Source organism: Parahoeflea alexandrii, from assembly GCF_027214025.1.
In the GTDB taxonomy this organism is placed as follows: Bacteria; Pseudomonadota; Alphaproteobacteria; order Rhizobiales; family Rhizobiaceae; genus Hoeflea; species Hoeflea alexandrii_A.
Map to the genome: position 1 here is coordinate 286,502 of NZ_JAPWHB010000003.1, position 53,982 is coordinate 340,483.

At 63.2% G+C, this 53,982-nt stretch carries 61 protein-coding genes and 1 tRNA gene (2 of these 62 only partly in view); 32 read left to right on the top strand and 30 right to left on the bottom strand.

Annotated elements, in window-relative coordinates:
- On the top strand, positions 1–1,563 hold the 3' portion of the coding sequence (locus tag O4H62_RS11745) for a cation:proton antiporter (protein ID WP_269387995.1). The gene continues 309 nt to the left of window position 1, outside the view; 1,563 of the gene's 1,872 nt are visible here — the last part of the coding sequence; its start codon lies off the left edge, out of view; its stop codon occupies positions 1,561–1,563.
- Between the two features lie 41 nt (positions 1,564–1,604).
- Here the strand turns inward: O4H62_RS11745 and O4H62_RS11750 are convergent, their stop codons facing one another.
- Complete coding sequence (locus tag O4H62_RS11750) at positions 1,605–2,441, bottom strand: PhzF family phenazine biosynthesis protein (protein ID WP_269387997.1); 837 nt, start codon at positions 2,439–2,441, stop codon at positions 1,605–1,607.
- A 130-nt stretch (positions 2,442–2,571) separates the two neighbouring features.
- On the opposite strand from O4H62_RS11750, the gene O4H62_RS11755 reads away from it, so the two are divergent.
- Complete coding sequence (locus tag O4H62_RS11755; RefSeq protein WP_269387999.1) at positions 2,572–3,006, top strand: Lrp/AsnC family transcriptional regulator; 435 nt, start codon at positions 2,572–2,574, stop codon at positions 3,004–3,006.
- Between the two features lie 69 nt (positions 3,007–3,075).
- Here O4H62_RS11755 and leuB read toward each other — a convergent pair whose 3' ends face one another.
- Positions 3,076–4,179, bottom strand: coding sequence for a 3-isopropylmalate dehydrogenase (leuB, locus tag O4H62_RS11760; RefSeq protein WP_269388001.1), 1,104 nt, complete (start codon positions 4,177–4,179; stop codon positions 3,076–3,078).
- Between the two features lie 165 nt (positions 4,180–4,344).
- On the opposite strand from leuB, the gene O4H62_RS11765 reads away from it, so the two are divergent.
- Positions 4,345–5,283, top strand: coding sequence for a M23 family metallopeptidase (locus tag O4H62_RS11765; protein ID WP_269388003.1), 939 nt, complete (start codon positions 4,345–4,347; stop codon positions 5,281–5,283).
- Between the two features lie 17 nt (positions 5,284–5,300).
- Here O4H62_RS11765 and O4H62_RS11770 read toward each other — a convergent pair whose 3' ends face one another.
- The 4 genes from O4H62_RS11770 to O4H62_RS11785 form a co-directional block, all read right to left on the bottom strand.
- Entirely contained in the window at positions 5,301–6,512 is a 1,212-nt protein-coding gene (locus O4H62_RS11770; RefSeq protein WP_269388005.1) for a beta-ketoacyl-[acyl-carrier-protein] synthase family protein, read from the bottom strand.
- A 2-nt stretch (positions 6,513–6,514) separates the two neighbouring features.
- Positions 6,515–6,769 carry an acyl carrier protein gene (locus O4H62_RS11775; RefSeq protein WP_269388007.1) on the bottom strand — a complete coding sequence of 85 codons (255 nt, stop codon included), beginning with the start codon at positions 6,767–6,769 and terminating at the stop codon, positions 6,515–6,517.
- Between the two features lie 76 nt (positions 6,770–6,845).
- Complete coding sequence (gene leuD, locus O4H62_RS11780; protein ID WP_269388009.1) at positions 6,846–7,451, bottom strand: 3-isopropylmalate dehydratase small subunit; 606 nt, start codon at positions 7,449–7,451, stop codon at positions 6,846–6,848.
- A 116-nt stretch (positions 7,452–7,567) separates the two neighbouring features.
- Positions 7,568–7,801 carry a hypothetical protein gene (locus O4H62_RS11785; RefSeq protein WP_269388011.1) on the bottom strand — a complete coding sequence of 78 codons (234 nt, stop codon included), beginning with the start codon at positions 7,799–7,801 and terminating at the stop codon, positions 7,568–7,570.
- A gap of 174 nt (positions 7,802–7,975) precedes the next feature.
- Between O4H62_RS11785 and O4H62_RS11790 the strand changes: the two genes are divergently transcribed.
- The 3 genes from O4H62_RS11790 to O4H62_RS11800 are packed head-to-tail and all read left to right on the top strand — an operon-like array spanning position 7,976 to position 10,265.
- On the top strand, positions 7,976–8,905 hold the full coding sequence (locus O4H62_RS11790) for an HpcH/HpaI aldolase/citrate lyase family protein (RefSeq protein ID WP_269388013.1): 930 nt from the start codon (positions 7,976–7,978) through the stop codon (positions 8,903–8,905).
- Positions 8,902–9,108 carry a DUF1737 domain-containing protein gene (locus O4H62_RS11795; RefSeq protein ID WP_269388015.1) on the top strand — a complete coding sequence of 69 codons (207 nt, stop codon included), beginning with the start codon at positions 8,902–8,904 and terminating at the stop codon, positions 9,106–9,108. The genes O4H62_RS11790 and O4H62_RS11795 overlap by 4 nt, the downstream gene beginning before the upstream one ends.
- The gene (locus tag O4H62_RS11800; protein WP_430538423.1) at positions 9,105–10,265 is read left to right on the top strand and encodes an amidohydrolase; all 1,161 of its coding nucleotides are present in this window, start codon (positions 9,105–9,107) and stop codon (positions 10,263–10,265) included. The genes O4H62_RS11795 and O4H62_RS11800 overlap by 4 nt, the downstream gene beginning before the upstream one ends.
- A 35-nt stretch (positions 10,266–10,300) precedes the next feature.
- Here the strand turns inward: O4H62_RS11800 and O4H62_RS11805 are convergent, their stop codons facing one another.
- The 3 genes from O4H62_RS11805 to O4H62_RS11815 form a co-directional block, all read right to left on the bottom strand.
- A complete protein-coding gene (locus O4H62_RS11805; protein WP_269388019.1) occupies positions 10,301–10,723 on the bottom strand; it encodes a metallopeptidase family protein in 423 nt (140 codons plus the stop codon).
- A gap of 119 nt (positions 10,724–10,842) precedes the next feature.
- The gene (locus O4H62_RS11810; RefSeq protein WP_269388021.1) at positions 10,843–11,277 is read right to left on the bottom strand and encodes a potassium channel family protein; all 435 of its coding nucleotides are present in this window, start codon (positions 11,275–11,277) and stop codon (positions 10,843–10,845) included.
- A 336-nt stretch (positions 11,278–11,613) separates the two neighbouring features.
- Positions 11,614–11,688, bottom strand: a tRNA-Gly gene (locus tag O4H62_RS11815).
- A gap of 326 nt (positions 11,689–12,014) precedes the next feature.
- On the opposite strand from O4H62_RS11815, the gene O4H62_RS11820 reads away from it, so the two are divergent.
- The 5 genes from O4H62_RS11820 to O4H62_RS11840 all read left to right on the top strand — a co-directional run bounded on the left by O4H62_RS11820 (position 12,015) and on the right by O4H62_RS11840 (position 15,221).
- Positions 12,015–12,512, top strand: a complete 498-nt coding sequence (locus O4H62_RS11820; protein WP_269388023.1) for a prolyl-tRNA synthetase associated domain-containing protein — start codon at positions 12,015–12,017, stop codon at positions 12,510–12,512.
- Positions 12,513–12,560: 48 nt separating this feature from the next.
- Entirely contained in the window at positions 12,561–13,556 is a 996-nt protein-coding gene (gene trxA, locus O4H62_RS11825) for a thioredoxin (protein WP_269388025.1), read from the top strand.
- Between the two features lie 83 nt (positions 13,557–13,639).
- A complete protein-coding gene (locus O4H62_RS11830; protein WP_269388027.1) occupies positions 13,640–14,317 on the top strand; it encodes an LON peptidase substrate-binding domain-containing protein in 678 nt (225 codons plus the stop codon).
- 15 nt (positions 14,318–14,332) lie between these two features.
- On the top strand, positions 14,333–14,554 hold the full coding sequence (locus tag O4H62_RS11835) for a Trm112 family protein (protein WP_269388029.1): 222 nt from the start codon (positions 14,333–14,335) through the stop codon (positions 14,552–14,554).
- A gap of 94 nt (positions 14,555–14,648) precedes the next feature.
- Positions 14,649–15,221: a TetR/AcrR family transcriptional regulator gene (locus O4H62_RS11840; RefSeq protein WP_269388031.1), complete on the top strand. Its 573-nt coding sequence runs from the start codon at positions 14,649–14,651 to the stop codon at positions 15,219–15,221.
- A 35-nt stretch (positions 15,222–15,256) separates the two neighbouring features.
- Here the strand turns inward: O4H62_RS11840 and O4H62_RS11845 are convergent, their stop codons facing one another.
- A complete protein-coding gene (locus O4H62_RS11845) occupies positions 15,257–16,483 on the bottom strand; it encodes a ubiquinone biosynthesis hydroxylase (protein WP_269388032.1) in 1,227 nt (408 codons plus the stop codon).
- 155 nt (positions 16,484–16,638) lie between these two features.
- Between O4H62_RS11845 and tesB the strand changes: the two genes are divergently transcribed.
- The 8 genes from tesB (at position 16,639) to O4H62_RS11885 (ending at position 26,009) form a co-directional block, all read left to right on the top strand.
- Positions 16,639–17,517: an acyl-CoA thioesterase II gene (tesB, locus tag O4H62_RS11850; RefSeq protein WP_269388033.1), complete on the top strand. Its 879-nt coding sequence runs from the start codon at positions 16,639–16,641 to the stop codon at positions 17,515–17,517.
- 217 nt (positions 17,518–17,734) lie between these two features.
- Positions 17,735–18,085, top strand: coding sequence for a P-II family nitrogen regulator (locus tag O4H62_RS11855; protein WP_269388035.1), 351 nt, complete (start codon positions 17,735–17,737; stop codon positions 18,083–18,085).
- 31 nt (positions 18,086–18,116) lie between these two features.
- Positions 18,117–19,442, top strand: coding sequence for an ammonium transporter (locus tag O4H62_RS11860; RefSeq protein ID WP_430538432.1), 1,326 nt, complete (start codon positions 18,117–18,119; stop codon positions 19,440–19,442).
- Between the two features lie 330 nt (positions 19,443–19,772).
- Complete coding sequence (locus tag O4H62_RS11865) at positions 19,773–20,123, top strand: P-II family nitrogen regulator (protein WP_269388035.1); 351 nt, start codon at positions 19,773–19,775, stop codon at positions 20,121–20,123.
- A 19-nt stretch (positions 20,124–20,142) separates the two neighbouring features.
- The gene (locus O4H62_RS11870) at positions 20,143–21,483 is read left to right on the top strand and encodes an ammonium transporter (protein WP_269388037.1); all 1,341 of its coding nucleotides are present in this window, start codon (positions 20,143–20,145) and stop codon (positions 21,481–21,483) included.
- Positions 21,484–21,666: 183 nt separating this feature from the next.
- Positions 21,667–24,291, top strand: a complete 2,625-nt coding sequence (locus O4H62_RS11875) for a DNA translocase FtsK (RefSeq protein ID WP_269388038.1) — start codon at positions 21,667–21,669, stop codon at positions 24,289–24,291.
- An 82-nt stretch (positions 24,292–24,373) separates the two neighbouring features.
- Entirely contained in the window at positions 24,374–25,057 is a 684-nt protein-coding gene (locus O4H62_RS11880) for an outer membrane lipoprotein carrier protein LolA (protein ID WP_269388040.1), read from the top strand.
- Positions 25,058–25,196: 139 nt separating this feature from the next.
- Positions 25,197–26,009, top strand: coding sequence for an exodeoxyribonuclease III (locus O4H62_RS11885; protein WP_269388041.1), 813 nt, complete (start codon positions 25,197–25,199; stop codon positions 26,007–26,009).
- 29 nt (positions 26,010–26,038) lie between these two features.
- Here O4H62_RS11885 and O4H62_RS11890 read toward each other — a convergent pair whose 3' ends face one another.
- Together O4H62_RS11890 and O4H62_RS11895 are read right to left on the bottom strand one after the other, a co-directional pair.
- Positions 26,039–26,497 (bottom strand): cyclic nucleotide-binding domain-containing protein, encoded by a 459-nt coding sequence (locus O4H62_RS11890; protein ID WP_269388043.1) that lies wholly within the window; start codon positions 26,495–26,497, stop codon positions 26,039–26,041.
- 60 nt (positions 26,498–26,557) lie between these two features.
- On the bottom strand, positions 26,558–27,241 hold the full coding sequence (locus O4H62_RS11895) for a response regulator transcription factor (RefSeq protein WP_269388045.1): 684 nt from the start codon (positions 27,239–27,241) through the stop codon (positions 26,558–26,560).
- Between the two features lie 157 nt (positions 27,242–27,398).
- Between O4H62_RS11895 and O4H62_RS11900 the strand changes: the two genes are divergently transcribed.
- Positions 27,399–27,947, top strand: a complete 549-nt coding sequence (locus O4H62_RS11900; RefSeq protein ID WP_269388586.1) for a L,D-transpeptidase family protein — start codon at positions 27,399–27,401, stop codon at positions 27,945–27,947.
- Positions 27,948–27,963: 16 nt separating this feature from the next.
- Here the strand turns inward: O4H62_RS11900 and O4H62_RS11905 are convergent, their stop codons facing one another.
- From O4H62_RS11905 to tsaD, 7 genes are all read right to left on the bottom strand, one after another.
- On the bottom strand, positions 27,964–28,374 hold the full coding sequence (locus O4H62_RS11905) for a DUF1761 domain-containing protein (RefSeq protein ID WP_269388047.1): 411 nt from the start codon (positions 28,372–28,374) through the stop codon (positions 27,964–27,966).
- Positions 28,375–28,483: 109 nt separating this feature from the next.
- On the bottom strand, positions 28,484–28,771 hold the full coding sequence (locus O4H62_RS11910) for a BrnA antitoxin family protein (protein ID WP_269388048.1): 288 nt from the start codon (positions 28,769–28,771) through the stop codon (positions 28,484–28,486).
- The gene (locus O4H62_RS11915) at positions 28,737–29,009 is read right to left on the bottom strand and encodes a BrnT family toxin (RefSeq protein ID WP_269388049.1); all 273 of its coding nucleotides are present in this window, start codon (positions 29,007–29,009) and stop codon (positions 28,737–28,739) included. The genes O4H62_RS11910 and O4H62_RS11915 overlap by 35 nt, the downstream gene beginning before the upstream one ends.
- A gap of 129 nt (positions 29,010–29,138) precedes the next feature.
- Complete coding sequence (locus O4H62_RS11920) at positions 29,139–29,786, bottom strand: class I SAM-dependent methyltransferase (protein ID WP_269388051.1); 648 nt, start codon at positions 29,784–29,786, stop codon at positions 29,139–29,141.
- Between the two features lie 33 nt (positions 29,787–29,819).
- Entirely contained in the window at positions 29,820–30,257 is a 438-nt protein-coding gene (locus O4H62_RS11925; protein ID WP_269388052.1) for an EVE domain-containing protein, read from the bottom strand.
- 1 nt (position 30,258) lies between these two features.
- The gene (locus tag O4H62_RS11930; protein WP_269388053.1) at positions 30,259–30,552 is read right to left on the bottom strand and encodes a YciI family protein; all 294 of its coding nucleotides are present in this window, start codon (positions 30,550–30,552) and stop codon (positions 30,259–30,261) included.
- Positions 30,553–30,668: 116 nt separating this feature from the next.
- Positions 30,669–31,751 carry a tRNA (adenosine(37)-N6)-threonylcarbamoyltransferase complex transferase subunit TsaD gene (gene tsaD / locus O4H62_RS11935; protein ID WP_269388588.1) on the bottom strand — a complete coding sequence of 361 codons (1,083 nt, stop codon included), beginning with the start codon at positions 31,749–31,751 and terminating at the stop codon, positions 30,669–30,671.
- Between the two features lie 167 nt (positions 31,752–31,918).
- Here tsaD and hemC point away from each other — a divergent pair, with 167 nt between their 5' ends.
- From hemC to O4H62_RS11960, 5 genes are all read left to right on the top strand, one after another.
- Positions 31,919–32,848, top strand: a complete 930-nt coding sequence (hemC, locus tag O4H62_RS11940; RefSeq protein WP_269388055.1) for a hydroxymethylbilane synthase — start codon at positions 31,919–31,921, stop codon at positions 32,846–32,848.
- Between the two features lie 10 nt (positions 32,849–32,858).
- The gene (locus O4H62_RS11945) at positions 32,859–33,623 is read left to right on the top strand and encodes a uroporphyrinogen-III synthase (protein WP_269388056.1); all 765 of its coding nucleotides are present in this window, start codon (positions 32,859–32,861) and stop codon (positions 33,621–33,623) included.
- Between the two features lie 90 nt (positions 33,624–33,713).
- On the top strand, positions 33,714–35,204 hold the full coding sequence (locus O4H62_RS11950; RefSeq protein WP_269388058.1) for a COG4223 family protein: 1,491 nt from the start codon (positions 33,714–33,716) through the stop codon (positions 35,202–35,204).
- Between the two features lie 10 nt (positions 35,205–35,214).
- Positions 35,215–37,014, top strand: coding sequence for a heme biosynthesis protein HemY (locus O4H62_RS11955; RefSeq protein WP_269388059.1), 1,800 nt, complete (start codon positions 35,215–35,217; stop codon positions 37,012–37,014).
- A 23-nt stretch (positions 37,015–37,037) separates the two neighbouring features.
- Positions 37,038–37,523, top strand: coding sequence for a TerB family tellurite resistance protein (locus tag O4H62_RS11960; RefSeq protein WP_269388061.1), 486 nt, complete (start codon positions 37,038–37,040; stop codon positions 37,521–37,523).
- 136 nt (positions 37,524–37,659) lie between these two features.
- Here O4H62_RS11960 and O4H62_RS11965 read toward each other — a convergent pair whose 3' ends face one another.
- Positions 37,660–38,961, bottom strand: a complete 1,302-nt coding sequence (locus tag O4H62_RS11965; RefSeq protein WP_269388063.1) for an MFS transporter — start codon at positions 38,959–38,961, stop codon at positions 37,660–37,662.
- Positions 38,962–39,239: 278 nt separating this feature from the next.
- On the opposite strand from O4H62_RS11965, the gene O4H62_RS11970 reads away from it, so the two are divergent.
- Positions 39,240–39,530 (top strand): YggT family protein, encoded by a 291-nt coding sequence (locus O4H62_RS11970; RefSeq protein WP_269388065.1) that lies wholly within the window; start codon positions 39,240–39,242, stop codon positions 39,528–39,530.
- Between the two features lie 14 nt (positions 39,531–39,544).
- Complete coding sequence (locus tag O4H62_RS11975; protein WP_331284462.1) at positions 39,545–39,838, top strand: DUF167 family protein; 294 nt, start codon at positions 39,545–39,547, stop codon at positions 39,836–39,838.
- Positions 39,839–39,915: 77 nt separating this feature from the next.
- Here the strand turns inward: O4H62_RS11975 and ppa are convergent, their stop codons facing one another.
- Positions 39,916–40,449, bottom strand: coding sequence for an inorganic diphosphatase (gene ppa, locus O4H62_RS11980; RefSeq protein WP_269388067.1), 534 nt, complete (start codon positions 40,447–40,449; stop codon positions 39,916–39,918).
- A 165-nt stretch (positions 40,450–40,614) separates the two neighbouring features.
- Between ppa and O4H62_RS11985 the strand changes: the two genes are divergently transcribed.
- Positions 40,615–41,226: a hypothetical protein gene (locus O4H62_RS11985; protein ID WP_269388069.1), complete on the top strand. Its 612-nt coding sequence runs from the start codon at positions 40,615–40,617 to the stop codon at positions 41,224–41,226.
- Positions 41,227–41,253: 27 nt separating this feature from the next.
- Here the strand turns inward: O4H62_RS11985 and O4H62_RS11990 are convergent, their stop codons facing one another.
- The 3 genes from O4H62_RS11990 to typA all read right to left on the bottom strand — a co-directional run bounded on the left by O4H62_RS11990 (position 41,254) and on the right by typA (position 44,397).
- A complete protein-coding gene (locus O4H62_RS11990) occupies positions 41,254–41,760 on the bottom strand; it encodes a GNAT family N-acetyltransferase (RefSeq protein ID WP_269388071.1) in 507 nt (168 codons plus the stop codon).
- 151 nt (positions 41,761–41,911) lie between these two features.
- Positions 41,912–42,571 (bottom strand): chloramphenicol acetyltransferase, encoded by a 660-nt coding sequence (locus tag O4H62_RS11995; RefSeq protein WP_269388073.1) that lies wholly within the window; start codon positions 42,569–42,571, stop codon positions 41,912–41,914.
- Positions 42,571–44,397 (bottom strand): translational GTPase TypA, encoded by a 1,827-nt coding sequence (typA, locus tag O4H62_RS12000; RefSeq protein ID WP_269388075.1) that lies wholly within the window; start codon positions 44,395–44,397, stop codon positions 42,571–42,573. Before typA ends, O4H62_RS11995 begins: the two co-directional genes overlap by 1 nt.
- Positions 44,398–44,815: 418 nt before the next feature.
- Here typA and O4H62_RS12005 point away from each other — a divergent pair, with 418 nt between their 5' ends.
- Positions 44,816–45,397 (top strand): VOC family protein, encoded by a 582-nt coding sequence (locus tag O4H62_RS12005; protein ID WP_269388076.1) that lies wholly within the window; start codon positions 44,816–44,818, stop codon positions 45,395–45,397.
- Between the two features lie 39 nt (positions 45,398–45,436).
- Here O4H62_RS12005 and O4H62_RS12010 read toward each other — a convergent pair whose 3' ends face one another.
- Together O4H62_RS12010 and O4H62_RS12015 are read right to left on the bottom strand one after the other, a co-directional pair.
- A complete protein-coding gene (locus tag O4H62_RS12010) occupies positions 45,437–47,488 on the bottom strand; it encodes a M3 family metallopeptidase (protein ID WP_269388077.1) in 2,052 nt (683 codons plus the stop codon).
- A gap of 140 nt (positions 47,489–47,628) precedes the next feature.
- Positions 47,629–48,858, bottom strand: a complete 1,230-nt coding sequence (locus tag O4H62_RS12015) for an argininosuccinate synthase (RefSeq protein WP_269388080.1) — start codon at positions 48,856–48,858, stop codon at positions 47,629–47,631.
- Positions 48,859–49,063: 205 nt separating this feature from the next.
- Here O4H62_RS12015 and O4H62_RS12020 point away from each other — a divergent pair, with 205 nt between their 5' ends.
- Both O4H62_RS12020 and O4H62_RS12025 read left to right on the top strand, forming a co-directional pair.
- Positions 49,064–49,918 (top strand): SDR family NAD(P)-dependent oxidoreductase, encoded by an 855-nt coding sequence (locus O4H62_RS12020; RefSeq protein WP_269388081.1) that lies wholly within the window; start codon positions 49,064–49,066, stop codon positions 49,916–49,918.
- Between the two features lie 122 nt (positions 49,919–50,040).
- Positions 50,041–50,688, top strand: a complete 648-nt coding sequence (locus O4H62_RS12025; RefSeq protein WP_269388082.1) for a LysE family translocator — start codon at positions 50,041–50,043, stop codon at positions 50,686–50,688.
- Here O4H62_RS12025 and O4H62_RS12030 read toward each other — a convergent pair whose 3' ends face one another.
- The 3 genes from O4H62_RS12030 to O4H62_RS12040 all read right to left on the bottom strand — a co-directional run bounded on the left by O4H62_RS12030 (position 50,689) and on the right by O4H62_RS12040 (position 52,765).
- A complete protein-coding gene (locus O4H62_RS12030) occupies positions 50,689–51,180 on the bottom strand; it encodes a hypothetical protein (protein ID WP_269388084.1) in 492 nt (163 codons plus the stop codon).
- 10 nt (positions 51,181–51,190) lie between these two features.
- Positions 51,191–52,453 (bottom strand): 23S rRNA (adenine(2503)-C(2))-methyltransferase RlmN, encoded by a 1,263-nt coding sequence (gene rlmN, locus O4H62_RS12035; protein ID WP_269388085.1) that lies wholly within the window; start codon positions 52,451–52,453, stop codon positions 51,191–51,193.
- A 63-nt stretch (positions 52,454–52,516) separates the two neighbouring features.
- Positions 52,517–52,765, bottom strand: coding sequence for a hypothetical protein (locus O4H62_RS12040; RefSeq protein ID WP_269388086.1), 249 nt, complete (start codon positions 52,763–52,765; stop codon positions 52,517–52,519).
- Between the two features lie 118 nt (positions 52,766–52,883).
- On the opposite strand from O4H62_RS12040, the gene O4H62_RS12045 reads away from it, so the two are divergent.
- Positions 52,884–53,576, top strand: a complete 693-nt coding sequence (locus tag O4H62_RS12045) for a helix-turn-helix transcriptional regulator (protein ID WP_269388087.1) — start codon at positions 52,884–52,886, stop codon at positions 53,574–53,576.
- A 71-nt stretch (positions 53,577–53,647) separates the two neighbouring features.
- Here the strand turns inward: O4H62_RS12045 and O4H62_RS12050 are convergent, their stop codons facing one another.
- Positions 53,648–53,982, bottom strand: the 3' portion of a protein-coding gene (locus O4H62_RS12050) for a hypothetical protein (RefSeq protein ID WP_269388088.1). The gene runs 271 nt beyond the window's last position; the window shows 335 of its 606 coding nt (coding positions 272–606); its start codon lies beyond the right edge, outside the window — the gene reads right to left on this strand; its stop codon occupies positions 53,648–53,650.

Genomic DNA, 53,982 nt, shown 5'->3' on the forward strand with positions numbered 1-53,982 from the left:
GCGATGGCGCTCGGTCAGCCCTGGACGGTGAGCCTTGCGATCGGGCTGGTGCTGTCGCTGTCATCGACAGCAATCGTGCTGCAGACGCTGAACGAGAAGGGCCTGATGAAAAGCGACGGCGGCCAATCGAGTTTCTCGGTTCTGCTGTTCCAGGATATCGCCGTTATCCCGATGCTGGCGCTGATTCCGCTGCTGGCGTTGCCGGAACTTGTTGAAATCCAGCAAGCAGCGACCGCAGGTCACGGCGCCGACGATGCCGGCCACGGCATGACGATCAGCCTCGTCGCCGGGCTGAACGGCTGGCAGACGATGCTCGTCACTCTCGCGGCAGTGGCGGCGGTGATCGGCGTGGGCAGCTACCTGACGCGGCCGCTGTTCCGGTTCATAGCCGGCTCGCAGCTGCGGGAACTGTTCACCGCCACGGCGCTGCTGATGGTTGTCGGGATCGCGCTGTTGATGTCGCTGGTCGGGCTGTCTCCGGCGCTCGGAACCTTCCTGGCGGGCGTGGTTCTGGCCAACAGCGAATACCGGCACGAGCTTGAATCCGATATCGACCCGTTCAAGGGATTGCTGCTCGGGGTTTTCTTCATGAGCGTCGGGGCAGGCATCAATTTCGGGCTCCTGGCGGACAATCTCCTGCTGATCGTGGCTCTCACCCTGGGTCTGATGATCGCGAAGGCGGCCGTGCTCTATATCCTGGCAATGGTGTTCAAGCTGCGCGGGACCGACCGCTGGCTGTTTGCGCTGGGCCTGGCGCAAGCGGGCGAATTCGGCTTCGTGCTGTTGTCGTTCACGGTGGCCAATGCGGTCATTCCGGCTGCGGTCGCCGACCAATTGTTGCTGGTCGTAGCGTTGTCGATGCTGCTGACGCCGGCGCTGTTCATCCTCTACGACCGGGTGATCGCACCGAAGTATATCGAAGCGGAAGGCCGAGAGGCCGATGCGATCGATGAGGAAAATCACATCATCATCGCCGGACGTGGCCGCATCGGTGGCGTGATCGAGCGGATGCTGAGAGCCGCGGGCTACACCTCCACCGTGATCGATTACAATTCACGGCGCATTGAAATCCTTGGCCGCTTCGGCGCGAAGACCTATTATGGCGATGCGACCCGGCCCGACCTGTTGCATGCGGCCGGGGTTGCCAACGCCAAGCTGTTCGTCATTGCCATCGATGACCGGGAACAGATCACCCAACTCACCAGATACCTGATCCAGAACTATCCGAAGCTGCATGTGATGGCGCGCGCGGTCGACCGCGATCATGTTTACGACCTCTATCTGGCGGGCTGCCGGGATATCGTGCGCGAGACCTATGACAGCTCCATCCGCATGGGCCGTTCGGCCTACGAGGCGCTGGGCATCAAGAAGGAACATGCCCAGGCCATGGCCAGCGCCTATGACCGCGTCGACCGCGCAACGCTGGTCGAGGTGGCGACCGCCTATGACCCGAACATCCCGCTTGAGGAAAACCAGGCCTATATCGATAAGGTCCGTGCGGTGATGGAGCCCTGGCAAGTGGAGCTGCGCCGGGAAATGGACGAGATCCGCAGCTCCGAGTAAGAGCCGCACGGTTTCGGAAGGCCGGCAACCGGTTTGCGCGGTTACCCGATCGCCCGGGTAGCGCCGGAGACGCGGATCGAACTTCCCGGTTCATCGTCAAATTCCGCGGTTATGGATGATCGCGTGCCCATGTCCTCGCCCTGGATAATGGTGATCCGATTCCGGTGCGGCCAGTTGAGATCACGCAGATAGCCGGCAAAGGCCGCGGCTGCGGCCCCTGTCGCAGGATCCTCAAGAACGCCGCCGGAGGCAAAGGCATTGCGGACATCGAATTGCGTCTCGCTGTGGGCGTAAACCAGCATGATGGTGACAAGACCGTATTCGCGCATCAGGGCGCGGCCCATGTCAATATCGTAGGTCATCGCGGCAAGATCGCCACGATTGCTAAGCGCCAACAGCAAGTGGTCGGCACCGGCATGGATTTCGGCCGGCGGTAGCGCCGGGTCGAGTTGCCTGGCGGTATAGCCGAAGAGGGCAAGGGCCTGTTCGACGAGCTCCGCGCGGGCAGCGGCACTGCGCGTGAGCGGGGACTGGAGTGACGCCGTAAGGGTTCCGGCGGACTGGCCGGCCTCGACTGAAATCTCCGCGGCGTTGAGCCGCAATGCGAAACGGCCTTCGCCGACCTGTCCGGCAAGGGCAGCGCCCAGGGCGATGGTCGCATGACCACAGAAAGGTACTTCCGATTCCGGTGAGAAATAGCGAACCCGCCAGCGGTATGGACCTCCGTCCGGCATTGCGAAGGCGGTCTCGGAATAGCCGACCTCGGCTGCAATCCGGCGCATCTCAGCCTCGTCCGGAAACTGGTCGGTGATCACGATCCCGGCGGGATTTCCGCCTTCACCGGCATCGGAAAAGGCGGCAATGCGTTCAACTCTCATAGGGCTTCCCTCTCACTTCGAATGTGGTTTGCAGGATAGAGATTCTTGAGGATGCCGGCATCGATTTATATTAGGCTCTTGGCTGCATTTGTATCATAATCAAAGGTCTAATCCAGAAAGAGACTTAGAAATGAATATCGATGAGACAGATCGCCTGATTGTCAGGCTGTTGAGCGAAAATGCCCGCATGCCGGTGAGTGAGCTGGCCAGGAAGGTTGGCCTGTCGGGACCATCGACCAGCGAGCGGATCCGGCGGCTCGAGAACAACGGGATCATCTCCCATTTCACCGTGGAACTCGATCTTGCAGCCTTGGGCTACCCGCTGCAGGCCATTGTCCGGATCAAGCCGCGGCCGGGCAACATGCACATTGTCGAGGACATGATCCTCAATGAACCCGGGTTTCTCGATTGCGACAAGGTGACAGGCGATGACTGTTTCGTCACCCGGCTGGCGTTGCGTTCGATTTCCGATCTCGATCCGATCCTGCTGCCCTTCCATGAAAGGGCCGAAACCAACACCGCGATCATCAAGTCGTCGCCCTTCCGGGGGAGGATTCCGGTTTGACCGGTGCATGAAAAACCCGGCCCGGCGTGATGCCGGACCGGGTTCAATTTCGCAGGAATCAGTGCCGTATCAGCCGGCGTAGGCGGCCAGGATCGCGTCGCCCATTTCCACCGTCGAGACCTTCTGGCAGCCATCGGACATGATGTCGCCGGTGCGCAGGCCCTTGTCGAGCACGGTCGCAATCGCAGCCTCGAGACGATCAGCTTCGGTGACCATGTTGAAGGAATAGCGCAGGCACATGGCAAAGGAGGCGATCATGGCGATCGGGTTGGCGATGCCCTGGCCGGCGATGTCGGGGGCGGAACCGTGCACCGGCTCGTAGAGCGCCTTGCGCTTGCCGGTCTTGGCGTCGGGTGCGCCGAGCGAGGCCGACGGCAGCATGCCGAGCGAACCGGTCAGCATCGCGGCGATGTCGGAGAGCATGTCGCCGAACAGGTTGTCGGTGACGATGACGTCGAACTGCTTGGGCCAGCGCACCAGCTGCATGCCGCCGGCGTCGGCCAGCATGTGGCTCAGCTTGACGTCGGAGAAGCGGGCCTTGTGGGTGGCGGTCACGACTTCGTTCCACAACACGCCGGACTTCATCACGTTGCGTTTTTCCATCGAGCATACTTCGTTGCGGCGGGTGCGCGCGAGTTCGAAGGCGACAGCGGAGATGCGCTCGATCTCGTAGGTGTCGTAGACCTGCGTGTCGATGCCGCGCTTCTGGCCGTTGCCGAGGTCGATGATTTCCTTGGGTTCGCCGAAATAGACGCCGCCGGTGAGTTCGCGCACGATCAGGATGTCGAGTCCCTCGATCACGTCCTTCTTCAGCGAGGAAGAGTTGGCGAGTGCGGGATAGCAGATTGCAGGGCGCAGGTTGGCGAAGAGTTCCATGTCCTTGCGCAGGCGCAGCAGGCCGGCTTCCGGGCGGACTTCATAGGGGACGGCATCCCACTTCGGGCCGCCGACGGCGCCGAACAGCACCGCGTCCGCGGCCATGGCCTTGTCCATGTCCGCGTCCGAGATCGCCTGGCCATGCGCATCATAGGCCGAGCCGCCGACAAGGCCTTCGTCGGTCGAGAAGCCCGCGGCTTCCTTTTCATTCATGTGGGCGATGATCTTGCGGACCTCGGCCATGGCCTCCGGGCCGATGCCGTCACCTGGGAGAAGAAAGAGAGAGCGTGTTGCCATTTTGAAGTCCCCGGACCAAAATCGAAAAGATGAAGCGTCCTTAAACACCCTGCGGAGGGTTTTCAACTGTCTGGCTTGCCAACTTGTGTTTTGACTGTGCTGCGCCGGACCATAGAGCTTGGCCTGCTTTTGCTCGTGCCCGCCTTGCCGGTCGCGGCGGAGCCGATGTTCGGGCTTCCGCTTGCCTGTCCGGAAGGATCGATCTGCCCGATCCAGCAATTCGTCGATCTCGATCCGGGGCCGGGTGCGCGCGATCCCTGGTGCGGAACCAAGACCTATGATGGCCACAAGGGAACGGATTTCAGGGTCCTGTCGATGCAGGATGTGGCGCGCGGGGTGGAGGTTGTCGCCATGGCGGATGGCGTTGTCAAAGCCTCACGCGACGGAATGGCTGACCGGCTTGTGTCGACCGATGAGGACCGCAAGGCGGTCGATTCCCGGGAGTGCGGCAATGGCCTGATCCTTGATCATGGCGGCGGGTTCGAGACCCAGTATTGCCACATGCGGAAGGGTTCGCTGCGGCTGGCGCCGGGGACGAAGGTGCGCAAGGGCGATGTGCTCGGGCTGGTCGGGGCCTCCGGGATGGCGCAGTTTCCGCACGTGCATGTGACATTGCGCCGCGACGGCAAGGTGATGGATCCGTTCACCGGATTGAGCGCAGGCGAGGACTGTGCCGCAAGCGATGCCGGCGCAGTTGCGGGTTCCGGCGCGCGCGGCTGGCTGGACGTGAGCGCAATGGCGGCTCTGACCGCACCTGACATGCCGACGGTGCTGTCAGCCGGCTTTGCGGATGGGCCGGTCAGCGACAGGCAGCTGGTGCAGTCGGGTCTTCCGGCGCTGCCGGGCGCGCATTCACAGGCTCTGGTCGGCTATGTCTGGGCCATCAACCTGGCGAAGGCAGACCGCTTCAGCCTGCGGATCGAAAGGGACGGGCGGCTGTTCAGCGAACAGACCAGCGAGCCGCTGGACCGGTCAAAGGCGGTCTATGTCGCCTATTCGGGCAAGAAGGGGGCCCCGAGGGCCGGGCACTACAGGCTGGAAGCCGCAATCGTCAGACAGGGCCGGACGATCGTGGTGGAGAGCAAGGAGTTCACCCTCAACTAGATATAGATATATCCCGTCTAGACCTTCCTCACCGCAATCACCGCATTGGTGCCGCCGAAGGCAAACGCATTGGAGATGGCAATGTCGACCTTCCGTTCGCGCGCCACGTTCGGCGTGACGTCGAGATCGCAAAGCGGGTCGGGGGTGGTGTAGTTGATGGTCGGCGGTATCACGCCCTCGCGCACCGCATTGACGCAGGCAATCAACTCGATGGCGCTCGATGCGCCAAGACAATGGCCATGCATCGACTTGGTCGAGGAGACCGCGACCTTGTCCGCGGCGGGGCCGAAGACTTCGCGGATGACGCGGGTTTCGGTCTGGTCGTTGGTCTGGGTGGCCGTGCCGTGGGCGTTGATGTAATCGACCTGATCGGCGGATATGCCGGCGTCGGCAAGGCAATTGCGCATGGCTGCGGCAGGCCCCTCGACCGTCGGGTTGACGATGTCGGAGGCATCTCCGGACATGCCCACGCCGATGATCTCGGCCAGAATGTTGGCGCCGCGCGCCCTGGCATGCTCATAGGATTCGAGAACCGCGATGGCGGCGCCGTCGCCCAGCACCAGCCCGTCGCGATCGGCGGAAAACGGCCGGCAGACCGAGCGGGCAAGCACGCGCAGCGATTCCCAGGCCTTGAGCGGCCCGTAGACAAGCGCCAGTTCCGCGCCGCCGGCGAGCATCACGTCAGCGCGGCCGAGCCTGATCTGGTCCACGGCGGAAATGAAGGCATGGTTTCCCGAGGCGCAGGCCGAGGTCACGCCAAACACCGGACCTTGCAGGCCCATGGCGATGGAGACGTGGCCGGATGGGCCGCTTGGCATCACCCGTGGAACCGTGAAGATGTGGGTGCGCTTCTTCTTCTCGACAAAGATGTCGACATAGCTCTGGTCGACCGCATCGGTGCCGAAGATGCCGACACCAACCACCGCGCCGGAGCGCTCGGGGTTGAACTCACCCGGCTCCAGCCCGGCCTGCTGCATGGCCTGGCGCGCGGCAATCACCGAAATCCGGCTTATTCCGCTCATGGTCAGGCTTTGACGCTTGTCGATACTTTCGTTTTCCGGGTAGCCGATGATGCCGCAGCCGACATTGACCTTGAGGTCGCGGGCTTCGATCTCGAGCGGACGGCAACCGTCCTGGCCTTCTTTCATGCCATCCCAGATCGCGCCGGAATTGCCACCCAAAGCGCAAATGCCGCCCATTCCGGTGATGACGACACGCCGATGGTCCATGATCAGTTCTTGTCCGCGACGAGTTTCTTGACCATGTCGACGATGTCGCCGACGGTTTTGAGCGATTCCCAGGCTTCGGCAGTGTTCAGATCAATCTCGATATCGTGCTGATCCTCGATATCCATCACGATTTCGGTCAGGACGAGCGAATCAATTTCGAGTTCCGCCAGTTCGGTGTCGCGTGTGATCTCGCCAGCTTCGATTTCACCCGAGGACGCGATAAGTGCGATGATCGATGCTTCGATATCCTTGGACATGAATACTCCCCTCTACCAGCGCCGAAACGCAAAATTCACCATAAAATCCGGCAGCTTGATTGCCAGCGAACCGGATCTAAAGCCAGGGATGATTGTCCGCAGCCCTGGTTTCATATGTATCGATGGCGCTGGCTTTCTCGAGAGTCAATCCTATGTCGTCCAGTCCATTGAGCAGGCAATGCTTCTTGAAGGCGTCGATATCAAACCTGATCACGCCGCCATCCGGCCCACGGATTTCCTGTTCCTCGAGGTCAATCGACACCGTTGCGTTGGCGCCGCGGCGCGCGTCGTCCATCAGCTTGTCGAGGTCTTCCTGGCTGACAACGATCGGCAGAATGCCGTTCTTGAAGCAGTTGTTGTAGAAAATGTCGGCGAAGCTGGTGGAAATCACGCAGCGAATGCCAAAGTCCAGCAATGCCCACGGCGCGTGCTCGCGCGAGGAGCCGCAGCCGAAATTATCGCCCGCGACCAGGATGGATGCATTGCGCCAGGCCGGTTGATTGAGCACGAACTCCGGGTTTTCCGACCCATCCTCATTGTATCGCGCTTCGGCGAACAGGCCCTTTCCAAGACCGGTACGCTTGATCGTCTTGAGATAATCCTTGGGGATGATCATGTCGGTGTCGATGTTGACAACCGGGAGGGGTGCGGCAACGCCGGTGAGGCGGGAGAATTTTTCCATGACTTGCTGGTCCTGTCTGTCTGTGCCGGAGCATTTAACAAACATGGAGCCGAAAAAGAAGGGGTTGGCTACGACTTCGCCGCAAGAAGGCCAATCCGTGTGACCAAAGTCTGGAATTACATATCGATAATGGTGCCGCGTCCGTCGTTCCATACCCGGTATTCGGTCCTGGACTTGTCACGGCTTGCAGTTGTGCGGGCTGTGGCCATGGCAGGGCGAAACCGCCCGGTCAGGCGGGCCACGGCGATTGCGCCGGCCGCAACAGTGCCAAGAACAAGCGCCAGCGCCAAGCCCGCGAAAGCGGCAAACACCAGACCCAAGCCGGTCACGACTGCGAGAATGTTTCTCATGACGAAGTTTCCTTGTTTCATGCATTGCATGTGGGGATGGCGGTTGCGGCGTTCAATAGCTGCCCGCCTGAGCCATCTGACGGCCAAACCGGCGAGGTCCGCGATCCAATTTATCTGTTGCGGCCGGAGAGCAGCCCCTTGCATGGCCGCTTTGCCAAAGGCAATAAAAGTGGCATGAACCAGTCATCCTCTTCCAGGCCGGTCCGGCCTCGCCGCTCCGTGCTCTATCTGCCGGCAAACAATTCCCGCGCGCTCGACAAGCTGTCAGGCCTTGCCTGTGACAGCGCCGTGATCGATCTTGAGGATTCGGTCGCGCCCGGCGCCAAGACCGAGGCACGCGAGAACCTGCGGCGCTTCTTCGCCGATGGCCGGGCGCGGGCCTTGCCCGCCGGCATGGAAACAGTCATCCGCATCAATTCCCTGTCTTCGCCATGGGGTGGCGAGGATCTGCTGGCAGCACGCGGCTGCAAGCCGGATGCGATCCTGATCCCCAAGGTTGAAGCGCCCGAGGACATCGCGGCGGTGGAGGATGCGCTCGAGCAGACCGATGCACCGGCGGGCTTGCGGCTCTGGGCGATGATCGAAACGCCGCGCGGGGTGATGAACGCCGGCCTGATCGCGCGCATGGCGCGGACCGACGGCGCCAGACTTGATTGTTTCATCACCGGAACGAACGACCTGATGAAGGAAACCGGCGTTGCCGCCCTGCCGGGCCGGCCGTGGCTGGCGCCCTGGCTGATGCAGATCGTGCTTGCGGCGCGGACCTACGGGATTGATGTGCTCGATGGCGTGTTCAATGATTTCCGGGACGAGGCGGGACTGATGCGTGAATGCAGCGACGGCCAGGCGATGGGGTTTGACGGCAAGACGCTGATCCATCCTTCACAGATCGGGCCGGCGAACAGCGCGTTTGGAATTTCACCTGAGCGGCTCGCGGAAGCAAAGGCAATTGCCGAGGCGTTTGCCATGCCGGACAATCAGGGCCGCGGCGTCATCAGTCTTGACGGAAAGATGGTCGAGCGGCTGCATCTGGAAATGGCCGAACGGCTGATTGAAAAGGCGGCGCGGATTTCGGCGCGGCACGGCGGAGACCTGACCACATGAAACTCTATCGCTTTCTTACCGGACCTGACGACAGCGCGTTTTGCCACAAGGTCAGCCTGGCGCTCTCGAAGGGCTGGCAGTTGCATGGCTCGCCTTCCCTTTCGTTCAACGCGGCGACCGGGCTGATGCATTGCGGCCAGGCGGTGACCAAGGATGTCGAGGGCAAGGACTACGATCCCGGCATGAAGCTCGGGGAGCAGTGATCTTGACCGAATTCCTGACTTCGACGGACACCGCGGAACTGGTCTCGCTGCGGCGCGAGCTTCACCGCAGGCCGGAACTTTCAAGCCAGGAGCGGGAGACTGCCGCCCGGATCGTGGCCGAGCTGGAACGCTGTGGTGCCGACGAAATCCTGACCGGTCTCGGCACCCACGGGGTGGCGGCCATCTATGACAGCGGCGCCGAGGGGCCGACGGTGCTGTTCCGTTGCGAACTCGATGGCTTGCCGATCACCGAGATCTCCAGCTTCGGGTGGCGGTCTGAAATCGATGGCAAGGGGCACCTGTGCGGGCACGACGGGCACATGGCAATCCTGTGCGGCCTGGCCCGGCACCTGGCGGCAAACCGGCCGATTCGCGGCCGGGTGGTGCTGTTATTCCAGCCCGCCGAGGAAACGGGTGCCGGGGCCGCGGACGTGATCGCGGACCCGCGGTTCGCGCGCATTCGCCCGGACTTCGCCTTTGCCCTTCACAATCTTCCGGGCCTGCCGCTCGGCGCGGTGGGCGTCCGGTCCGGCCCGTTCACTTTCGCATCCGAGGGGCTGGCGATCCGGTTGACCGGCCGGACCTCGCATGCGGCGCAGCCGGAGGCCGGGGTCAGCCCGGCGGCGGTGATGGTCAGGCTGGTCGAGGCGCTGCCGGCGCTTCCCGCGACCTTGGGCCACACTCCAGGTCACTCGCTGGTCACGCTTTCGCACGCGCGGCTCGGCGAGGCGGCTTTCGGGATCTCTCCGGGAGAGGCCGATGTCTGGGCCACCATCCGCGCCATCGACGACGGCTTGCAGGCAGAATTGATGGGCAAGGCCGAAGCGCTTGCGCGGGAACTGGCCGCGGCCGGCGGCCTGGGTGTGGATTTCGACCGGCACGAGAATTTCGCGGCGGGTCACAATGACGAAGAAGCGGTGGCGTTTATCGACAAGGCGGCCGTAGCCCTGGGGGTCAGCCGCGTCGAGGTCGGCGATCCCTTCCGCTGGTCGGAGGATTTCGGCCGATTCGGCAGCGTGGCCAAGACCGGACTTTTCGTGCTTGGCTCGGGCGAAGACCATCCGCGGCTGCACAATCCCGATTTCGATTTCCCCGATGAGTTGATTCCGACGGGCGTCGGCCTGTTCGCCGTGATCGTGCGGGATCTTTGCGGCTGAAGCTGACCGAACCCGGCCCCGTCAGAGAGCCGGGTTCAGGAAACGCCGGCCTCGATGCGTTCCATGTCCTCGTCCGACAGGCCGAAATGATGGCCGATCTCGTGGATCAGGACATGGGTGATGATGTCGCCCAGGGTTTCGTCGTTTTCCGCCCAGTAGTCGAGGATCGGCCGGCGGTAGAGAATGACCCGGTTGGCGAGTTCGCCGTTTTCGATGGTGAAACGTTCGGTCAGGCCACGGCCCTCGAAAAGACCCAGGAGATCGAAGGGGGTTTCAAGGCCCATGTCTTCGAAAATGTCGTCTTCGGGAAAATCGGCGACAATGATTGCCACGTCGCCGGTATGGACGCGGAAGCTTTCCGGCAGATTGGCATAGGCGTCTATCGCCAGGGATTCGACTTCGGCGAGAGAAGGCGCGTGCCGGTCCCGCCAATCCCCTGTCTGATCAATCCGCGCCATGAAGTTTCCCTTTGCCTGCGTCGACCGGTCAGGCCGTGAGTTTGCATATAAGAGAAACCGGCCGGCATTTCGAGAGCAGGATGTTACGGGGCAGCGATTAGAGCCAAAGGTGATCGGCTCTACCGTCGCGGAATGTAGCGATCCGACAGACCCCTGATGATCTCGATCAGGACCGCCGTGAAAACCCCGAACGCCAGGAGGCCGTTGACCGAGACGAAGCCGGACAGAATTCGCCAGCCGGGTTCCACCACGACGTCGCCATAACCAACCGTGGTGAAGGAGACCATCGAAAAATAGACCGCTTCCTCGAATGTCGGAAAGACCTCGAGACTGTAGAAAAGGGTTGCCCAGAGCCAGACGCAGACGGTGTTGGCCATCAACACCAGAACGATGGCGCTGGAGGCCAGTCTGAAGAACTGCCAGATTCCCGGGCGGCGGTCGGTATAATTGGCTTCGGCCTTGCGCACCAGGCGTATGGCGACCAGCACAAAGGCAATCATCACGGCCGTGGAAGCCAGAATGGTCAGGGAGCCGATGATAAGTTCGGAAATCATGGAGTGCTTGCTCGGTGTTGGAAGGCATTGAACGCGGACAGGCGGGGCGGGCGGCTTGATCACGGGGCCACGAGCTTCGGGCGAAGACAGCCCCAATGCTGCCCCCCCTGATTGCTCTATAGCAACATTATCCGGATATTCAGCGCCTGCCGCCTTGATGCCGGTCAAATCGGAACGGTCGCTCCGATTTCCGGACAAGTGCGGTGATTTCCCTGTTTGCACCGGACAATCCGATCGGCCATGACTTGGATGATGCAGGTGTGGAACCGGCCGCAGTGGCGTATGCCGGACCGACGCTGGAAAGCCAGTTTCATCATGTCTGAAATGTGGAGAAACTGGAGCGGGCGAGGCGATTCGAACGCCCGACCCCAACCTTGGCAAGGTTGTGCTCTACCCCTGAGCTACGCCCGCTCATCACCATGTCCGTGGGTAATTCGGACCGGCTGTCCAGACGCTTCCGGCCCGGACCGGCGCTATATGGCGCAACCTGCTTTCAATTGCAACAGGGAATTTTCAGTCAATCGCACTATATCGCAAACCGTCCCCGCCCCTGGCGCTTCCGATGCGGATCCTGCCCGGCAAAACCGGAGTGGGTTCCGCTCCAGAAAGGCCAGGCATTGCGCTGATATGCCGGTTTGCATATCAAGGGGCAAATCAGGCTGAAGCGAAGCGGGTCGACAAAGGCCGGCGGACGGTCGCAGCCGACATCACTTCCCGTTCAAGCAAGAGTGTGATCCATGCCCAAGACCCGACAAGACCTGTTCGATTGCCTCGATGCGCTTGGAATCGCGCATCCGACCGTTGATCATGCCCCGGTGTTCACGGTGGCCGAATCGCAGTCTCTTCGCGACGAAATACCCGGAGGACACACGAAGAACCTGTTCCTCAAGGACAAGAAGGGTGCCTGTTTCCTCGTCACGCTCGAGGAAAACGCCGAAGTCGATCTCAAGACGATCCATACGCTGATCGGCGCCAGCGGCCGGGTGTCGTTCGGCAAGCCCGAGGCGCTGATGGAAAAGCTCGGGGTGACGCCGGGCTCGGTGACGATCTTTTCGGCGATCAACGATCCGGCGCACGAGGTGACAATCGTCATTGACGCACCGCTCATGGACCACGACATTATCAATGCCCACCCGTTGAGCAACGATGCGACCACTTCGATCGGACGCGACGATCTGATGCGGTTCCTGAGCCATACCGGCCATGAACCCAGGATCTTGAAAGTTTCGGCCTGAACAACGACCTTAATCACACGTATTCTTGAGAAGCACGGGAATTGACCCATGAGCGACTATGAAAATCCATACGCACCGTCACCGGGCGGCCAGATGAGCGGCACGGTGACCTTCGGCGACAAGCCGATGACCGCCGCCAATGCCGGACCGGGTGCTGCAGCGGGCGATCTGATCTCCGACACGACGACCGCGGGCTTTACCGCCGACGTGCTCCAGGCGTCGCGGGATGTCACGGTGCTGGTGGATTTCTGGGCGCCGTGGTGCGGACCCTGCAAGCAGCTCACCCCGGTGATCGAGAAGGTGGTGCGGGAGGCGAATGGCCGGGTCAAGCTGGTCAAGCTCAACATCGATGACCACCCGGCGATCCCGGGACAGATGGGAATCCAGTCGATCCCCGCCGTGGTCGCCTTTTCCGGCGGCAAGCCGGTGGACGGGTTCATGGGCGCGCTGCCGGAAAGCCAGATCCGCGAGTTCATCGACAAGGTTGCCGGCCCTCCGGCCAAGTCCTCGACTGAAGAACAGATCGAGCAGATCCTGGCGCAGTCGCGCGAGGCCTTCACCGCGGGCGATGTGGAAACCGCAGCACGCGGCTTTGGCGCCATCCTGCAGATGGACCAGGCGCATGTCGGCGCCATCGCCGGAATGGCCGGTTGCATGCTGGCGGCAGGCGAATTCGATCGCGCGGAAAAACTGCTGAACGCCATTCCCGTGGAAGAGCGCAAGGATCAGGAAGTCGCCTCCGTGTTCAAGCGGCTGGAAATGGCGCGGGAAGTCGCCGAGCTCGGTGATCCGGTGGAACTGGAAGCCCGGCTGGCCTCCAATCCGGCCGATCACGAGGCGCGGCTGAAGTTTGCAAAGATCCTCAATGCGCAGGGCTACCGGGAGGCGGCTGCCGACGAGCTGTTCACGATCATGCGCAAGGACCGGAAATGGGAGGACGAGGCTGCGCGCAAGACGCTGCTCGAATTCTTCGAAGCCTGGGGGCCGGTGGATCCAGCAACGCTTTCGGCGCGGCGACAGCTTTCCTCGCTGCTGTTTTCCTGAACGCCTGTTTTGTTGCCGGACCCTTGAGAATTTGCTGGTTTGCCCCACATTGCCGTGTGTGATGAACATTGAGGCTTAATGGCATGCAGGTCGGGAACAAATCCTATCGGGTCGAAGCGGACATTCCGGAACAGGTTCCGGTGTTTCCGCTGTCCGGCGCGCTGTTGCTGCCGGGTGCGCAGTTGCCGCTCAACATCTTCGAGCCGCGATATCTGTCGATGTTTGACGACGCCCTGAGTTCGAACAGACTGATCGGCGTGATCCAGCCTGCGCTGGCGGAGGCCCAGTCCCGCAAAGGGCCGGTGGAAGACCTCTGCCGGGTCGGCTGCCTGGGGCGCATCACCTCGTTCGCGGAAACCGGGGACGGGCGCTATGTCATCACGCTGGGCGGCGTCTGCCGGTTCAGGGTGGGCGGCGAGGTGGACCGGGGCCGCAAGCCCTACCGTGTTTGCCGCATTTCTCCCTTTCTGGGCGATCTTGAAACCGCTGATGAGGGGGCGGAAGTCGACAGGAAGGCGTTGCTCGAAAGCTTCAAGGCCTATCTGGAAGCCAACGATCTGGAAGCCGACTGGAATTCCGTCGAGCGGGCGAGCACACAGACGCTGGTCAATTCGCTGTCGATGATGTCGCCCTATGGGCCTGCGGAGAAGCAGGCGCTGCTCGAGGCCGACAATCTCAGGGTGCGGGCGGAAACGCTGATCGCGATTACCGAGATTGCCCTGGCGCGGGATTCGGACGATTATGGACGCGTTCTGCAATAGACGCGGTCCGTTAAAATGACCAACCAGAGCCAGCCGGCCAAGATTTCCCGATCGAGGGGCGCCGTCGACATCAAGATGCTGGAGCTTCTGGTGTGCCCGCTGACCTATGGGCCGCTGGAATTCGACGCGGAGAAGGAAGAGCTGATCTCGGCCCGCGCCCGCCTTGCCTATCCGGTGCGCGACGGGATTCCGATCATGCTGGTCTCCGAAGCAAGGCAACTTCCCGAAGAGGAATGAACCCCAGGGGCTGATCGGCGGCCGGTCCATGCTTGACGGGTAACCTCTGGCAGCGTCATTATAAGTCAGTCGACCAAATCTGAAAGGCGGGGCTGTGGCGAAAAAAGGCGATCAGCGACGCGAAGCGATCGTGGCCGCCGCAGCGCGGCTGTTCTGGGTCAACGGGTTTTCCGCAACCAGCATTGCCGACATTGCCCGCGACGCCCAGGTGCCGCAGGGCAACATGTTCTACTATTTTCGCTCCAAGGCTGACCTGGCGCTGGCGGTGGCCGATGTTTTCGTCAGCGAAACCCAATCGCTGGTCCTTGAGGCGGAGGTTGCATCGCCGGATCCGCGCGAGCGCATCCGGTTCCTGCTGCAGCGGCTTGCCCAATCCAACCGCAGCCGGGTCGACAATGGCTGTCCGATCGCTGCTGCGGTCAGGGAGTTTCGCCGCTCGGCTCCGGATGCATCGGCCCGGGCCGGCCAAAGCTTCGAACTGCTCGTCAGTTTCATCGCACGGGAGCTGCAGAAGACCGGCCCCCGGCCGTCCATCGCCATGGCCCGCGCCCGCGCGGTTGTCATCGAATGGCAAGGCGGCATCGCGCTGGCGCATGCCTTCAACGACATGACCGTGCTGATGGAAAGCCTGCGCCGCGCCGAGCACAGCCTGCAGATCGCGTCATAATCAGGGATGTGAAGATCGCCGAAGGGTTCGCGCGGTCAGATTGTTTCGCCGCGCAGCAACCGCGGGCCCGAGGCGTCGGGGATGCCTGCAGCCTGGTTGATGAAATAGCGTTTCATCGCCGGCATCCGGTCGACCAGGCTCAGGCCGAAATCCCGGATCAGCCGCAGCGGCGTGATGTCGTTTGAGAACATCCGGGTCAGGATGTCGCTGGTCACACCCATGCGCACCGTGTCGAAGCGGCGCCAGGTCTGGTAGCGCTCGAGCACCGTCAGCGAACCGATATCGAGGCCGAGGCGATTGGCCTCGACGACTGTTTCGGCAAGGGCCGCGACATCGCGGAAGCCGAGATTGAGGCCCTGGCCGGCAACGGGATGAATGCCGTGCGCCGCGTCGCCGGCGAGCGCCAGCCGCGGCCGGACAAATTCCCGCGCCAGCGTCAGACCGAGCGGAAAGGCCCGGCGTCCGCCTTCGACCGTCAGGGCGCCCAGATGGTGGCCGAAACGGCGCTCAAGCTCGGCCTCGAAGACGAAATCGTCTTCGGCGACAAGCCTCTCGGCATCCTCGGTGCGTTCTGTCCAGACCAGAGAGGAGCGGTTTCCGGTCAGCGGCAGGATGGCGAAGGGGCCCGAGGGCAGGAAATGTTCTTCGGCGCGGCCATTGTGCGGCCTTTCATGGGCGACGGTGGTGACGATACCCGATTGGCCGTATTCCCAGCGCTGGGTCTTGATGCCGGCCATCTCGCGCAGGCTGGATTTGACGCCGTCGGCGGCGATCACGAGCCTGGCGGTGAATGCCCGGCCATCCGCGGTTTCGACCCGGGCGTCGCGCTCGGTGATCTCAAGCGCCGAAGCGGCGGCCGACTGGTGGATCGGGATGCCGATTTCGGCTGCCTTGTCGCGAAGTGCTGCAACCATGGCGACATTCGGCGCCATGTGGGCAAAGGGCTCGCCGTCCTCGATCGAGCCGCCAAAGGTCAGGAACACCGGGCGAACCGGATCGGAGGTGCGCGAATCGGTGACGACCATGTCGTTGATAGCTTGCGCCTCGGGCTCGATTGCCCCCCACACGCCGAGCGTCGTCAGCAGGCGCTTGGCGCCGGCCGCGATGGCCGAGGCGCGCTGGTCCTTGCACCAGACTTCCGCCGGGGCGGCGTCGATCACGGCGATATCGAGCGATGGGCCGGCGAGCTTGAGCGCCACGGCCGCGGAAAGGCCGACATATCCGCCGCCGCACACCAGGATATCGAGGGTCTGGGTCGTCATAGCATCTTCCTTCTCTGCAACCGGTCCGGCCTGTACTCCGCGACCGCGGCACCGCAGCTTCCGCACCACATGGAGCAGTTGCGGTCTTTGCAGCGGCGTCATGACACCGTATACCGCATTGTCATCCCTCAGCCCACCTCTGCGAGAAAACCAAAATGTCGCGCACAGCTCCCACCGCCATGGAACAATTGCTCACCAGCCTCGATATCGAGCGGCTCGAGCAGGACCTGTTTCGCGGAACCAGCCCGCAGGTCGGCTGGCAGCGTGTTTTCGGCGGCCAGGTGATCGGCCAGGCGCTGGTCGCAGCGCAGCGGACGATCGCGGCGGACCGGCCGGTGCATTCGCTGCATGCCTATTTCATGCGGCCGGGCGATCCCGCAGCGCCGATCATCTACGAGGTTGACCGGATTCGCGACGGGCTGAGCTTTGCGACCCGCTCGGTGGTGGCGATCCAGCATGGCAAGGCGATCTTCTCGCTGTCTGCGTCCTTCCAGAAGGTCGAGGAGGGGCTCGAGTACCAGGACCCGATTCCGGATGTGGCCCAGCCGCAGGACCTGCCAGGCAAGGAGGAGATGCGGGAAGCGTTCCTGGCCGGCGCGCCCGATCACATCCGCAATTACTGGGAGCGCGAGCGGCCGATCGAAGTCCGGCCGCTGTCGCTGGAGCATTACATTTCCGACCAGAAACTCGAGCCGCAGCAGAAGGTCTGGGTCAGGACCACTGGCCCGGTGCCCGACGATCACATTATCCAGGCGGCGATTCTCGCCTATCTGTCGGACATGACGTTGCTCGACACGGCGCTGTTCGCGCATGGCCGGTCGGTGTTCGACCGCGATCTGCAGGTCGCCAGCCTCGACCATGCGATGTGGTTTCACCGGCCCTCGAAACTGGATGACTGGCTGCTCTACAGCATGGATTCGCCCAACACCAACGGCGCCCGCGGCTTCACCCGCGGCAGTCTTTACCAGCGTGACGGAAGGCTGATTGCTTCGGTCGCGCAGGAAGGATTGATTCGAGATCGAGCAAAAGCCTAAATATTAGGCACATATTACTATATGCTTAACATTTGATCACTCGTCGTGCGATGTGCCACGCGACTGAATCAAATTTATCAAATTTAAATCACAATTTCAATGGGTTGGCCGGTTTATTCAAAACTGGCACGGCATTTGATTCCCTTGGGTCAGGCGGGTGAACCAACGCGTGTTGGGGGACCTGTCATGAGAGGCGGCAAGGCCGCGGACAACAAGGATGGGAAACCAGATGAAAATTGTGATGGCCATCATCAAGCCGTTCAAGCTGGACGAGGTGCGTGAAGCGCTGACGGCTGTCGGCATCCAGGGCCTGACCGTGAGCGAAGTGAAGGGCTACGGCAGGCAGAAGGGGCACACGGAGATCTATCGCGGGACCGAATACGCGGTGAGCTTTCTGCCGAAGCTGAAGATCGAGATCGCTGTTGCATCGGATGCGGTCGACAAGGCGGTGGAAGCCATCGCGTCGTCGGCCAAGACCGGCCAGATCGGCGACGGCAAGATCTTCGTTTACTCGATTGACCAGGCCATGCGTATCCGCACCGGCGAAACCGACGCCGACGCGTTGTAAGGCAACAGGAGATACTTCCATGACACTTCAGATGTCACACACATCCCCGCTTCGGGTCGGGCTCATGGCAGCGGCCGCACTCGCAGCCTTCGCCGTACCGGCTCTCGCCCAGGACGCCGCAGCGGCGCCCGAATTCGCCTCGGCCGCCGAAACGGCCTTCATCTTCAACACGCTCCTGTTCCTCATCGGCGGCTTCCTCGTCATGTGGATGGCGGCCGGCTTCGCCATGCTCGAAGCAGGCCTGGTGCGGTCCAAGAACGTCTCGATGCAGTGCCTCAAGAACATCGCGCTCTACTCGATTGCCGGCCTGATGTTCTGGGTCATCGGCTATTCGCTGATGTACACCAACGTCAATGGCGGCTATTTCGGCACGCCGATGCCCTACAGCTGGCCTGACGCCGGCACCGCCAACGAAGGCGACTACTCGGTTGCCTCCGACTGGTTCTTCCAGATGGTGTTCTGCGCCACCACCGCATCGATCGTTTCTGGCACCCTGGCAGAGCGCATCAAGCTGTGGCCGTTCCTGATCTTCACCGCCATCCTGACCGGCGTGCTCTATCCGATCACCGGTTCCTGGCAGTGGGGCGCCGGCTGGCTCTCGGAAGCAGGCTTCTCCGACTTCGCCGGTTCGACGCTGGTTCACTCGGTCGGCGGCTGGGCCGCTCTCGCAGGCGCCATTCTGCTTGGTGCACGCAAGGGCAAATACGGCGCGGACGGCAGGGTTACCCCGATGCCGGGCTCGAACATGGCGCTGGCCACGCTCGGCACCTTCATCCTGTGGCTCGGCTGGTTCGGCTTCAACGGCGCATCGCAGCTGGCGATGGGTTCGAACGGCGACGCGTCCGACATCAGCCGGATCTTTGCCAACACCAATCTCGCGGCCTGCGGCGGCGTGATCGCGGCGATGATCCTCACCCAGATCATGTACAAGAAGGTCGACGTTACCATGGCGCTTAACGGCGCTCTCGCCGGCCTGGTCTCGATCACCGCCGAACCGCTGATGCCTTCGCCGCTGACGGCGATCGTCATCGGCGCCATTGGCGGCGTGATCGTGGTGTTTGCCGTGCCGATGCTCGACAAGTTCAAGATCGACGACGTGGTCGGCGCCATCCCGGTTCACCTTCTGGCCGGTATCTGGGGCACCTTCATCGTGCCGTTCTCCAACCCGGACATGTCCTACGGCACGCAGATCCTCGGCATCGTCTCGATCGGCGTGTTCACCTTCGTCGTCTCCGGCGTGATCTGGTTCATCCTCAAGTCGACCGTTGGCATCCGTGCCTCGGAAGAGCAGGAAATGATGGGCATGGACATGGCGGAAGTCGGTGTCGAAGCCTATCCGGAATTCACCAAGGGCTGATTGCCCCTTAAACGAATCCCGTCGGGGTGGATGTCCATCCCTGCCTCGGGGCCCGGTTTTCCGGGCCCCTTTTTCGTTCCGGGAGATCCCCGCCAAGGCCGCGGAAGCGATGGCGCGATAATCATCAGTGATGAAATGTGCGCCACTTTAAACGGCCATACTGCACAAAAAACCGACAGACTGCCGCCCGGTAAAGCCGGATGCATGCCGATTCGGCGGATTCGAGCGGGCAATGCCGTCTGGCACGGCATTTGATTGGGAAAGCTCAAGCGGTCGATCACGGGCAAGCGCGATGGACCGCCAAAAGCGGCAAGGCCGCGGACAACAAGGATGGGAAACCAGATGAAAATTGTGATGGCCATCATCAAGCCGTTCAAGCTGGACGAGGTGCGTGAAGCGCTGACGGCTGTCGGCATCCAGGGCCTGACCGTGAGCGAAGTGAAGGGCTACGGCAGGCAGAAGGGGCACACGGAGATCTATCGCGGGACCGAATACGCGGTGAGCTTTCTGCCGAAGCTGAAGATCGAGATCGCTGTTGCATCGGATGCGGTCGACAAGGCGGTGGAAGCCATCGCGTCGTCGGCCAAGACCGGCCAGATCGGCGACGGCAAGATCTTCGTTTACTCGATTGACCAGGCCATGCGTATCCGCACCGGCGAAACCGACGCCGACGCGTTGTAAGGCAACAGGAGATACATCCATGACACTTCAGATGTCACACACATCCCCGCTTCGGATCGGGCTCATGGCAGCGGCCGCTCTCGCAGCCTTCGCCGTACCGGCCCTCGCCCAGGACGCCGCCGCTACCACGATGGACAAGGGCGACACCACCTTCATGCTGGTCTCGACCATCCTGGTGCTTCTGATGATCCTGCCGGGCCTGGCGCTGTTTTATGGCGGCCTGGTGCGGACGAAGAACATGCTTTCCGTGCTGCTTCAGTGCACGCTGATCACCGCGATGGTGATGGTGATCTGGGTCTTCTACGGTTATTCGTTTGCTTTCGGCGGGTCCGAAAGCGCCTTCTGGGGCGGAACCGCGAAGCTGTTCCTGGCGGGCGTGACGCCGGCCAGCGAAGCCGCCACTTTCTCCGATGGCGTGATGATCCCGGAATATATCTTCATCGCCTTCCAGATGACGTTTGCCTGCATCACCCCGGCGCTGATCGTCGGCGCCTTTGCCGAGCGCATCCGGTTCTCGGCGGTCATGCTGTTCGTGGCGCTGTGGGTCACCTTCGTCTACTTCCCGGTCGCCCACATGGTGTGGGACGCCAACGGGCTTCTGTTCAAGATGGGCGCGCTCGACTTCGCCGGCGGCACCGTCGTGCACATCAACGCCGGCATCGCCGGCCTGATCGGTGCGATCATGGTCGGCAAGCGCACCGGCTTCGGCCGTGACATGATGGCGCCGCACTCGATGACGCTGACCATGGTCGGCGCGGCACTCTTGTGGTTCGGCTGGTTCGGCTTCAACGCCGGCTCCAATCTCGAGGCCAATGGCGGCGCGGCGCTCGCCATGATCAACACGTTCACGGCGACAGCCGGCGCCATCCTCGCCTGGACGGTGATCGAAACCCTGCATCGCGGCAAGGCGTCGCTTCTGGGTGCTGTCTCCGGCATGATCGCCGGTCTCGTCGCGGTCACTCCGGCGGCCGGTTTCTCCGGCCCGGTCGGCGCCATCGCGCTCGGCGCCATCGCCTCGGGGGTCTGCTACTACTTCGTCGCAGTGGTGAAGAACAAGTTCGGCTATGACGACACGGCCGACGTGTTCGGCATCCATGGCGTCGGCGGCATTGTCGGCGCGCTCGGCACCGCGATCGTCAACATGCCGGGTCTCGGCGGCACCGGCGGGGAAGACTATTCCGTCGGTTCGCAGTTCGTGATCCAGGCGTCGGCGGTCGGCATCACCATCCTGTGGTGCGGCATTCTCTCGTTCGTACTCTACAAGATCGTCGACATGGCGCTTGGCTTGCGCGTCAGCGTTGAAGACGAACGCCAGGGCCTCGACCTGGCCTCGCATGGCGAAGCCGCCTACCACGGCTAACCACGCCTGACAGGGTGAAAATCTGAGACGCGGTCCGGTTTTCCGGGCCGCGTCTTTGTTTGTGCGCTCGATTTTCGCGGCGCAGCGCGCTGCATGGTTAATGCCGCATTAACCCGTGGGTGGTTAGATTTGCCGGAGATGGGTCCGCACGGGCCCAAAACCCGATTCGGACATTGTGTACCCATGCAGTCAGGCTCTTCCTCCCTTCCGTCAGGCGTTCCTTCCCACAGCACCCTGCTGGGTGAGCTGGTGCGGCGACAGATCCGGTTCGTCATCGGGCTTGGAATTCTTGCCGGGCTGATGCTGGCGATCGCGGCGCTCGCCACCTGGAATGTCACGGACCCGAGTTTCTCCAACGCCAATGGCGCGGTTCCGCACAATGCGCTGGGGTTCAGCGGTGCGGCCTTCGCCGATCTGGTGATGCAGTTCTTCGGGCTTGCCGGCGTCATCGCGCTGCTGCCGGCGCTGTTCTGGGCGATCGGCCTGTTGCGCAACCGGCCCGTCGACCGCATGTCCCGGCGCGGTGCAGCCTGGTTTGGCGGCGCATGGCTGACCGCGGCGCTGTTCGGGCTGATGCCCCGGTCCGCGAGCTGGCCGCTGCCCAACGGCCTTGGCGGTGTGCTCGGCGACATGGCGCTGAAGATCCCGTCGGTGTTCACCGGCGGCTTTCCATCGGGCCTTGTTGCGGTGATCCTCGGGCTGCTGATTGCGCCGGTCGCCTGCTGGCTGCTGGTGTTCGGCGCTGGCCTGATCGGCCGCCCGGCATCCGTCGACGTCAGCGACGCGCCGGTCACGGAAGACGATGAGGAGATCGACGAGGCAACGAGCGGCTCGCTGGTTCTCGGCGCGATCACCCATGCCTGGTTCACGATCCGTGGCCGCATCCGGCGGATGACGGGCCTTGCCGGGCTGCGGAAGCTCAAGGTGATGCCGGAATCGCCGCTCGACCTGAACGGCGGCTATGCGCAGGGCGGCGGCGAGCTCTATGAGAGGCCTTCCCGTCCGGCCGGCGAGCGGATCGAACCCGGCTTCGCAGCGGCGGCGCGTGCGCGGCCTGTGCCGGTCGATGATGCACCGCCATTCGACATTGATGACGGTCCGCTTCCGGACGGCATCCTGTCCGATGACATGGGCGATGAGGACGACCCGGCAGCAGATTGGCGTCCGCAGGCCGCACCGGCGCCTGCCCGGGCAACGCCGTCTCCCCGCATTTCGGCTCCCGCCGAACGGCCGAAGCCGGGTGCGCGGCTTCAGCGCGACGCCCAGGGCTCGATGCTCGACGATCAGGGTTTCTCGCTGCCATCGGTACACCTGCTGACCGAGGCGCGAAACGTGGCCAAGGATTCCTCGCTGTCGCCGGAAGCGCTCGAACAGAATGCGCGCATGCTGGAAGGCGTGCTGCAGGACTTCGGCGTCAAGGGCGAGATCATTCATGTCCGGCCCGGTCCGGTCGTCACCCTCTACGAACTGGAACCCGCGCCGGGCATCAAGTCGTCGCGGGTTATCGGGCTTGCCGATGACATCGCCCGCTCGATGAGCGCCATTGCCGTTCGCGTTGCCGTGGTTCCCGGACGCAACGCCATCGGCATCGAACTGCCGAACCAGAAACGGGAAACCGTGTTCCTGCGCGAACTGATCGCCAGCCGCGATTTCGAGACCTCCAAGGCCAAGCTCGGGCTGGCGCTGGGCAAGACCATCGGCGGCGAGCCGGTGATCGCCGACCTTGCCAAGATGCCGCACGTGCTGGTGGCCGGTACCACCGGTTCGGGCAAGTCGGTCGCCATCAACACGATGATCCTGTCGATCCTCTACCGCATGGACCCGTCGAAGTGCCGGCTGATCATGATCGACCCGAAGATGCTTGAACTGTCGGTCTATGACGGCATCCCGCATCTGCTGACCCCGGTGGTGACGGATCCCAAGAAGGCCGTCGTGGCGCTCAAGTGGACCGTTCGCGAGATGGAAGAGCGCTACAAGAAGATGTCGAAGATCGGCGTCCGCAACATCGACGGCTTCAACCAGCGCATCGAACAGGCCCGTAGCGCCGGCGAGCCGATCACCCGTACCGTTCAGACCGGTTTCGACCGCCAGACCGGCGAGGCCGTCTACGAGACCGAGGAATTCGATCTCACGCCGCTGCCCTACATCATCGTGCTGATCGACGAGATGGCCGACCTGATGATGGTTGCCGGCAAGGATATCGAAGGCGCGGTGCAGCGCCTGGCGCAGATGGCGCGTGCCGCCGGCATCCACGTGATCATGGCGACGCAACGTCCGTCGGTCGACGTCATCACCGGCACGATCAAGGCCAACTTCCCGACCCGAATCTCGTTCCAGGTCACCTCCAAGATCGATTCGCGCACCATCCTGGGCGAGCAGGGCGCGGAACAGCTACTGGGCATGGGCGACATGCTCTACATGGCAGGCGGCGGGCGCATCCAGCGCGTTCACGGCCCGTTTGTCTCGGACCGGGAAGTCGAGGACATCGTCTCGTTCCTGAAAACCCAGGGCGTGCCGGAATATCTCGATGCGATCACCGAGGACGACGACGAGGGCGAGGGCGGTGGCGGTCCGGCCGGCACCTCCAACCTCGCCGAATCGGACGATCCCTACGACCAGGCGGTGGCCATCGTGCTGCGCGACGGCAAGGCGTCGACCTCCTATATCCAGCGCCGGCTCGGGATCGGTTACAACCGTGCCGCCTCGCTGATCGAACGCATGGAAAAGGAAGGTGTGATCAGTCCCGCCAACCATGCCGGCAAGCGCGAGATCCTGGTGCCGACGGAAGACGATATCGATCCGCGCTAGGGTCGTGCGAACCAGAAATACCGCGTCACACTGGCGCCGCAGTCTTGGGCGAGACAGAGACTGAAACGAAACGGAGACAGAGATGTCGAAGCAGACCATTTCCACCACGATCGACCGGCACGATCCGGCTCGCCGCGCCCTGCTGGGCGGCGGACTGGGCCTGGGGTTGACGCTGATGGCCGCTGCCGCCGGACTCCTGGCATTCCCGGGCACCGCCCGTTCGGCCCAGACGGCACAGCGGGTGGCGGATCACTTCGCTTCGGTCAAAACCATGACCGGCGAATTCATCCAGTTCGGGCCCAATGGCGAGCAGACCGGCGGCAAGTTCTTTATCGAACGTCCCGGCAAGCTGCGCTTCAACTACGAGGCGCCTTCGGCGGTACGGGTCATTGCCGACGGCAAGAACGTGGTTATCGGCAATCGCAAGCTGAGGACTTGGGACATTTATCCGCTGGGCAAGACGCCGCTGAAGCTCCTGCTTTCGGAACGGATAGATCTGTCGGGCGAGACGGTGCGTTCGGTCAAGGAAGATCCCGATCTGACCACGATCGTTCTCGGCAACAAGACCATTTTCGGTGATTCGACCATTTCCATGATGTTCGACCCGAAGAGCTTTGAACTCAGGCAGTGGACCATCCGCGATGCCCAGGGCAAGGACACGTCGGTGATGATCTTCAACGTCCAGGCAGGTGTCCGGTTCGCCGAGGACGTGTTTGAAGTGCCCTATGCGCAGGTGCAGCCCGACAAACGCCCGAGCGATCGCTGAACCCGCCAGCGGTTCAGTCCTGAATCGCAATTGATTGTGGATGAGCGCCGAATCGCGCCGCCCCGGCTGGATAGGCTTGCCCTTGGCGATCTAATCGGCCACATACGGGCAGGCTTCCATCCAAGAAGGCAATTTCGATTTGGCGTTCTCCGTTACGACCTGGAATATCAATTCCGTCCGGCTCAGGCTTCCGCTGGTTCAGCATTTTCTCGAGACCGAAAAGCCCGATGTCCTGTGTTTGCAGGAAACCAAGTGTCCCAACGACGCATTTCCAAGCGCCGCCTTCCGCAAACTCGGCTATGAGCACCTCGCCATCCACGGCCAGAAGGGCTATCACGGCGTCGCCATCATCTCGCGCTTGCCGCTTTCCGATGACCGCCGGCAGACCTATTGCGCCATTGACGATACGCGGAATGTCTCGGCGGTGGTGGAGGCGCCCGGATCGAGGCGAATCCGCATCCATAATTTCTACGTGCCGGCAGGTGGCGACGAGCCGGACCGCGAGATCAATCCGAAATTCGGGCACAAGCTCGATTTCGTCGAGGAAATGAAGCTGCTGCATGCCGAGGCGGAGCTGGCTGAAGGGGTTTCCTCGATCCTGGTCGGCGACCTCAACATTGCGCCGCTGGAAACCGATGTTTGGTCGCACAAGCAGTTGCTGAAAGTGGTCAGCCATACCCCGGTCGAGACAGAAAACTTCCTAGCCATGCAGAAGGCTGGCGGCTGGGTCGACCTGATGCGGACGCATATTCCGCCGGAAGAGAAGATCTTCACCTGGTGGAGCTACCGGGCCAAGGACTGGGACGCGGCCGACCGGGGACGGCGGCTCGATCATGTCTGGTCGTCGGCAGACCTGGCGCCGGCGCTCAAACGCATCGACGTGCTGCGCGAAGCGCGCGGCTGGGAGCGGCCATCCGACCACGTGCCGGTGACGGCGCATTTCGATTTCTGAAGGCTGACTGACCGTGAAGCCGGTGGGGATCAGCCGGCGAAGCGCCCGGATATCCTGTCCAGATCGGCATTGAGCGCCGCCATGTTTTCCTCGATGCGTTGGCGGACGATGCCGGCAATGTCGGGATACTCTTCCAGCATGCGCCGGAACAGCGGCCGGTTGATGCGGATGACCTCGGCAGTGTCCGGCGCCATGGCAGTCATCGACCGGTCGACCGGTGTGACCATCGCCAGTTCGCCAAGCAATGTGCCGCGTTCGGCAAAACCGAGAGAGACCGGTCGGCCCTCCTTGCCGGTGCGTGACAACTCGAAACGTCCATCGGCGACCACGAAGGCGCAGTCGGCTGGCGTACCTTCCCGGAACAGCATCTGGCCAGCCTGCATCCTCCGGCGTTCGGCGCCGAACGCGATCAGCCGCAGCTTGTCCTCGCTGATGTCGCGGAACAGCGGGACGATCGACAGCAGGGCAATGTCGTCATTCAGGGCCACGGATGCACTCCTTGAAAGGCGATGTCGGGGAAAGCCGGCCGGGAGCCGGCCGGGCCGGCATCAGGGGATGATCTTGTAGCCACCGCTCTCGGTGACCAGGATCTCGGCGTTCGAGGGATCGGCCTCGATCTTCTGACGAAGGCGGTAGACGTGGGTTTCGAGCGTATGGGTGGTGACACCCGAATTGTAGCCCCAGACCTCCTCCAACAAAACGTCGCGGGTGACCACTTTCTGGTCGGCGCGGTAGAGATAGCGGATGATGGCGGCTTCCTTCTCCGTCAGCCGGATCTTGCCGCCCTTCTCGTCGAGCAGCAGTTTCTGGCTCGGCTTGAAGATGTAGGGACCGACGGTGAAGGTGGCATCCTCGCTCTGTTCGTGCTGGCGCAACTGCGCGCGGATGCGGGCCAGAAGCACCGCAAAGCGGAAGGGCTTGGTGACGTAGTCGTTGGCGCCGGCCTCAAGCCCGAGGATCGTGTCGGAGTCGGTATCGTGGCCGGTCAGCATGATGATCGGCGACTTGAAGCCGCCCTTGCGCAGTAGCTTCACCGCCTCGCGGCCATCCATGTCCGGCAGGCCGACATCCATGATCAGAAGATCGACATGCTCGCTCCTGGCCGCCTGCACACCCTTGGTGGCCGAAGATTCCTGCGAAATGGCAAATTCCTCGTAGAGCGAAAGCTGTTCGACGAGGGTTTCCCTCAGGTCATCGTCATCGTCTACCAGCAGGATCGAGCGAGCGGTCATTGCGGCTTCCTTCTTCATACAGGCTCAGTGCCGGTGCTTTCCGGCGCCACGGACGGTGTCCTATGGCATTGTGTTCCTGTTTAGGCACTTTCGGCGCAAGGGCAAAGTGCTAAATAGTCGTGTCCGCTCACAGCAGGAGCACTTGATCGTGAGGTCGATGTTACAGGAATCGCCGGCCAAACCGGTCCGGAACCGCATATTTTCGGTGCGGGTGTCGCCAACCAACCGGTTGCAGGCACTGGTCCGTTTCGGGCCGGTGACGCTCAGGGCGGCATTGGGGCGCGGTGGCGTGACCGCGCTCAAGCGCGAAGGCGATGGCGGCACGCCGCGCGGGACGATGGCCGTTCTGGCGGGCTTCCGCCGTGGCGGCATGCTGACGCCGGACAATGCCGGGCTGACATTGCATCGGACGGGACGCAGGGACGGCTGGTGCGACGCCCCTGGCCATGCGGCCTACAACAGGCATGTGCGGCTGCCGTTTCCCGCAAGCCATGAAACCCTGCTCCGTGATGACGTGCTCTATGATTTCGGTTTCGTGCTCGACTGGAACATCCGCTCGCGCCGGCGAGGCATGGGCAGCGCCATCTTCCTGCACGTGGCCAGGCCCGGGTTTCCACCAACGCAAGGCTGCATTGCGCTTGACCGCCGCGACATGCTCAGACTCATGCCGTTCATCAGGCGCGGCACGATCCTCCGTGTCGAATAGTGCGATCTGACCGGGATCAGACTCCGAACAGGCCGATGGTGAGGCCAATGCCGATCATCACCAGGAGCCAGTGCAGGCCGTCGATCAGTGTCAGATCCCAGCCATAGCCCTGGTAGCGCTGGTTGATCGACAGGGTGGTGAAGATGAAACCGGCCCAGATGAACAGTCCCGAGATCACCCCGTTCATCGGCGTCACCTGATCGAAACCGAGGTGACCGATGACACCGGCGGTGACGAAGGCCAGAATCAGCTCCATGACGAAGCTGTTGACCAGCAGCTCGATCATGGCGGGTTTGGGACCGGAAGCGTTGATCCGCGCCGCCTTCATCCATTGTTTGCTTAGGGTCGAATAGTAGACGGCGCCGATGGCGAATGCGACGATGGCCGCAACCAGGATCGCCAGATAATTCATGCCCGCGAAATTCATGAGCCTCTCCCGAAAAGATCGCTTTTATCACGGATTGCGGAATCAGGCAGAGATCAGCAGCGCCTTGGTTTCGAATTTTGGTTCATTTCGAGCGATTGATCGGGCAGTCTTATCGCGAGGTCTTTGATCGCTGTGCCTCGACATAAGACCGCAGTACCGCATTCATCCGCGTAAGATGCCCTTTTCCCTGGGCCTTGAAAAACTCAAGGACATCCGAATCGACACGCAGGCTGATGGCTTCCTTGGTCTTGGCATGATTGACCCGTTCGGCATCATCCCAGAATCCTTCCGGCAGCTCAGGCGCGGGTTCTGCCTTGATGGAAGGCTTCAATTCGCCGCGTTCCTTCATCCCGCGCAGGTCGCTAAGACTTCCAGTTTTCATATGTTTCCCGGTCACGCTGACCTCCTTTCCACGCGGTAATCAGGCGATAGACTTCATCCCTTTTGGTATAGACGACGATGTAGACCTCACCGTCAGACATGCCCAAAGCGATCATGCGTTTCTCGCCGTAATCCCTGCGCGTGTCTTCCTTTTCCAAAACACCATTTTCAAAAATCAGCGCTGCTTCCAGGAGGTCGACGCCGTGCTTTCTATATGTTTCAGCGCGCTTGGTTTCGTCCCATTCGAATTCCATTTCTTTACCCTCGAGGTAGATTTACCCATACCTCTCGGTCAAACAGTCATGTGGTCAGTTAGGCGAAATCGCCGCCGCGATGGCGTATGTATACACAATTCGTATATACAACACAATCAAATTTTCTTCCTATACGGTGAGCCGGAACACCGAGGTACGCTTGATCTCGCTGTCTTCCAGCGCGCGGGTGACCGGCACCATGTAGGTGGCGAGACAGTCCATCCCGTCGCGCGGACAATAGGAGCGGCCGGGATCGCCAACCAGCACCAGGGCGCCGCGTTTCGCCAGGTCCGAAAACCATGGGCGGATCGATGCGCTCATGGCCTGGTCGTAGAACACGTCGCCGGCAAGGACCACGTCCCAGCCAAGATCAGCCCCTATGAGGTCCGACTGGCTGATTTCGAACTCGACGCCGTTGGCCTGGGCATTGAGCCGGGCCGCGGTGGCAGACCAGGGATCGATGTCGGCGGCGGTTACCCGGGCCGCGCCTGAGAGCCTGGCGGCGATGGCAACGAGCCCGGATCCCGAGGCGAAATCGAGAACCGTCTTGCCCTGAACGAGATCCGGATGGTCGATCAGGTGCCGCGCCAGCCCCTGGCCGCCGGCCCAGGCAAAGGCCCAGAACGGCGGCGGCAGTCCGAGCGCGTCGAGCTCTTCCTCGGTCTTCAGCCACAGCTCATGGGCCTCATCGGCGAGATGCAGGCGGATCTCCGGCACATGCGGCGGCGCGCCGAGCGAGGTGTTGGCGCGGATGAAGCTCTCGGGGTCAGTTTTCATCAGCCTGCGCCGGGACCGGGCATCACCCGGCTCTCACTCCGGCGATCGCGGCGGGTTTTCGAGATTGCCCATGCGGCAGACCTCGAGATACTCTTCCTCGGTCACCGGCTGCACCGACAGCCGCATCGATGTCACCAGGCTCATCTGGGCCAGCTTCGGATTGGCCTTGACGTCCTTCAGCGTCACCGGTTTGGGCATGTCGCACACCGCGCGGATGTCAACGCATTCCCAGCGCGGGTCGTCGATGGTGGTGTCGGGGTGGGAAAGGGCGCAGACCTCAACGATGCCGACGACCTCCAGCCCCTCGTTGGAGTGGTAGAAGAAGCCCTTGTCACCGAGACTCATGGCGCGCATGTTGTTGCGGGCCTGGTAGTTGCGGATGCCGTCCCATTGTTCGCCGATCTTGCCCTTGGCCTTCTGCATCTCCCAGGACCATTTGAACGGCTCGGATTTGAACAACCAATAGGCCATCTCAAGCCTCCGGGTTCTTGAAGGTCCAGTTGAAGGCGCGAATCTCGACCGAGGCGAACAGGCCGGCCTTGGCATAGGGATCGCCGGCGGCGAGCGCCTCGGCTTCCTGCTTGTCGGCCGCCTGGATGATCCACAGGCTGCCGACCGGCTTTTCATCGTCGCCCAAGAGCGGTCCGGCGGTCTTCAGGATGCCCTTGGCTTCGAGGCTCTTGAGGTATTCGACGTGGGGCGGGCGTGTTGCCATCCGCAGCTCGAGCGAGTCAGGCTTGTCTTTGCACATCAGGACGAAATACATGAAATCTCCATCGGGTAGGGCGCCTGGCGCCAGGGTCGGGATCGCCGGTGGGGCGTGGCCGCATTCTATGCCTTGCCCGACCTTGCGATTCAATCCCGGTTCAGGTCAATAACGGGTCAGGCCTTTGCGCCGCGCTTGCCGTGGCCGAGCACGGCTGTGGCGGCCTGATCGAGTGGCCAGCGCGAGCGGGGGGCGAGATCCAGCCGATTGGCCGGAAGTCCTGCGGCCAGGCGTTCGGCGCCGGCCCAGGCGATCATGGCGGCGTTGTCGGTGCACAGGTTGAGCGGCGGCGCAATGAAGCGGAAACCGGCTTTTTCAGCGCGGTTCTCCAGCGTGGCGCGGATCGCCTTGTTGGCGGCGACGCCGCCGGCGACCACAAGTGCCGGCTTCGATCCGGTTCCGAAACGCTCTGTGAAGCGCTCCAGCGCCATGGCGATCCGGTCATCGATGCTTGCGGTGACCGAGGCCTGGAAGGCCAGGCACAGATCGGCGATGGTCTGCTGCGACAGCGGCGCCTGTTCCTCCGCCATCTGCCGCACGGCGGTCTTCAGGCCGGAGAAGGAGAAATCCAGCCGCGGGTCCTTTCGCATCGGCACCGGCAGCCGGAAGCGCTTCGGCTCACCCGAAAGGGCCGCATGTTCGACCGCAGGCCCGCCGGGATAGCCGAGACCGAGCAGCTTGGCGGTCTTGTCGAAGGCCTCGCCGAGCGCATCGTCGATGGTGGTGCCCCAGCGTTCATAGTCGTTGACGCCCTTGACCAGCACGATCTGGGTGTGGCCGCCCGACACCAGCAGCAGCAGATAGGGAAAGGCGACATTGTCGGTGAGGCGGGCGGTCAGCGCATGGCCCTCGAGATGGTTGATGCCGAGAAAGGGCTTGTCCGCCGCCATGGCGATGGCCTTGGCTGTCATCAGCCCGACCATCAGTCCGCCGATCAGCCCCGGTCCCGAGGTAACCGCGACCGCATCGATGCCCGCGAGCGGTACCCCGCTTTCTGAAAGCGCCTGCTCGACCAGCCGGTCGAGCGTCGAGACATGCGAGCGGGCGGCAAGTTCGGGCACCACGCCGCCAAAGGCCGAATGCAGATCGAGCTGGCTCAGCACCACGTCGGAAAGGATTTCGCCGGTGCCGTCGGCAAAGCGGCGGACGACGGACGCGGCGGTCTCGTCGCAGCTTGTCTCGATTCCCAGAATATCCATGCTGCCGGTGGTCATGCCCGTCCCTGTTGTCGGCGCTGCATCGTCCGTATCCCGCCGGGTGCGTACGATGTGAATGCCTTGATGTGACGCCTGCAAGCCAGCGTCCGAATGTTGCGCTCGGGAGATGATCCCGGTACCTGTCTGTCGGTAACAACGGATCGGATGTCTTGCAAATGAAACCTTATCGCATCGGTACCCGCGGCAGTCCGCTTGCCCTGGCGCAGGCGCACGAAACCCGAGCCCGGCTGATGGCGGCGCACACGCTGCCCGAGGATGCATTCGAGATCGTGGTGCTGTCGACCAAGGGCGACCGGGTCACCGACCGGCCGCTGTCGGAGATCGGCGGCAAGGGGCTGTTCACCGAGGAGCTCGAGGAGCAGCTGAGCGACGGACGGCTCGATCTGGCGGTGCATTCATCGAAGGACATGCCGACCGTGCTGCCCGAAGGCCTCGGCCTGGTGGCCTTTCTCGAGCGCGAGGATGTGCGCGACGCCTTTATCGGCCGCGCCGCGCCCCGGCTCGAAGACCTGCCGCAAAATGCCGTGGTCGGGTCCTCGTCATTGAGGCGGCAGGCACTGATCCGGCGGCTGCGGCCGGATCTTTCGGTCATCACCTTCAGGGGCCAGGTGGAAACACGGCTGCGCAAGCTTGATGAGGGGCAGGTCGACGCGACGCTCTTGGCGCATGCCGGGCTGAAGCGGCTCGGCAATACCGGCGTGATCACCGAATTGCTCGATCCCGAAAGCTTCCCGCCGGCGCCGGGTCAGGGTGCCATCTGCATCGAGGCCAGGACCGGCGACCAACGGATCACTGATTTGTTGGCGCCGATCAACCATGCCGACACACAGGCAGCACTTCTGTGTGAGCGGGCGTTCCTCGGCGCGCTTGACGGCTCCTGCCGCACGCCGATTGCCGGGCTAGCAAGGATCTCCGAGGGCCGGATTTCGTTCTACGGCATGATTCTGACACCCGACGGCTCGGTCTGGCACGACATCCGCGCCGAGGGTCCGGTCGGCGATGCCGCTCAACTCGGCGCCGCCGCGGGCGCGGAGGTGCGCGGCAAGGCGGCCAGCGGCTTTTTCGACAGCTGGGCCTGAGGCCGGGCCGATGCGCGTTCTGGTGACGCGGCCGGAACCTGGGGGACAACGCACTGCCGAGCGGCTCGCCGGACTGGGTCACGATCCGGTGCGTATGCCCCTGTTCGAAACCGTTGTCACGGCCAGGCCCGGCGATCTGCCTCCCGCGGAGACCATTTCGGGGTTGATCGCCACCAGCGCCCGCGCCTTCGCCATGTTCGGGCAGGGCGGCGTGTCCGGAACAGGGCTTGCCGGCGTGCCGGTTTACACCGTGGGGCCTGCCACGGCGCAGGCCGCGCGGGATGCGGGATTTCTCCATGTCGAGGGAGCCGGCGGGACGGCGAAGGCGCTCTCGGAGTCCCTGATCCGTCTTCGGTCGCAAGATGTGACCGGCGGGGAGGCGAGCGGTCCGGGGGTCCGGAAAGGTGCCTTGGTCTATCTGGCCGGTGTGCCGCGCACGGCTGTCATCGAGACGGCGCTCGAGGCGGATGAACCCGGTTCCCGGGTGATCGATTGCTACAGAATGGCAGAAATAAGTTATTCGACTGACATTTTAAAATCGGACTTTTTGTCGCCGCCGCCCGATGTCGTCATGCTGTATTCGGCCAATGCGGCGCGGCGGCTTTCGGCTCTGTTGGACGCCGCAAACCTTGCCGGATGCCTTGATTCCACTCGTTTTCTCTGCCTCTCGCCGGCGATCGCGAGCCAGCTGCGCAAGACCTGGCAAGACCGATCGGTTGTTGCCGGGCGCCCGGATGAGGACAGCCTGCTTGCATCGCTTGCCGGGTTGGGATGATTTGCCGGAACCACCGCCACGGTTTGAGCGTATTGCGACCAAAGGCTGCGCAAGACCAGCCGCGCCAAACCAGACCATTCAGGAGATGCCATGAGCAAGGGCCCCACCCCGCGACACTCCAAGTCGCCGAAGCCTGTCACCATCGACCTCGACGCCACCGATGTGACGCCGAAGGGCGAGGCCGCGACAACCAAGTCGTCGGCGACGGGGCCGGCTGTCGGCAGGACGCCCGATCCGGTGGACCCGGAGAACTCCGGCGGCCAGGCAGCAGATACGGCGAGAACCGCATCGGCAGGCGGCAGCGACAGCGCTTCCAGGCCAGAAGCCGCGGCGAAGGCCGAGACAGCGAGCGCCTCCGGGCCGGCCAAGACAACGGATCCCGCGAAGGCGCCGGATCCCGCCAGGACGACGACGGATCAGAAGGACGCGAAGGCCAGTGCTGCGGCGGCAAAGCCGGAAACATCGGGTTCGACGGGTTCGGCGAATGCCAAACCCGCCGCTGCCCCCGCCAAGAACGGCGGCGGTCTCGGCATGGTGATGTCCGGCCTGATTGGTGCCGTGATCGCGCTTGGCGGCGGCTATGCGCTTCAAGCCGGCGGGATGTTGCCGGCCCCTGGCGCCGGTGGCGATCCGGTTGCCCCAGTGGCGTCGAAGGTTGATGCCCTTTCCTCCCAGCTCGAAACGCTGACGCAGCAGATGTCCGCGTCCGCCTCGCAGGGCGGCTCCGAGCTGCCGGCCGAGCTTTCCGCCCGTCTCGATGGTCTTGAAGCCGCTGTTGCCAAAGCGGGAGCAGGGAGCGGCGACGACCCGGCGGCGCTCGCCGCACTTGAAGATCGGTTTGCCGGTCTCGAGGGCAAGATCGCCGCGCTTGCGGAGGCAGGCACGGCGGCTGCCCCGGACCCGGAACTGACGGCACAAATGAACGAGCTCAGGGCCGCCCAGAGCGGTGTTCAGAGCGCAATTGCCGAGCTTCGGTCCAGCACCGACACGCTTGCAAGCAAGATCAGCGAGCTGGAACAGGGCCAGCAGGAGCTTTCGGCGCAGGTCGATGCGCCATCGCGGCAGATCGACCTGGCGCGGGCCATCGCAGCAGCCGGCCTCAAGTCGGCGATTGACCGGGGCGGGCCGTTCATGAGCGAGCTCGAGGCCTTCGCCTCGGTGGCGCCGGACGATCCGGCGGTTGCCGAACTGAGGGATCTTGCCGCACGCGGCGTTCCCAGCCGCGCCGAGCTGGTTGCCGGGTTTTCCGATGCCGCAAGCAAGGCGATTGCCGCGGCCGATCCGGGTGACCCGCAGGCCGGGCTGGTGGACCGGCTGATGTCTAGCGCCATGTCGGTGGTCAAGGTGCGCAAGGTCGGCGACGTTGCGGGCGACAGCGCCGAGGCGATCGTCGCCCGCGCCGAAACGCGGCTCATCAACGGCGATCTCGAGGCGGCGCTGACCGAATGGAACACGCTGCCCGAAGCCTCCCGCGCGGCCACATCGGAATATGGCGAAGCGCTGGCGGCGCGCGCCCGCTCCGAAAAGCTGATCGCCGCGGCCATGGCGCCATCGGCAACTTCCGCAGCCCCGGCCAACTAGGAGATCCAGGATGATCCGCTTGCTATTCTATGTTGTCCTGGTTTCGGCCCTTGCCTTCGGTTTTGCCTGGCTTGCCGACCGGCCGGGCGATCTGTCCATCGTCTGGCAGGACCGCCAGATCGAAATGTCGCTGATGACGGCCGTCACCATGGTCGTTTCGCTGGTCGCGGCCATCATGATCACATGGTGGCTGATCCGCACGATCCTCTATTCCCCGCGCACCGTTGCCCGTTATTTCCGGGCCAGCAAGCGCGACCGCGGCTACCAGGCCCTGTCGACCGGCCTGCTGGCGGCCGGTGCGGGCGATGCGGCGATGGCCCGCAAGATGAACAAGCGCACCAAGGGCTTGCTCAATGCCGACCAGGAGCCGCTGATTCATCTGCTTGATGTGCAGGCGGCGCTGATCGAGGGTCACCACGATGAAGCCCGCAAGCTGTTCGAGGCGATGGCTGAGGATCCGGAAACGAAGCTTCTTGGTCTGAGGGGGCTTTATCTGGAGGCCCAGCGCCAGGGCGCGGACGAGGCGGCGCAGCATTATGCCGAAACCGCGGCCGAACAGGCGCCGCACCTGCCATGGGCGGGTGCCGCCGCACTGTCCTACCGGACACGGGAAGGCAAATGGGACGAGGCGCTGCAACTCCTGGAACGGCAGCGCCAGGCCGGCACGATCGAGGCCAAGGCCGCCGACCGCACCAAGGCCGTGCTTCTGACCGCCCGCGCACGCGACCATGTCGACAGCGATCCGTCGTCGGCCCGCGACGATGCGCTCAACGCGCTGAAACTGGCGCCGGCATTCCCGCCGGCCGCGGTGATTGCGACAAAGGCGCTGCTGCGCCAGGACAATCTGCGCAAGGCCGCGAGGATCCTGGAAACCGCCTGGAAGGCCAGTCCGCATCCGGAAATAGCCGAGGCCTATGTGCGGGCGCGCGTCGGCGACACCTCCGCCGACCGGCTGAAGCGGGCCGAACGGCTTGAGAAACTCAAGCCGCTCAATCCGCAGTCGTTTGACGTGGTGGCACGCGCAGCGCTCGAGGCCCGCCGTTTCGACCTTGCCCGGGAAAAGGCCGAAGCCTCCGCGCGGCTTCAGCCCTGCGAAGGCATCTACCTGCTGCTCGCCGACATCGAGGAAGCCGAGACCGGTGACCAGGGCCGTGTCCGCCACTGGTTGAGCCAGGCGGTTCGCGCGCCGCGTGATCCGGCCTGGACGGCGGACGGCTATGTATCGGAGACATGGGAGCCGGTTTCTCCGGTCAGCGGCAAGCTCGACGCCTTCGAATGGAAGGTTCCGGTCGAGCAGCTGGCGGGCCCGAGCCTCGACAACCAGCCTCCGGCACAGGCCTTTGACCGGGCGATGGCCAGCCTGCCGCCGATCCGCGAGACTGCGGCTCCGGAAACGTCAACCCCGATCGCCGATCCGCTGGTCGAAGCCGTGGCGCCGGCGGAAAATGCAGGCGAGGCCCCCAGGCCCGGCGGCGCCAGCAAGCCCGCCGCCGTGATCGACGCGGAGGTGGTGTCGGGCTCGGCGCCGGTCGTCGCGAAAGCCAACGGATCGGGAGCGGCGAGCAAGGACTCCCCGGCTGTGGTGAAGCAAGGTGAACTGGATGCCGCCGAGGAGAAGACAGCTCTCGAGGCGGCAGCGGACGACGCCGATGACGGGATCGAAAAGAAGTCCCAGGAAGAACCGGCGAAACCCGACCCCGAAGCCGAAGCCCGCGCGAAGGAGGAGAGCTTCCTGACCCACCGGCCGGACGATCCGGGGATCGATGTCAATGCCGAGCCCGAAAAGCCCGGACGTTTCCGGCTGTTCTGAACCGGTGTTGAGAAGGATAGCGAATGCTTGATCAGATACGCGCCTTTCTGGGCAGTCTGCGCGACGGAAACCAGCGCAAGGCGGATGCCAGCAATCCCGATGTCGCCGCCGTGGCGCTGTTCTTTCATGTTATCGGCGCAGACGGGGTGGTCGATGAAGTCGAATCGGAGAAACTCCGGGAGCTGATAGTCCAGGAGTACGATCTCAGCGGCGACGAGATGCGGGAGCTCATCGAAGCGGGACAGCAGGCTGATCGTGAAGCGGTGGATCTCTACCAGTTCACCAGCATCCTCAACCGCTCGCTGGAGCCGGATGCAAAGGTTCATTTCATCGAGCTGTTGTGGAACCTGGCCTATGCCGATGGCCATCGGCATGAGCTTGAAGACCACGTGGTCTGGCGGATTGCCGACCTGATGGGCGTGTCGAGCCGCGACCGGGTGCTGGCCCGCCAGCGGGCGCTTGCGGCCGCGGGTCTCGGTGACGCAGAGGAAGCGGGCGACAGCGACTGAGATCTGGCCGGCCCTATCTTGGCAACTGCCTCGAAGCGCAGATCCTGGTCAACCTTCTGAGGCGCCGCCCGGTGCCCAGAACGGCCGTGCGAATCCGGAGGGCGGCTGGTCTAAGATGCGGCGCTGCTTGCTTGGCTCAAGCCGTTCCTGGGCCGGATTTTTCCGGCTGATCCTGTCCTGCCCTGAGGGCTGCCCGGCTTTCCTCGGCGTCGCGGTCGAGCGACTGGATCTGTCTGAGCTGCGGGAAGCCGAAACTCCAGGCCAATGCCACGGCCAGCGTCCCGGCGCCGCCGATCACCACGGCTGCCACCGGACCGATCAGCGAGGCCATGACGCCTGCGCGGAATTCGCCCAGCTCGTTGGAGGCGCCGATGAACACCATGTTGACGGCGCTGACCCGGCCGCGCAGCTCGTCCGGTGTCCACAACTGCACCAGGCTCTGGCGAACATAGACCGAAATCATGTCGGAGGCGCCCATGACGATCAGCGCGGCCATGGTCAGCGGCAGGGATTTCGACAAGCCGAACACCACAGTCGCCGCTCCGAACACGCCGACGGCAATGAACATGGCCCGCCCGGCATGCCTGCGGATCGGCCGCGAGGCGAGAAAGATTGCCATGCCGATGGCGCCGATGCCGGGGCTGGCGCGCAGCAGGCCGAGCCCCCAGGGACCGAGCTCTAGCACATCGCGGGCAAACACCGGCATCAGGGCGATGGCGCCGCCGAGCAGCACGGCAAACATGTCGAGCGAGATGGCGCCGAGCACGATCTTCTGGTTGCGGACATAGCTGAACCCGGCCATGAGGGTTTTCCAGCTCTGGCCTTCGCCGCGCGAGCGCTGCAGCGGCGGTGGTACCAAAGCGATGGCAATGATCGCGGCGGCGAAGAAGAAACAGGCCGTCAGGTAGGGTACTGTTGCACCCAGCCCGTAGAGCAGGCCGCCGGCGACCGGGCCGACGATGGTCGCGGTCTGCCAGGAGGTCGAGTTCCAGGCAATCGCATTGGGCAGGTCCCTGGCGGGCACCAGGTTGGGCGCGAGCGACTGCGAGGCCGGGGCGAAAAATGCCCGCGAGATGCCGATGACCAGCAGCACGGCGAAGATCGGCAGCGGCGAGGTGAGACCCTGCCAGGCGAAGAACACCAATACCAGCGCCGACAGGCCGATGACGATCTCGCAGATCAGCATGATGGTACGGCGGCCATAGCGGTCGGCGGCCGCACCGGTGAACAGGATCAGCACCAGTGCCGGCAGAAACTGGATCAGTCCGACCAGCCCGAGATCGAAGGGATCGCGCGTCAGATCGTAGATCTGCCAGCCGACCGAGACGCTGATGATCTGCAGGGCAAAGGTCGACAGGAACCGGGCCGTAAAATAGAGCGTGAAGGCGCGGTGGCGGAAGGCGGCATAACGGTCGTCCGCGGGAGCAGGGGATGGCATGGGCTTCGTCCGGTTGGTGCGCGCCGAGCTATACACGAACCGGAGAGCAGCGCCATCATCTTGTGGCGTGTGAATCGCGCCTTAACCCTGCCGGATCATCGGGGCGGCGGTGCTCTTGCCGCTGGCGTCTTGAGTGTCTACATGTCTGTCACGCTAGGGCATTCCCGGTGAAAACGGAATCACCGAAAATGCCCTAGCTTATTGTTTTCACGCACTTCCGGACGCGAAACCGGTTCTCACTTTCGCTGGAATTGCTCTAGGAACAGCCGGAGAATCTTATGATTGCAGTGTTTTCAACCATCGACATGGTTCTGGGTCTCTACACCTGGATCATCATCGGCAGCGCCATCTTCTCCTGGCTTTACGCCTTCAACGTGGTCAATCCGAACAACCGTTTCGTCGGCATGATCGGCGAGTTCCTCTACAAGGCGACGGAACCGGCGCTCAGGCCGATCCGCCGGATCATTCCGGATCTCGGCGGGCTCGATATTTCACCGATCGTGCTGCTGATCGCGATCTTTTTCGTGCGCACCTTCCTTGCGACATCGATCGCACCGATGTTCTTCTGAGCGGCTGGTACAAGATCACCGGCAGCGGCGCCGAGCTTGCGGTCCGGCTGACGCCTGCCGCCTCGCTCGACCGGATCGAGGGTCTGGTCGAGGATGCGGCCGGCGCCGTGCGGCTGAAGGCGCGGGTGCGGGCCGTGGCTGAAAACAACAAGGCCAATCGCGCGCTTGAAAAGCTCATCGCCAAACAGCTCAGGATCGGAAAGACCGCGGTCCGCGTGATCTCCGGCGAGACAAGCCGATCGAAAATCATCCGTATTGACGGCGATCCGTCGCAGCTGGCCGCTGCACTCGAGACTTTGGCCGGCTGAAACGCATCGCGCCGCCGGTCCGGGGGACAAGTGGCGCGAGGACTTGGTCAGATGACCATTTCTGATGACGGGCGGTTTCAGCCCTTGGCCTTGGCCCGGTCGATAGCTTCCGTGATCAGCTGGCGAGCAACCTTTGCATCGCGCCAGCCGCCGATCTTGACCCACTTGCCGGGTTCGAGATCCTTGTAGTGCTCGAAAAAGTGCTCGATCTGCTGCAGGGTGATTTCCGGCATGTCGGTGTAGTCTTCCACCCCGGCATAGCGCTGGGTCAGGTGCGGCGATGGCACGGCGATGATCTTCTCGTCCTGGCCGGCATTGTCTTCCATGATCAGAACGCCGATCGGGCGGACATTGATGACGCAGCCCGGGACCAGCGGCCTTGTGTTGCAGACCAGAACGTCGATCGGGTCGCCGTCGTCCGACAGGGTATGCGGAACGAAACCGTAGTTCCCTGGATAGGTCATCGGCGTGTAGAGGAAGCGGTCGACGACCAGTGTTCCGGCTTCCTTGTCCATCTCGTACTTGATCGGCTGACCGCCGACCGGCACCTCGATGATCACGTTGACGTCTTCTGGCGTGTTGTTGCCAATGGCGATTGCATCGATACGCATCTGACATCCTTTGAGGCTAAGCGCTGACGTTGGGGGTTCGATACTGGCATTTGTGGTGCAACGCAACATAAGCCATGCTGTTTTCGCCCATATGGGCTTCGAATTTTTTGATTCCGGCGCAAGCAACCGGTACCATAGTCTCAGATTTCAAGCAGGAGCAGCCCGATGTTACCACGTACAAGCCTGTTGGCCGCGGCCATGGTCCTGGCCTTTGCGCCGGGGTCGGCGCTGGCCAATTCGAGCGCCTACACCGATCTCGACCCGGATCTGACAGGCTGCGAGACCATCACGAGCGACAACATCGGCGGCGTCTGGAAATGCCAAGGCTACCGGGACTATCCGTTCTACTTCAAGGAAGGCGATCTGCGGGCTTCGGTGTTTTTCGGCCCGATCCTGCAACTGCTTATCGACGAAGGCTTCGAAACCTTCGGCCCATTCAACTCGCCCGGCAAGAAGATCGAGTGGCGGCTGGACGACAGAGGCAAGCCTATTGCCGCGATCCTGCGCTATTTCATCTCGGATCCTGAGGGTTCGGGGAACGGTGGCCAGGTACTGGTGATCTCCCGTGTCGCCCAGGCGGATGACGGCCTTTCCTGCGTGGTCGGCTATGTCGACGCGCGGTCCAACAAGAACGCCAACGAACTGGCAAGGAAGGTCGCCGATCAGGACGCGGCGGACTTCGCCTGCGGCTACAACGAAGCCCTATGGCACGGGAAAAGAGGAGCCTCGGCGGGCATGACGTCAAGCTACCTGCCGGAAAGCCTGAAACAGGAATGAAGCCGGTTGCAGGCCCGGCAGTCCGGGTCAGTTCCAGACGAAGGCGAGTTTCTTGAGGGTCTTGCCGTCAAAAGTCTCGTGGCCTTCGGCCACGTCGCGGCCGCCCTGGAAGCGGTAGAAGTCCACGGCGGAAAGGTTTTCTTCGAGGCACCAGACGACGACGCCCTTGCAGCCGAGCGATTCCAGCAGGTGCCTGGCCTCGGTAAACAGCCGCTTGCCCAGCCCGACGCCCTGGTATTCCGGCTTCAGGTAGAGCTCGTAGATTTCGCCTTCTTGCGGCAGGGAGCGGGCCCGGTTGAGGCCCAGCGTGGCGTAGCCGGCCACCGTGCCTCCGACATCGAGCACCAGGATCGAGGTCGAGCCGCGCACGGCGCGCTTCCACCAGCCGACATTGCGGCGCTCCAGCATGTGCCGGAGGGACTTGTAGGGCAGGATGCCGGAATAGGCATGGCTCCATGCCGCGCGATGGGTACCGGCGATGGCTTCCGCGTCCTGCGGCTCGGCGTGCCGTATGTCGATCGTTAACGTGCTCATGCGCTCACACTACCGCTCATGGTATGTCCGAAGAAGCCACATGCGGCCTTCTCCGGCTTCTGCCCACAGCATTGTTCTGTGGACTGCGTGAGGTGAGTTAACCGTTTGTTAAGGAAATATGCAAGAGCGCGGCACTGTCGCCGGCCACCGGTCAGGCGCCGTCGGCGAACCGGTCGAGGCTTTTCTGCGCGGCTTCGAAGAACTGGCCGACCTGCAGACCGTCGACCAGGGCATGATGGACCTGGACGGCGACCGGGCAGCTCCAGCGGCCATCGGGGCCTTCGACGAACTTGCCCCAGGAAAAGCGCGGGATGCAGTCGTCCGGGCCGGGCAGCGCGTTGTCGAGCGCTGTGAAATCGATCCATGGCAGGCAGGAGAGATAGGCGAGATCGAAGCGCTGGCCGGTGTTGGCGCCGAGATCGGCGCCCCTGGCGGTTTCCTCGATGATCGCCTTGCAGCTTTCATCGAACCGGTCCCAGTCCGCGATATAGGGGATGTAGGCGTATCCGAAGGTGTCGCCGGGCCGGGGGACCGTGGCCGACAGCGAGATCTCGTCATATTCGTACACGCGGTCGCCGGAAAAACGCATCTTCAGCGCCGGCACGGCATGCACGCCCGCGCCGATGGCATGGATGAAGGCCCGGTAGGGCGAGACGCCTTGCGGCTTGCCACGGGTCATCAGGGCGGTGACGTCGACGCGCGCGGTGGTGGCGAAGTGCGGCCGGTCATAGGTCCGGAACAGGTTGAACTGTCCGGCCCTTGACCAGGTCGCTAGATCGATTTCGCGCGCGTCTGCCGGCCCCGAGGTCATCAGGCGGCGTTTGCGCCGGCTTTTCCGAAGCGCTTGCGGTCGTTGGCGTCGAGGTAACGCTTGCGCAGGCGGATCGACTTCGGCGTCACTTCCATCAGCTCGTCATCCTGGATCCAGGACAGCGCCCGGTCCAGCGTCATGCGGATCGGCGGCGTCAGCTTGACGGCCTCGTCCTTGCCGGCGGAGCGGATGTTGGTCAGCTGCTTGCCCTTGAGCACGTTGACTTCGAGATCGTTGTCACGGGTATGAATGCCGATGATCATGCCCATGTAGACCTTGTCGCCCGGCTCGATGATCATCGGGCCGCGGTCTTCGAGGTTGAACATCGCATAGGCGACAGCCTCGCCGGCCATGTTGGACAGCAGCACGCCATTGGTGCGGCCGCCGATATCGCCCTTGTAGGGCTGATAATCATGGAACAGGCGGTTCATCACCGCGGTGCCGCGGGTGTCGGTGAGAAGTTCCGACTGGTAGCCGATCAGGCCGCGTGTCGGCGCATGGAAGACCAGGCGGACGCGGTTGCCGCCCGACGGGCGAAGCTCGGTCATTTCGGCCTTGCGCTCGGACATCTTCTGCACGACGACGCCGGAATGCTCCTCGTCGACGTCGATCACGACTTCTTCGATCGGCTCCATCAGGGTGCCGTTGTCGTCCTTGTGCATGACAACACGCGGACGCGAGACGGCCAGTTCGAAGCCTTCGCGGCGCATGGTCTCGATCAGAACTGCGAGCTGCAATTCGCCGCGGCCGGAGACGTAGAACGAATCCTTGCCTTCGGATTCCTCGATCTTCAGTGCGACATTGCCTTCGGCTTCCTTGAGCAGGCGGTCGCGGATGACGCGGCTCGTCACCTTGTCGCCCTCGGTGCCGGCGAGCGGCGAATCGTTGACCATGAAGGTCATGGTGACGGTCGGCGGGTCGATCGGCTGGGCATGAAGCGGCTCGGTGACGGACGTGTCACAGAAGGTGTCGGCGACCGTGCCCTTGGACAGGCCGGCAATGGCGACGATGTCGCCCGCATGGGCCTCTTCAACAGGCCGGCGCTCAAGTCCGCGGAAAGCCAGGATCTTGGAGATGCGGCCGTTTTCCAAGAGCTTGCCTTCGGCGTTGAGGACCTTGACGGACTGGTTCGCCTTGATCGAGCCGGAATGGATGCGGCCGGTGATGATGCGGCCGAGGAACGGGTTGGCCTCGAGAATCGTGCCGATCATGCGGAACGGGCCTTCGGCCACGGTGGGCTCGGGCACATGCTCGAGAACCAGGTCGAACAGCGGCGCCAGCGATCCGCCATCTTCCGGGCGATCCGGACCGGCCGACATCCAGCCATTGCGGCCCGAGCCGTACATGATCGGGAAATCGAGCTGTTCGTCGGTGGCGTCAAGTGCCGCGAAGAGGTCGAAGACCTCGTTGATGACCTCATCGACGCGGGCGTCGGGACGGTCGATCTTGTTGATGGCGACGATCGGGCGAAGGCCGACCTTCAGAGCCTTGCCGACCACGAACTTGGTCTGCGGCATCGGGCCCTCGGCGGCGTCGACCAGAACGATGGCGCCGTCCACCATCGACAGGATACGCTCGACCTCGCCGCCGAAGTCGGCGTGGCCCGGGGTGTCGACGATGTTGATGCGACTGCCCTTCCATTCCACCGAGGTGGCCTTGGCGAGAATGGTGATGCCGCGTTCCTTCTCGATGTCGCCGGAATCCATGGCGCGTTCCTGGACGCGTTCGTTTTCGCGGTAGACACCGGATTGCTTCAGCAGTTCGTCGACAAGCGTGGTCTTGCCATGGTCAACGTGGGCGATAATCGCAATATTGCGCAGGGACATGGATCAGGTCTCATTCTGGAGAATACAAAAACGCCGGATGTGCATCCGGCGCCGGCCGGCAAACGCCGGAATTTGCCGGGCTTATACAGGTTTTTTTGCGGTTGCGAAAGATATCTTTGCCCGACAGCCTTAATGGAGCAAATGAAGGGTTCCAGTCTCCCTTCTACATCATATCGTACCGGTGTCGAAACAGTTATTCGAGCGGTCCTGGCCTGGAACCGCACATCAGTGGGGACCTTCCTGTCGTCGCGGATCATTAGCCTGGGACCTGACATGCGCCGTCGACGATACCGGCCAACGGGAAACCTGCCGCCGCGCCGGTCACGGCGGGTTGACGCTCTGTTTCCCGACCGGTGTTTTGCCGTTTCGCTGCCGTTTGCTATTGTTTTTTTAAAACGAAAGGCAGCGGGAGACGAAGATGCGGAAATTGCAGGCACAGGGCATTCACCACATCACGCTGGTGGGTGCGGACAGGCAGACATCGATCGATTTCTGGGAAGGGGTGCTCGGCATGCCCTTCGTCTTCGAGCAACCCAATCTCGACCGGGCGTCGGAAAGCCATCTCTATTTCGATCCGGGCGACGGCCGTCTGATCACCGTCTTCACCGATGAAAGCCGCAAGCCCGACCCGGCGCGGACCTCGACCGAGCCCGGCGCGGTTCACCATCTCGCCATCAACGTGTCGAAGGCCACTTTCTCGCAAGCTGTCGAGCGGCTGGACGAGCGCGGCATCAAGCACAGCGGGGTCAAGGACCGGGGCTTCATGGATTCGATCTATTTCACCGATCCGCTGGGCTTCCTGATCGAGCTTGCCGCCTACCGGTTCGAGCCGCCGGCCGGCGTCAGCTATGCCGAAGTCTTCGTCGAGGCGCACAAGATCCGGGTCGAGCGCGGAGACTACAACATCGCCGAGATCCATCTGGCCGACGCCATCGAGGCGATCATCACACGCACCCGGCGCTCGCTGTCGGACGACCGGACGCCGAAGAAAGCCTACTGAGCCTCACTCAAGCGCCGGATTCGCCCCAGGTCTTGCCGGTCAGGCGAGGCCGCGCTTTTCGAGCATTGCCGTGGCGTCGGGCATGCGGCCGCGGAACGCCTGGTAGAGCTCGGCCGGGTCGCGCGAGCCGCCGGCGGAATAGACATGGGTCCTGAGTTTGCCGGCCATCTCCGGGTCGAAAGGATTGCCGGTTTCCTCGAAGGCGGCGAAGGCATCCGCATCGAGCACTTCCGACCACATGTAGGAATAGTAGCCGGCCGAATAGCCTTCGCCGGAGAACACATGCAGGAAATGCGGGCTGGCGTGGCGCATGACGATCGCCTCGGGCATGCCGAGCTTTTTCAATGTTTCAGCCTCGAAGGTCGCCGGATCGGCCTTTTCGCCGGCGGTGTGCCAGGCCATGTCGACGAGCGCGGACGCGGTGAACTCGACCGCGGCGAAGCCGGCATTGAAGGTCTGCGCCGCCAGCACCTTGTCGAGCAGCGCCCGCGGGATCGGTTCGCCGGTCTTGTAGTGGCGGGCGTGCTTCTCGAGGATTTCGGGCACCGTCAGCCAGTGCTCGTAGAGCTGTGACGGAAGCTCGACGAAATCGCGGCTGACGGAGGTGCCTGAAAGCGACGGATAGGTCACATCCGACAGCATGCCGTGCAGCGCGTGGCCGAATTCGTGAAACAGGGTGCGCGCGTCATCGAGCGAGAGCAGCGCCTGCTGGCCTTTGGCTGGCTTGGCGAAGTTCATCACATTGGTGATGATTGGCTTCTCACCCTTTGAACCGTCCGGCATGTCGAGCTTGTGCTGGCTGCGCATGCCGCTCATCCAGGCGCCGGAGCGCTTGGATGGCCGGGCAAAGTAATCGGCAATGAAGGTGGCGATCATGTCGCCGCCCGAATCGCGGACCTCGAAGACGCGGGCATCGGGGTGCGGGCCGCGAATGTCCTTGCGCTCGGTCATGGTGATGCCGAAGAGCCGTTTGGCGACGTCGAAACAGGCGTCGATCATCTGGTCGAGCGGGAAATAGGGCTTGAGCTCGGCTGCGGAGAAGGCAAAGCGGCGGGCCTTGAGCTTCTCGGCGTAATGGCGCCAGTCCCAGGCAGCGACCTCGTGATTGCCGCCCTCTTCCGCGATCAGCCTGGCCAGCTCGGCGCGATCCGCATCGGCGCGCTCAAGGGCGCGAGCCCAGACATCGCCGAGCAGCGCTTCCACCGCATCGGGGGTCTTGGCCATGGTGTCGTCGAGCTTGTAGGCGGCGTAGCTGTCATAGCCGAGCAGCGTGGCCTTCTCGTTGCGCAGGGCGATGATCTGGGAGATCAGCGCGGCATTGTCGGTGTTGCCGCCATTGGCGCCGCGGGCGATCCAGGCCTTGAAGGCGGTTTCGCGCAGGTCACGCCGTTCGCTGGACGTGAGGAACGGCTCGATGATCGAGCGCGACAGGGTGACGGCATATTTGCCCTTGTGGCCGCGGTCTTCGGCGACGGCGGCCATGGCGGCGCGCAGATCGTCGGAAAGCCCCTCGAGGTCGGAGCCGTCGTCGAGCAGCATGACCCAGTCCCTTTCGTCGGCCAGCACGTTCTGGCCGAAACGGGCGCCGAGACCGGCAAGGGTCTCGCCCACTTCCGCCAGCCGCTTCTGGCCGGCCTCATCCAGTGCCGCGCCTGACTTGATGAAGGACTTCCATATCCGTTCGAGCAGGCGGTCCTGTTCCGGCGTCAGTCCGAGATCCTTGCGCTGCCGGTAGAGACTGTCGACGCGCTCGAACAGGGCGCGGTTCATGGCGATCTTCGAGTAATGGCGCGACAGGCGTGGCGCCATCTCGCGCTCCAGCGCCTGGATCACGTCATTGGTGTCGGTGCCGGCCCGGTTCCAGAACAGCGACGAGACCCGGGAGAGCTTGTCTCCGGCGAGCTCGAGCGCTTCAATCGTGTTGGCGAAATCTGGCGCTTCCGGATTTGCGGCGATGGCTTCGATCTCGGCATCGTGCTCGGCAAGCGCTGTTTCGAATGCCGGGGCAAAGTCGGCGTCGGCGATTCGCTCGAATTCGGGCAGGCCGAGGGTCGCGTTCCAGTCGAAAACGGGGGAGGCGGATGCGGTCATGAAAGGCTCCTTGTTGAAGCTGCATGTAGGCTCGCCGGCGCCGATGGACAAGGCACCGGGCTGGATGGCGCGCGAGCCGGAGATAAAAAAGGCGGGGCCACCGCCGGCCCCGCCTCCTGTCATCGGAAATGTTCGGTGGCTCAGCCCTTGCGGTCGCGCGCAGCCAGGGTGCGGAGGCGAAGCGCGTTCAAGCGGATGAAGCCCGCCGCGTCCTTCTGGTCATAGGCGCCGCGATCGTCCTCGAACGTCACCAGCGCATCGGAGTAGAGCGACTTGTCGCTCTCGCGGCCGGTGACCATGACGTTGCCCTTGTAGAGCTTGAGCGTGACTTCGCCTTCGACGTGTCTCTGGCTGAGATCGATCGCCGCCTGCAGCATTTCGCGCTCGGGCGAGAACCAGAAGCCGAAATAGATGAGCTCCGCGTAGCGCGGCATCAGATCGTCCTTGAGGTGAGCTGCGCCGCGGTCCAGCGTGATCGATTCCATCGCCCGGTGGGCTGTGAGCAGGATGGTGCCGCCGGGGGTCTCGTAGACGCCGCGCGACTTCATGCCGACGAAGCGGTTTTCAACGAGATCAAGCCGGCCGATGCCGTTGTCGCGGCCGTAATTGTTGAGTTCGGCGAGAATGGTCGCCGGGCTCATGCGGACGCCGTTGATCGAGACTGCGTCGCCCTGCTCAAAGCCGATCTTGATGATGGTGGCCTTGTCGGGAGCGGCTTCCGGCGAAATCGTGCGCATGTGCACGTATTCCGGGGCTTCAATGGCAGGATCTTCCAGCACCTTGCCCTCGGACGAGGAGTGCAGCAGGTTGGCGTCGACCGAGAACGGGGCTTCGCCCATCTTGTCCTTGGCGACCGGGATCTGGTGCGCCTCGGCAAACTTGATCAGGTCGGTGCGGCTCTTGAACGACCAGTCGCGCCAGGGCGCGATGATCTTGATGTCCGGGTTGAGCGCATAGGCCGACAGCTCGAAGCGGATCTGGTCATTGCCCTTGCCGGTGGCACCGTGCGCGATAGCGTCGGCACCGGTCTCGCGGGCGATCTCGACCAGTCGCTTGGAAATCAGCGGGCGGGCGATGGAGGTGCCGAGCAGATAGACGCCCTCGTAGACGGCGTTGGCGCGGAACATCGGGAAGACGAAATCGCGGACAAATTCCTCGCGCACATCCTCGATGTAGATGTTCTTGTCGGGGATGCCGAGCATCTCGGCCTTCTTGCGCGCCGGCTCGAGCTCCTCGCCCTGGCCGAGGTCGGCGGTAAAGGTGACGACTTCGGCGCCGAACTCGGTCTGCAGCCATTTGAGAATGATCGAGGTGTCGAGGCCGCCGGAATAGGCGAGAACGACTTTCTTGACGTCCTTGTGCGATGCCATGGATACTGTCTTCCTGTTTTGATGCTTTGCCCCAGAGCTTGTTTCATTTCCGGGGCCACGAATTTGCCGCACTTTTAGCCGGTTTACAGCGCCATGCAAGGGTTAAGCCTGCACAGGCACATCGAGCCCGGCGGCATTGCATCCGGGGACGAATCGCCCCACGCAATGTCCCGCCAGCCGTCGATCGACACCAAAGGAGACGAGAATGACCCATTTACAGTCGGTAATGGAGAAGGGCAACGTCGCGGTTGTGACCGGGGCCGCCTCGGGCATCGGCCTTGCCGCAGCCCAGACCTTTGCCGCCCGCGGCATGTGCGTCGTTCTGGCCGACGTCGACAGGGACAGGCTGGCGGAAGCCCGTGCAGCGGTGGCGTCGGTCTCCGAAAATCCGGAGTCCGATGTCGTTTCCATCGAAACCGATGTCAGCGATATCGAGGCGGTCAGCGCGCTGGAGCGGGCGGTGCTGGAACGGTTCGGCCGGGTGCATCTGTTGATGAACAATGCCGGCATCCAGCCCGGAAGCAGCATGTTTGGCGCGCAGGTCAACTGGGATAATGTGCTCAAGGTCAATCTTTATGGCGTGATCAACGGAACCCGGGTCTTCGGGCTGAACATGGTCGCGCATGGCGAACCGGCCATGATTATCAACACCGGTTCGAAACAGGGCATTACCACGCCACCTGGCGATCCCGCCTACAATGTCGCCAAAGCCGGGGTGAAGGCCTTCACCGAAGCGCTGCAGCATGAATTGCGCAACATGCCGGACTGCAAGGTCAGCGCCCACCTGCTCATTCCCGGCTTCGTCTACACGCCGCTGACCGCACGGGGCCGGGCCGAAAAACCGGAAGCCGCCTGGACCCCGGAGCAGACGGTCGATTTCATGATGGACAGTCTTGAGCGGGGCGACTTCTACATTCTCTGCCCGGACAATGATGTCGACCGCGCCACCGACGAGAAGCGCATTGCCTGGGCGGCGGGCGACATCATCGAGAACCGGCCGCCGCTGTCGCGCTGGCATCCGGACTGGGCCGACAGGTTCAAGGCCTTTCTCAAGCAGTAGGACGGCCCGGCACGGCTGCCGGGCTTTCGGGATAAAAGGTCCGGGTGGAGGCCGCAAAAGGGTGGATTGGCCGGAAGACGAAACTGGCATAAGACAGTTTCCTCTCGATCTGGATCACCACCATGCTGACAACCTACATTCCGGGACTGCCCGTCCTTGCCGCCTTCAGCTTTGCCGTGCTTCTGCTGGCGATCACGCCCGGTCCGGACATGACGCTGTGGATGAGCCGGACCATCCGCGACGGGCGGGCCATCGGCCTGATGACCCTGCTCGGCACCAATCTCGGGATTGCCATCCACACGCTGCTGGTGGCCTTTGGCGTGTCGGCGCTGATCGTGGCCTCGCCGGTCGCCTTCCTGGTGCTCAAGACCGGCGGCGCCGGCTACCTGCTCTGGCTTGCCATCCAGGCCGTGCGCAACCGCTCGGTGCTCTCCGTCAAGGCCTCGGGCAAGAAGGACGCTTCGATGGGAAAGGCCTTTCTCAACGGTCTCTGGGTCAATCTTCTCAACCCGAAGGTCATCATCTTCTTCATGACCTTCCTGCCGCAATTCGTCAGAGTGGATGATCCGCACGTGACGGGAAAGCTGATCTTTCTCGGGGTGCTGTCGATCGCCATCGCGCTGCCGGTCGCCATCCTCGTGGTGTTCGGCGCAAACGGACTGGCCGACTGGCTCAGGCGCAAGCCGCAGGTGATGCGGGTCGTCGACTATGTCTTCGCGGCGGTGTTTTCGGTGTTCGCGGTCAAGATCCTGCTGACCCAGAGCCGCTGATCAGGTCCCGGTATTGTCTCGGTCCGTTGCAGCCGCGCGCTCGCTCGGCAGCCAGCGCCCGGCACTGCGCCCGGTAAGAAACCAGTAGATCGAGGCGCCGATGATGCCGCAGGCGGCATGGATCGCGAGCATCCACGACGGCTCCGCCGCCGTTCCGGTGGTCGTGACCGTGGCGATCGGCAGGCTGCTCGCGGCGAGAGCGATAAGGCCTCCGGCTAGCGCGTAACTCAGCCAGTCGCGCCTGCGCCAGAATTCGAAGACGGCGATGACGGCAAAGGCCGGCAGCAACACCGCGCGGGCAAACAGGCTCGCCACACCGAACACGCCGATCACCAGCGTCACGGTCAGCTCGAGCTCGCTGAAACGGCCGAAATCCTCCGGCACGACGAGGCGGGCGAGAAAGGCGTAAGTCAGGCCGGCTCCCAGGCAGCCGGCGAAAAAGCCGAGTGCTATGGCGAACATCCGGACGAGAAGGCGTAGAATGTCGCTCATTCGCGGGGGATCAATCGGCGCCGTGGCCGGCGATCATCATCGCCTGCAAGGCCATGTTTTCGAGCTCGTCGCGATCCTTCTTGCGCATGCGCTCGGATTCGCTCTTGAGCTGGCCGCAGGCTGCCAGGATGTCGCGGCCGCGCGGCGTGCGGATCGGCGAAGCGTAGCCGTTGGCGTTGACGAAATCGGCGAAGGTTTCGATCGTCTCCCAGTCCGAACATTCATAGGCCGAGCCGGGCCAGGGGTTGAACGGAATGAGGTTGATCTTGGCCGGAATGCCCTTGAGCAGCCGCACCAGTTCCTTGGCGTCCGACAGGCTGTCGTTGACGCCCTTGAGCATGACGTATTCGAAGGTAATGCGCCGCGCGTTCGACACGCCGGGATAGGTGCGGCAGGCGTCGAGCAGTTCCTTGAGCGGATACTTCTTGTTGATCGGCACCAGCTCGTCGCGCAATTCGTCGCGAACGGCATGCAGCGAAATCGCCAGCATGACGCCGATTTCCTCGCCGGTACGGACGATGCCCGGCACCACGCCGGAGGTCGAGAGCGTTATGCGGCGGCGCGACAGCGCCAGGCCGTCGCCGTCGGAGGCGATCAGCAGCGCCTGCTTGACGTTGTCGAAATTGTAGAGCGGTTCGCCCATGCCCATCATGACGATGTTGGTGACCTTGCGGCCCTCCGCCGGCACGATGGCGCCCTGCGGCGTGTCCTTGTGCGGGAAATCGCCAAGCCGGTCGCGGGCGACCAGCAATTGCGACAGGATCTCCTCGGCGGTGAGGTTGCGCACCAGCTTCTGGGTGCCGGTGTGGCAGAAGGTGCAGGTCAGCGTGCAGCCGACTTGGCTGGAAATGCACAGCGTGCCGCGGCCTTCCTCGGGAATGTAGACGGTCTCGACCTCGACCGGCCGGCCGGCGCCGCGCGGCGGAAACCGCATCAGCCATTTGCGGGTGCCGTCATTGGAGATCTGCTCCTCGACGATCTCGGGGCGGGCGACGGTGTAGCGCTCGGCGAGCTTTTCCCGCAGCTCCCTGGAAATCGTGTGCATGTCGGCGAAATCGGAGGAGCCGCGCACGTAGAGCCAGTGCCAGATCTGGTTGACCCGCATCTTGCGCTGCTTCTCGGGCACGCCGGCGTCGGCCATGGCCGCAACCATCTCTTCGCGGCTCATGCCGATCAGCGTCGGCTTGCCGTCCATCGGCCGGGTTGCGGATTTCTCCGCTGTAGCCCGGGCGGGACGTGCGGAAGGGTCTGTCAGGTCGATCGTGGCAGGCATCGGTATCGGGCGCTCTTGTTGGCGAAGACCGGGCTGTATCAGCTTTTGTCCGGTCCGTCACCATCAGCGCGGTTTTGGCGGAGTGTCACCGGTCTCCTGATCATTGGGGCACCGGCGGCGAGTGCCCGGATTCCACCTGTTGGCGAGCCGTTCGAACATCCGCGGTACAGCGCCGCGGGCCGACGGAGGCTGGTCGAAACGCTGCTGCAACATCGCCGCATGCTCGATATCCAGATCCACCCCGGTAGCGGGCCTGCTTGCCCAGGGGCCGAGCCGGAAGGCCATCATCACGCCATGGTCATAATAGCTCATCGAAGCTCTCCTCGCTGTCTCGCGGTTGTCTGGATGGCATGGATAGCTGGTCACTGCTGACACCCTGTTGTCAGTGGATGGTGATAGAGTGTCAGCAGTGCCCTGGAGGGATTTGCCGATGCGCCGATCGAACCGCCTGTTTGAAATCATCCAGATCTTGCGCGCGACGGACCGTCCGATGACGGCGGAGAGCCTGGCGCGGCAGCTCGAGGTTTCGACCCGCACGATCTACCGCGATATTGCCGCGCTGCAGATGATGAGTACGCCGATCGAGGGGGAGCCGGGCATCGGCTATGTGATGCGCCGGGGATACGACCTGCCGCCGCTCAACTTCGACATGGAGGAGATCGAGGCGCTCAGGGTCGGCCTGGCGCTGCTGTCGCGCACTGGAGACAGCGCGCTGCAACGGGCGGCGGGCCGGATCCACAAGAAGATCGACGCGCTGCACGGTCCCGCCGACTGGCTGCAGGTGGCGCCGTGGGGGGCGGCCATCGACGATCCGGTGAAGGGATGCGTGTCGATGTCGACGCTGCGCGACGCGATCCGTTCCGAGCGCAAGCTGGAGCTGGTCTACCAGGACGAACAGGGATGCCGAACGACGAGGACGGTGCGGCCTCTGGCGCTGGTCTATCACCTCGAATGCGTGATGCTGGCGAGTTGGTGCGAGCTCAGGGCCGGGTTCCGGCATTTCCGCACCGACCGGATCTACGAGTGCCGCGTCCTGGATGCGTTCTTTACCGGGCAGGGCGATGCGCTGAGGGCTATCTGGCCCGATCAGAACCGCTGGGACCGTGTCAGCGCCGGGGCCTGACTTGGACTGCGCGTTCAGCCTTTCGCCTGTGGCATCAATTCAATGTGCGAAGGTGGTGGCACGGCAAGCTGTTACTCGCTTGCGAGGCAGCGCTTCGCGAAAGCGGAGATTGTGTTCCCATCGGTGACGCCGCGCATTTCCGTGCCGTGCTCCGCGAAGAACATAGTCAATCTCTCCGGAGGTGTCGGCAGGTATGCTGCAGAGAGAACCGGAATCTCCGCAGCCGGTAATGGAGAGGTCAACAGGATGTCATCGCCTCCTTTGCGGCGCCAGACGGCATCGGGGAAGATAAGCTTGGCTTTGGTCTCGCTGCGGTGCTTCGCAATCGTGCGATCGACCCATATGTAGACATCAGCACGCAGGGATTCTGTCCACCCATCACCGATACGATCAAGCTGTGTAGGCA

What these genes read in the sequence shown, in the direction of transcription:
- O4H62_RS11750 (WP_269387997.1), bottom strand. Translation starts at nt 2,441, where the DNA reads ATGAGAGTTGAACGCATTGCCGCCTTTTCCGATGCCGGTGAAGGCGGA.
- O4H62_RS11755 (WP_269387999.1), top strand. Translation starts at nt 2,572, where the DNA reads ATGAATATCGATGAGACAGATCGCCTGATTGTCAGGCTGTTGAGCGAA.
- leuB (WP_269388001.1), bottom strand. Translation starts at nt 4,179, where the DNA reads ATGGCAACACGCTCTCTCTTTCTTCTCCCAGGTGACGGCATCGGCCCG.
- O4H62_RS11765 (WP_269388003.1), top strand. Translation starts at nt 4,345, where the DNA reads ATGTTCGGGCTTCCGCTTGCCTGTCCGGAAGGATCGATCTGCCCGATC.
- O4H62_RS11770 (WP_269388005.1), bottom strand. Translation starts at nt 6,512, where the DNA reads ATGGACCATCGGCGTGTCGTCATCACCGGAATGGGCGGCATTTGCGCT.
- O4H62_RS11775 (WP_269388007.1), bottom strand. Translation starts at nt 6,769, where the DNA reads ATGTCCAAGGATATCGAAGCATCGATCATCGCACTTATCGCGTCCTCG.
- leuD (WP_269388009.1), bottom strand. Translation starts at nt 7,451, where the DNA reads ATGGAAAAATTCTCCCGCCTCACCGGCGTTGCCGCACCCCTCCCGGTT.
- O4H62_RS11785 (WP_269388011.1), bottom strand. Translation starts at nt 7,801, where the DNA reads ATGAGAAACATTCTCGCAGTCGTGACCGGCTTGGGTCTGGTGTTTGCC.
- O4H62_RS11790 (WP_269388013.1), top strand. Translation starts at nt 7,976, where the DNA reads ATGAACCAGTCATCCTCTTCCAGGCCGGTCCGGCCTCGCCGCTCCGTG.
- O4H62_RS11795 (WP_269388015.1), top strand. Translation starts at nt 8,902, where the DNA reads ATGAAACTCTATCGCTTTCTTACCGGACCTGACGACAGCGCGTTTTGC.
- O4H62_RS11805 (WP_269388019.1), bottom strand. Translation starts at nt 10,723, where the DNA reads ATGGCGCGGATTGATCAGACAGGGGATTGGCGGGACCGGCACGCGCCT.
- O4H62_RS11810 (WP_269388021.1), bottom strand. Translation starts at nt 11,277, where the DNA reads ATGATTTCCGAACTTATCATCGGCTCCCTGACCATTCTGGCTTCCACG.
- O4H62_RS11820 (WP_269388023.1), top strand. Translation starts at nt 12,015, where the DNA reads ATGCCCAAGACCCGACAAGACCTGTTCGATTGCCTCGATGCGCTTGGA.
- trxA (WP_269388025.1), top strand. Translation starts at nt 12,561, where the DNA reads ATGAGCGACTATGAAAATCCATACGCACCGTCACCGGGCGGCCAGATG.
- O4H62_RS11830 (WP_269388027.1), top strand. Translation starts at nt 13,640, where the DNA reads ATGCAGGTCGGGAACAAATCCTATCGGGTCGAAGCGGACATTCCGGAA.
- O4H62_RS11835 (WP_269388029.1), top strand. Translation starts at nt 14,333, where the DNA reads ATGACCAACCAGAGCCAGCCGGCCAAGATTTCCCGATCGAGGGGCGCC.
- O4H62_RS11845 (WP_269388032.1), bottom strand. Translation starts at nt 16,483, where the DNA reads ATGACGACCCAGACCCTCGATATCCTGGTGTGCGGCGGCGGATATGTC.
- tesB (WP_269388033.1), top strand. Translation starts at nt 16,639, where the DNA reads ATGTCGCGCACAGCTCCCACCGCCATGGAACAATTGCTCACCAGCCTC.
- O4H62_RS11855 (WP_269388035.1), top strand. Translation starts at nt 17,735, where the DNA reads ATGGGAAACCAGATGAAAATTGTGATGGCCATCATCAAGCCGTTCAAG.
- O4H62_RS11860 (WP_430538432.1), top strand. Translation starts at nt 18,117, where the DNA reads ATGTCACACACATCCCCGCTTCGGGTCGGGCTCATGGCAGCGGCCGCA.
- O4H62_RS11865 (WP_269388035.1), top strand. Translation starts at nt 19,773, where the DNA reads ATGGGAAACCAGATGAAAATTGTGATGGCCATCATCAAGCCGTTCAAG.
- O4H62_RS11870 (WP_269388037.1), top strand. Translation starts at nt 20,143, where the DNA reads ATGACACTTCAGATGTCACACACATCCCCGCTTCGGATCGGGCTCATG.
- O4H62_RS11875 (WP_269388038.1), top strand. Translation starts at nt 21,667, where the DNA reads ATGCAGTCAGGCTCTTCCTCCCTTCCGTCAGGCGTTCCTTCCCACAGC.
- O4H62_RS11880 (WP_269388040.1), top strand. Translation starts at nt 24,374, where the DNA reads ATGTCGAAGCAGACCATTTCCACCACGATCGACCGGCACGATCCGGCT.
- O4H62_RS11895 (WP_269388045.1), bottom strand. Translation starts at nt 27,241, where the DNA reads ATGACCGCTCGCTCGATCCTGCTGGTAGACGATGACGATGACCTGAGG.
- O4H62_RS11900 (WP_269388586.1), top strand. Translation starts at nt 27,399, where the DNA reads ATGTTACAGGAATCGCCGGCCAAACCGGTCCGGAACCGCATATTTTCG.
- O4H62_RS11905 (WP_269388047.1), bottom strand. Translation starts at nt 28,374, where the DNA reads ATGAATTTCGCGGGCATGAATTATCTGGCGATCCTGGTTGCGGCCATC.
- O4H62_RS11915 (WP_269388049.1), bottom strand. Translation starts at nt 29,009, where the DNA reads ATGGAATTCGAATGGGACGAAACCAAGCGCGCTGAAACATATAGAAAG.
- O4H62_RS11920 (WP_269388051.1), bottom strand. Translation starts at nt 29,786, where the DNA reads ATGAAAACTGACCCCGAGAGCTTCATCCGCGCCAACACCTCGCTCGGC.
- O4H62_RS11925 (WP_269388052.1), bottom strand. Translation starts at nt 30,257, where the DNA reads ATGGCCTATTGGTTGTTCAAATCCGAGCCGTTCAAATGGTCCTGGGAG.
- O4H62_RS11930 (WP_269388053.1), bottom strand. Translation starts at nt 30,552, where the DNA reads ATGTATTTCGTCCTGATGTGCAAAGACAAGCCTGACTCGCTCGAGCTG.
- tsaD (WP_269388588.1), bottom strand. Translation starts at nt 31,751, where the DNA reads ATGGATATTCTGGGAATCGAGACAAGCTGCGACGAGACCGCCGCGTCC.
- O4H62_RS11945 (WP_269388056.1), top strand. Translation starts at nt 32,859, where the DNA reads ATGCGCGTTCTGGTGACGCGGCCGGAACCTGGGGGACAACGCACTGCC.
- O4H62_RS11950 (WP_269388058.1), top strand. Translation starts at nt 33,714, where the DNA reads ATGAGCAAGGGCCCCACCCCGCGACACTCCAAGTCGCCGAAGCCTGTC.
- O4H62_RS11955 (WP_269388059.1), top strand. Translation starts at nt 35,215, where the DNA reads ATGATCCGCTTGCTATTCTATGTTGTCCTGGTTTCGGCCCTTGCCTTC.
- O4H62_RS11960 (WP_269388061.1), top strand. Translation starts at nt 37,038, where the DNA reads ATGCTTGATCAGATACGCGCCTTTCTGGGCAGTCTGCGCGACGGAAAC.
- O4H62_RS11965 (WP_269388063.1), bottom strand. Translation starts at nt 38,961, where the DNA reads ATGCCATCCCCTGCTCCCGCGGACGACCGTTATGCCGCCTTCCGCCAC.
- O4H62_RS11970 (WP_269388065.1), top strand. Translation starts at nt 39,240, where the DNA reads ATGATTGCAGTGTTTTCAACCATCGACATGGTTCTGGGTCTCTACACC.
- ppa (WP_269388067.1), bottom strand. Translation starts at nt 40,449, where the DNA reads ATGCGTATCGATGCAATCGCCATTGGCAACAACACGCCAGAAGACGTC.
- O4H62_RS11985 (WP_269388069.1), top strand. Translation starts at nt 40,615, where the DNA reads ATGTTACCACGTACAAGCCTGTTGGCCGCGGCCATGGTCCTGGCCTTT.
- O4H62_RS11990 (WP_269388071.1), bottom strand. Translation starts at nt 41,760, where the DNA reads ATGAGCACGTTAACGATCGACATACGGCACGCCGAGCCGCAGGACGCG.
- O4H62_RS11995 (WP_269388073.1), bottom strand. Translation starts at nt 42,571, where the DNA reads ATGACCTCGGGGCCGGCAGACGCGCGCGAAATCGATCTAGCGACCTGG.
- typA (WP_269388075.1), bottom strand. Translation starts at nt 44,397, where the DNA reads ATGTCCCTGCGCAATATTGCGATTATCGCCCACGTTGACCATGGCAAG.
- O4H62_RS12005 (WP_269388076.1), top strand. Translation starts at nt 44,816, where the DNA reads ATGCGGAAATTGCAGGCACAGGGCATTCACCACATCACGCTGGTGGGT.
- O4H62_RS12010 (WP_269388077.1), bottom strand. Translation starts at nt 47,488, where the DNA reads ATGACCGCATCCGCCTCCCCCGTTTTCGACTGGAACGCGACCCTCGGC.
- O4H62_RS12015 (WP_269388080.1), bottom strand. Translation starts at nt 48,858, where the DNA reads ATGGCATCGCACAAGGACGTCAAGAAAGTCGTTCTCGCCTATTCCGGC.
- O4H62_RS12020 (WP_269388081.1), top strand. Translation starts at nt 49,064, where the DNA reads ATGACCCATTTACAGTCGGTAATGGAGAAGGGCAACGTCGCGGTTGTG.
- O4H62_RS12025 (WP_269388082.1), top strand. Translation starts at nt 50,041, where the DNA reads ATGCTGACAACCTACATTCCGGGACTGCCCGTCCTTGCCGCCTTCAGC.
- O4H62_RS12030 (WP_269388084.1), bottom strand. Translation starts at nt 51,180, where the DNA reads ATGAGCGACATTCTACGCCTTCTCGTCCGGATGTTCGCCATAGCACTC.
- rlmN (WP_269388085.1), bottom strand. Translation starts at nt 52,453, where the DNA reads ATGCCTGCCACGATCGACCTGACAGACCCTTCCGCACGTCCCGCCCGG.
- O4H62_RS12040 (WP_269388086.1), bottom strand. Translation starts at nt 52,765, where the DNA reads ATGAGCTATTATGACCATGGCGTGATGATGGCCTTCCGGCTCGGCCCC.
- O4H62_RS12045 (WP_269388087.1), top strand. Translation starts at nt 52,884, where the DNA reads ATGCGCCGATCGAACCGCCTGTTTGAAATCATCCAGATCTTGCGCGCG.